Origin of the sequence: Halorubrum sp. F4 (genome assembly GCF_027257195.1) — an archaeon.
Lineage (GTDB): Archaea > Halobacteriota > Halobacteria > Halobacteriales > Haloferacaceae > Halorubrum.
The window spans coordinates 1-52,316 of sequence record NZ_JAPDFS010000008.1 but is presented as its reverse complement, the minus strand read 5'-3'; the positions used below and the strand labels follow the sequence as shown (position 1 = coordinate 52,316).

The following is a 52,316-nucleotide window of genomic DNA, read 5'->3' as shown; positions in this document are numbered from 1 at the left end:
CATCGCCAGTAACTCTTTGAGCAACCGGCACAACCTCCCCGATGAAGCGGGAGATTTGGGTCATGATCAACTGAAGTCTCCCGCTTCAACTCCTTTGATTTAGCGGCTCACCTCGTTGCTGTATGGCGATTCAACACAGCCGTCTACTTCCATACGCTTCTTTCCAGTAGATTCCATCGAGGCTTGAGTTGTGCTATACACCACCATTTAATATCGTTCACTACGCTGATTGCTTATGGCATACGTTGATGTGCGTGACATCCGCAAAACATACGGTAATGTCACTGCTGTAGATCATATCTCGTTCGATATAGAGGAGGGTGAACTATTGACTCTACTAGGCCCGTCTGGATGTGGGAAAACCACGACATTGGACATGATTGCAGGACTCACGACTCCGGATTCTGGAGATATTAGGATAAACGGTGAACGCGTCAACGATATCGGGGCAGAGAATCGTGACACGGTGAAGGTATTCCAGGAGTACGCTCTATTTCCCCATATGTCGGTCGGTCAGAACGTGGGTTTTGGGTTGAAGATGGAGGGCATGCCGAAGTCGGAACGTGTGGAGAGGGTAAAAGATGTCCTCGAAATGGTCGAACTTGGTGGCCTCGAGGACCGATCTATCGGTGAACTCTCCGGCGGCCAACGTCAGCGTGTCGCGACGGCGCGAGCGTTAGTGAAAGAACCATCCGTATTGCTTCTTGACGAACCGTTCTCAGCCCTCGACTTGAAGCTCCGTGAACAGCTTCAGATTGAGCTGAAGAAGCTTCAAAATGAACTCAATATCACCACGGTCCACGTAACACACGACCAGGAGGAAGCCATGGTCCTCTCTGATAAGATCGTGGTCATGAATGATGGGAAGAAGTTACAGAAAGGAACTCCGAGCGAGATTTATGAGTTCCCCAATAGCCAGTTCGTCGCGAATTTTATCGGCAAATCGAACCTGATCCACGGGACTATCGTCAGCGAGACCGCGAATCGATACGTTGCAGAGTCCAACGAGACTGGTGTCCGTTTTGAAGGCGTCGCGAGTGATGGCCAAGCATTGACCGTCGGAGATGACGTTGCGATATGTCTTCGTCCAGAGAAATGCGATATACGTGCTGCGAAAGACTCCTCCTCCGCACAAAATCGACTTTCTGCGACTTTGAACCACGAGTTCTTACTGGGTTCGATAGTTCAATATCGACTGACGGTCAACGAGACAGTAATTGGTGATGACGTTGGGAAAGAGTTCATCGTTGAAGATAAAAACACAGGGAGAAAGTCCGAGTTCGGTCCACAAGACGACGTCTGGATCAAATGTAAACCCGAACACGTGAAAATCATCAAAACAGACAAATGAAAATGCTCACCAGCGTTACACAATCGTCACGCCTTAACGCGTTTGGTAGCTATATCAAGAACCTCCTGGACCGGCTTTCGTTCCTGGGGGCGTTACCGTTGCTGTCTCCTGGATTAGTGTTCTTACTCGTCTTCTTCTTCATCCCCGTGCTCATACTATTGGGAATAAGCTTCCAGACAGATTTCCTCCCCGGAACGATAACCAACCTTACATTGGATAATTATATCTCGATTTTCTCTGATTCGTACTTTATTGCTACGTTGATTCGTACGTTGGTGATGGGGGTTGCGGTTGCCGTGTCGACCCTCGTAATCGGCTATCCGGTAGCGTACCATATTACGCGTCTCGAGAGCTCTCAGAAACGAGCGTTCTTCCTACTCTTGGTCATGGTTCCCTATCTCACCAGTGTCGTTGTCCGGACCTTCGGGTGGCTTATCATCCTTCTCCAAAATGGATTCCTGAACACGTTCCTCCGGTGGACAGGTCTCTCTGAAGGCGTGAAACTGGTGAACAACGAGTACGGTATCTATATCGGCCTCGTACACGTATTCTTGCCAATAGCCGTGATAAGTCTCATGACCTCACTTGGCAAAATTGAGCCTTCCCTTGAGAAAGCTGCTCAGGACCTCGGGGCGTCACGGCTCGGGGTGGTTCGATACGTACTGCTTCCGTTGAGTAAGCAAGGGCTGCTTGGAGGCTTTCTGCTCGTGTTTGCTCTAACCATTAGTTCGTTTACGACGCCGTCGATTCTCGGTGGGACAACCGAGGTCATGGCCACCGCGATCTACACTTATGTTGGCTATCTCACTAACTTCAATTTAGCCTCGGCACTAGCCATCGTACTCATGATATTTGCGATAATTGTAATCGTCGTCTCGAACCACCTAGGTCAATCCCGTGGAGAGGTGGTCTAGATGGTATCACAACAGACGAAAAGACGTCTCGAGTCGCTCGGCTACAAGTTAGTGCTGTTTGGGATTTACACCTTCTCGATTTTCCCGATTTTAATCGTCTTCATAATGGCTCTCGGACCGAGCCAGCGTCTCGAGTTCCCACCAAGCGGGATAACTCTCAAGTGGTACATCGCTGCTTTCAGCCAATTCTCCGAGTACATTCAGCCGCTTATCTTCAGTCTCCGTATCGCGATTATCGTTGGTATTATCGCGACCATCTTCGGGACGCTAGCAGCGTACGCCCTCATCCGCTTTCAGCCTAGGTTCGTAAACGGTCTTCAGGGCACATTCAGTGCGCCACTAACTGTTCCACAGGTCGTTATCGGTCTAGCACTTCTCGTCTTTTTCTACCAGCTGCAACTCCCACTGGGTGAACCTGCTTTGATTATCGGTCATACTGTAATCGCCATCCCTTTCGTAGTCATTTTTGTCACGACTAGCCTCAAAGAATTCGACGAGAATTTGGAAACGAGTGCTCGTGATCTGGGTGCAGATAAGTACCAAACGTTCCGTTACATTACACTTCCGCTTATCAAAGCAGGCGTGTTCGCAGGGGGAGTTTTCTCGTTCATCGTCTCGTATAACAACGTTCCCGTGTCTCTGTTTCTCATCAAACCAGGTGGTGGAACGACCCTCCCTATGGTGATCTTCCAAAATCTCGAATACGGGTTCACCCCTGACTTAGCAGCGATCGCTGTAATACAGATGCTGGTCGTGTTCATCATTCTTGGATTGGTTAACCTCGTTACCGACGTTACTGAAATCTTTTGATGACCCAGTTTTAGGATCGATTCTCTGTAGTAGTATTACAAAAAATACTGCTCTGATGGATGAAAGCCTGCTAAGTCCCATCAGAGCCAAAAATACAGAGGTTTTCGATTGATCCCCCACGCGATGGTAGCTCTCGTTTTTCTCGTCTGGAGATTCGATAATTCACATATGAGACCGAATCCCATGATAACGTTCATTATGGTCGGTACTAAGGGACATACACCAATGATTGTCGAAGACTTCGAACGACCAAGTGACGAGCAGCTCGACGCCCTTCGTGAAATCAACCCGAATGACCTCGGTCATCACGTCCATTTTGGACACACATCTCCCCAGATCAAGTTTATGGAGACCTCCGATTCAGCGAATATTGTGGGGCCTGCCTTGACGGTTCGAATCCCCCCGGAGGATGGAACAATGGTCCACAAGGCAACTGAGCTCGCAAAACCAGGTGACGTCATCGTAATCGACATGGGTGGACATACGACGAATGCTCCATGGGGCGACGTTACTACGCATGCTGCGATGGCCCGAGGTGTAGAAGCGGTCGTAATCGACGGAGCGGTCACCGATACGCATGGGATTCGAAAACTTGGATTCCCCGTATTTGCACGAGCTAAGAGCACGAGGACTGTACGAGGATTAGGAATTGGTGGAGACATTAACGTCCCCATCCAAGCTGGCAGCACAACGGTTGAACCCGGAGATGTCGCGATTGCCAACGAGGAGGGGGTCCTCTTCGTCCCACAAGACGACATTGATCGTGCACTTGAACATTGTGAGGGAAAACTTGAGCGTCAGGAGGAGATCATCGCTCAACTCGAGGATGGTGCTTCATTAGCGGACCTATCGGGGGCTAACGACCGCATTCAACGGATGTCGGAAGAGTAGGAAATCGACCTACTTAGTTTAATCCGAATCCATCTCGTTCTTCGAAGTGAAGGTTCTAAACTCCGAGAAGATGTTTCAGGCTCAAGTGATTTTATAGGGAGTGCGGTCCATCGATTGGGAAGGCACTATTCGGAATCAAGTCCCGATCCCATAGTGACGCCGGTCCAGAGAAAATGTCTTTACAGCGATACTGGGGCAACGTTCAGTGCCCCTATTATCAGCACTTACTTCCGATCTCTCTCACCCAGCGCTCTGTCCATGCTTCACGCTCTTCACCAATCTTCTGGGGAGACGGGTAGTATAGCTTGTCGAAGTTCGGCATTTCCGGATTTGGCACGAGTTCCTTGTATTCGCTGGTCAGGTTCTCGACTGCCCCCGGGTGGCTTGGTCCGACATTGTAGCCCATCGCCCATTCAGCGTTGACCTCAGGACTGACCCAGTGGTCGAGGAATGCGAACGCGAGTTCTTTATTCTCTGCCTGGGATGGAACTGCGAGACAGTTAACGAGATGAGGTGCTCCCTCAGTTGGGACGGCCATGTTGTAGGGCTCTCCACGGTCTTTTATGGAGATAAGTGACCGACCACTCCAGAACGGGGTCGCCCAGACCTCTTCCGAGCTCGTGTAGTTGAAAATCTCTGACGACGACTGGATTGTCGTTAGTATTTGATCCGGACAGAGCTGGGCAGTCTTTTGGAATCCGGGATCCATATTGTCGATCCCTCCACCTTCCATCCGAGCGGCTTGGATGACCAAGAATACACCTGCAAGGTTCGACGGATGGATGAGGATGGTGTGACCCGCGTTCCCTTCATTCCAGAGGGCTTCCCATGAGTCTGCAGGTCCCTCGTTCTTCTCCTGGTGAGTGAACAGGGAAAGGAACTGTACCCCGTGAACTACCCCGTATGGGAGGGTGATATCTCCATAGTTCTCGACGATGCCGTGGATGTTCTCATATTCTTCTGGGATCTCTGCTAAGGTTCCGTCTTCTTTCCCCAGCAGGATCTCTCCACCGGTGAGTACAGAAACTCCGAATCCAGGGTCGCCGTTAGACGCCTTGATTTTGGAATACGCTTCTGATGCTGAACCCGATGTGTCGAGGTTTACAGTTGCTCCAGTCTCCTCTTCAAACGGATCAGCGATCACCTCTCTGAATAGATCACTCCAATCCCCCCCATAGCCGTTCACGGTCAGGGTTTCTCCAGAGAACTGATTTCCGGAACCGCTCTCCGACGTGGTATTAGATGCCCCATTACCTTCGGTAGAGCTTCCCTCGCCGCCACCTCCACCGGTACATCCGGCGATAAGACCGGCCGTGCCCACCCCACCGTATCTGATTGCCTTACGCCTGGTAACACTTCGTCTTGACATTGATATCCAATGCCATGGGGTGCTTATACATATATTTATCGCTCAAACTGGAATCACCGGTGATCAAATTGGCAACAGGAGCGTGTCATAGAAAGCGTCACGTACGAAGCAGCAGGGTGCGCAAAGTGTGATGCCTGGGCGTCGAGCACACCCGAAGGGTCGTATATCTCGGCGAACGCTTCCCACGGTCGAACGCGAGCCCGTCGAGGTCCCCATCGTCGCGTGCGTCGTCGAACACCAGGCACAGCTTGCCCGTCTGCTCAATGGGGCTCGTGAAGGGTATCTCCCCACGACAGTGTCGATCTATGGTCCGCCCTGGACGGGAAAGCGGTACACTACGCCGGATCTTCGAGAGTTCACGGCCAGCCATGAGGACATCTCCAGCGTGGCCGGCACGCTAACGGCGTACCATGCAATCGGTTCATGAATTTTACATCTCGAATCAAATTAGAATTGACCCTAGAACGCTCTAGATATAGAGGACGATGATGTCTTCTTCGATTTCGACATCATATGTCTGGACGGGGGGTTCATCACCCTGTAGGGAGGTCCCGTAACAGCTGACTTGCTCGTCTCTATCGGATTTCGACTCCACCTCGACGTCGAACGTTCGCGTTCTGACTTTGTGTGGGTTGAAGACCGATTCTCCGGTGGTGATGTCGAACTCCCAGTGGTGCCAGGGACACTGTACGATCTGTCCATTCTTCTCCCAATCGTACTCACCAACGCTCTCCGATGTCACAGTCCCAGTGATTCGCCCTTCACATAGAGGGGCAAGCTGATGGGGACAGACGTTATTCAACGCGTAGTACTCACCGTCAATGTTGAATACACCGATCGCTAGGTTGCCAACCTCCACGATTCGGCGCTCGCCCGGAGTGAGCTCCTCAGCCGGACAAACTTCGTGTCTAGTCGTCATCGGCTATCATCCGATTTCATTCAGACACCTTGTACAGCTCTTCTGCATTCTCGTACATGATTCGCTTTCGTAACGACTCGGACATCTTCGGGAGCCCGTACTCCGGGTGGTCGTTGTCCCAATGCGGGTAATCAGAGGAGAACATCAGAGTCTTATCGGCGTGCATCATCTCGAATATCTGTTCGAGTTGCTCCGGTCTCTCCGGTTCCGCGATCGGTTGCGTCGTGTAGTATGTGTTCTCAATGATGTACTTACTGGGCGCCTTCTTCAGCCACGGAACCTGTTGACGGAGCCCCTTCCAATCTTTGTCCATCCGCCACATCATCATTGGGACCCACGTAAATCCACATTCGATGAAGACCCAGTCCAGCGTCGGGAATTCCGCGAAGACGCCTTCGCTCATTAGGCTATTGAGCTGGCCGATGTGGAGCATCGGCATTGCATTATGTCGGGCGAAATAGTTCGATGGATATCCAACCGCATTCGGCGGTTCGCTCATCCCTGCTCCTTGATTCGAAGGGTGGAGTGCCATCGGAAGATCCATCTCCTCTGCAGCCTCATAGATCGGCCAGTAATACGGGTGACCGTATCCTCCTCTACTTACACTATTCATCAGAACCTGCTTGTTCTGTGGGTGTGAACCATATTCGCGGATCAATTCCGCTGCCCCTTTGGGATTTTGGGGGGCAACGACAACCGAGCCAAGGAATCGTTCGTCAGCAGAGAGCCACTTGTCCACGAGCAACTCGTTGTACGCCCGAGCGAGTTCGTGAGCATAATCCCTGTTTGGGAGGACAGAGAGACTAAGTATATCCCCCGTCAGAATCCCGTAGTCAATGCCGAACTTATCGAACAGATGGGTTTGAATATTCTCAGGTGTAGACCCAGCCGGCGTGCCGTCCTCATTCTGTACGTCTTCCCGGAGGACACCACCAGGATTGTTGTACATCCTGCCAGGAAGCTCCACTCCGATCGACTGGTAGCGCTTAGGAAGATATTGTTCAATCTCTTCATCCGAGGCGCGCGTCTGATGGACGTCCGTGTCGATAGTCAGACCGACAGCTTCGGCGCCTTTCGGCCCTTGGGATGACATGTTATAACATGTTGTGCTAGTCTTATTAAGCATACCGACTCAGCCATTCGTCTCGCTCATCTGTAGAAGTCAGTCCCCAAGATCTTCTCGAACCAGTGCCAGTGTTGAGGGTCAAGCTGGAGAAGTTCAGATAGCCCTGTAAGTGGTGTTTTGAGACGCCTCGGAACCTTCGCAACCAGTTGCGAAGGAAGCTGTGGCGGTTCTCACAGCTGTTCGTGTGAGCGTCGTCGACAACGTAGTGTTCGTCGTAATTGATGGCGAGATGGCCATCAATTTCGTCGTACTCGTCAATTCCGTTGTAGATGCTGTACTGGTCGGTACAGAGGATCGCTGGATCGTCCTTATCTCCGTACTTGACGATTTCCTCGTCTACATCTTCGAGATTATTTCGAACGAGTAGCTAACTCGTCCGTCGCTTCGACGGACGAGTGTCACGACTGGCGGTTTGTCTGTTTCGAACCGTCCTCGTCCCTTTTTTTGAGTCCGCCCTCGCGCGGACTCTCTTGAAGAAACGTACGGCGTCAACTACTCAATCCCGAGCTGTCGGCGGTTGTTGAAAGAGGCGAGATTGAGTTATCAAAAACCACGCCGTTCAGCCGCTGAATCCGACGAGGACGAACAAGAGGAGTTCTACGACGAGATCAAAAAAGCGGCGGGAGATGGACGCCACAGTAGTCTGTATCGATCAAACCAAGAAATCTGTACAAGTCGAGCCGCGTGCCGCGTGGTTTCCCCGCGGCACGCGGCCTTCCGTCGAATTATCTGGCCAACGGGACTGGACGTGTCTGCTGGGCGCGATCACCGAAAACGGTGATCGCTTCTTCTTTCGATTCACAGAGTACATCACCGCTGACCACGCAAAACATTTCATTTTAGCACTATGTGATGAATTTGAAGAGGATTTAATTGTCGTTCTCGATGGAGCACCGTACTTTCAGGCGTCGGCCGTCACGGACCTAGCGGCCCGTGACGACCTCGCCTTCGTGACGCTTCCTTCATATTCGCCAGAACTGAACGCAGTCGAAGAATGCTGGAGACAGCTCCAAGCAGCTCTTAGCAACCGCTTTTTCGATTCACTCGACGAACTTACAACAGCGATCGACAGTGCTCTTGATCAACTCTCGATTCCAAAGGTGAGTAATTATTTCTAGTAACTACTATATTTCTAACGTTTACTATATTTTGACGAATAGAATCCCTCTCTAGTGCTCTGTTGAATAGCGCCCTCTGAGCGGTGATGGAGTGACACCAGATCTGAGACTATCCTACTCGACCGCTCACAAGGTGGCTCAGGTTTAGCCGAGCTACAAACCACCGCTATTCAACAGAGCACTCTCTAGCGTTTCTACATAACCCGCTACGATAGGTTCATAGTTCCAAACTTCGGGTAAGGTATATATCGACACTAATCTAGGTTCAGTTGTCATGCGAACGATTCGATTTAGAGACCCCGCGGCGGAGACGCGAACCGGGGAGCTGGATGGAGAAGACATCCGCTCTGATGGTGAGACCTTTTCACTCTCAGATGTGGAAGTCCTCCCACCGACAGTCCCGTCAAAGATAATCGGAACTGGTCCGAACTACTATTCGAATATAGAGCACTACGGTCGTGAAGAGCCAGAATCCCCATCAGACTTGCTTTTATTTGTAAAAACCCCGCCGCATGTCTTAGTAGGCCATGAGGGGGTAGCCACACTTCGTCCACACGGAGAGTTCCATTACGAAGCAGAACTCGGTGTCGTAATCGGGGAGCACTGTCGTGAAGTCTCGAGCGACGAGGCGATGGAATATGTTGAAGGGTACACGTGCGTGAATGAGATCACCAACAAAGGAGTTCAAGAGAGCCAATATGATCCTGGAAATCTCGTCCGTTCAAAATCCTTCGATAACTCGGCTCCAATTGGGCCCGTTGTCGCGTCACCTGATGAGGTCCCTGAGGGGGCTACTCTCGAACTTCAATTAAACGGCGAGGTGCGGCAAAGAGACCGTATTTCACAGTTAATTCACCCGGTCCCATCTCTCATCGAAGAATTCTCTCGATACTTGACGCTTGAGCCGGGTGATGTGATCGCTACAGGAAGTCCAGAAGGTGTCGATAAACTCAGTGATGGCGATCAAGTGGAAGTATCTATTGAGGGGATCGGGACCCTAAAGCACAGTGTAGTGATTCCTTCTCCCTGAGTCGCACAGAGGGCGGTACCAGAGTGCCTCATTTCACATACATTCGGTAGTTCCCATAGTCCCTGAATTCTGACATGATTGCGGGAGTCAAACGAATGCGACCAGAGAGATCGATTCAGTAAGCGGTGAGAGACGACGATCTTCCGTGAGGTGCCATCGCGAGGCTTTGTGCGACAGAGCTCTCCATCATCAGTGTGGGGACAGCCGTGGTAATGGATATCGACGAAGTCGAGGCAGATGATCCTCGGCCCTGGCCCGAGGATCATCGCTGCCTGCTGGGCGAAGAGGTCATTGACGATTCTTTCCAGTTCATCAGGCGGAACGGTATGAAGCTGTGTAAGCGTGTAGTCGTCGGAGTACGTCCGACAAGTAGTGTCGGTAACAGCCTTGATGGACTTCTGATCGACGGCTGCTTGAGTAACCGTTTCCCAGATGATCCCGGAGTCGAAGACTGCGGCTTCGACTCCGGGGAGAGGAAGTTCCTACAGAAGGCTGACCGCTAAGTTTTCGAGGTTAGAGGCCGTAAGGCAGTGTCTGGGTGGTAGAGAAATCTCATAGGCACCCATCCAGACGTTTCCTGAGAATCTAACCCTGTCAGTTGTGACCATCCGCTTACCCGATGGGAACTACCGACATTAGGAGATAATATATCCGGATTAGACCTAGACTCGAAGCTTAAGATGAACCTTCTGACATCACCGAATCATGAGGTGGATACCCACCGTCTCTGCCGTAGATCAATTCCTCTGCTGAACTACAGGGATTCGGCCGTATTCCGATAGATCCGATAACAGCGCTCTAAGACATCGACACTCGCGCTCTCGGTTGCTGTATGTGCTTCACCTGGTTCGGAGGCGCCAGCGACAACGCACGTGGTTCCTGCGCGAGCGAGCCAACCTGCATCGGTAGCATGCGGTTTTAGGACCATCTCTGGTGTGCCGTCTTGGGATTCCTTTGACGCCTCTAAGACAGCGGCAGCGAAGTCCATGTCATCACACTCCATAGCCGGGAACTCATCTGAAGTGGAAAACTCAACGTTCTCGAGACCAGTCAACTGCTCATAGGAAACTTCGACTCCCGGTACGGTCCGCTCATCGGCTTTGAGTATACATGTGCTGGGAATCTCGTTGGAGGGGTTCCCTCCATCTTGTATTTTCGTTATGACGGCACTTCCACCGATCGACATCCCGTTAATCTTGGTATTAGGGAAGTCGAGATTTGCGTATATGTCAACAACATTCTGTGACTGGTATATCGCATTTACCCCAGCTTCGGGTTCACTAGCGTGAGCGGCAGTGCCTTGAACAGTAATCTCGTGTTCGCGCCGGCCTCGATGGGCAATGACGACGTCCGTTACACCTGACTTCGAGTAATTCGTCGAACCTTCCCCGACGATCGCATAGTGAGGGTTGAATCCGTTCTCGATAGCGTATTGCGCCCCCTCACCGCCCGTCTCTTCCCCGACAAAACTCGCAAAGATGAGTTCACAGTCCGAATCAGCCTCTCGGAATGCGATCATCGCGGCCGCAACTGAGCCCTTCATATCTGCAGTACCACGTCCATAGATTCGCCCATCGCGTTCCTCGACCACGTACTCCTCCTCGTCTAGTTGTTCAGCCGCTGGGGCAACTACGTCATGATGCCCAACAAGTGCGAGAGACGTCTCCCCATGTCCCCGCTTGGCGATGACGTTACCGACCTCGTCTCGGGTCACTTCGGCATCTGTGTTCTCATTGAGCCATAACTCGATAGCGTCTCCAACGCTTGTCTCATCTTCGTGGCTAGGTATCGAAACAAGCTGCTTAACAAGGTCTATCAGTTCACTCATAACCCATCATACTGTGGTACCGGTTCTAAATGTATCGGTGGGAGGGATCTGTCCATTATCTTGTAAGGCGTCGTGAACGATTTGTCGCAATTTCGTACCAGACGTAGGTTGACGTGTCTAGAACCCAGTCCAATCCTGCTCCGAAATAATCGTAACGCTCTTCTGTAGGAGATTGTTGATACTGCTGAGCTGTGGCTGTCGAGTCGAAGAGGACAAGGACACCGCGTCAGCGGTGTCCGACACGGATGATTCCGCTAGATGCGTTTGGGTCGGAATCGGTCGCAGCGGACCTGCTCCAACAGGTTCGCTGGCGTGACGGTGTTTCCTGTCCTCGCTGCCGTTCTGACCGAACGGTCAGAAACGGCAGCTACGGGCACTTTCAACGGTATCTCTGTAAGGATTGCGACCGCACGTTCAACGATAAGACCGGCACGATCTTCGCTCATTCGAAGATCGCGCTCCGCAAATGGTTGTTCTCGATCTACGCGTTTTTACGGTTTAACACGAGTCTCAGACAGTTACAGTGCGAAATCGAAGTCACCTACAAAACGATCCACAGGCGTGTCGAGCGCTTCACCGAAGCGCTCGACGCGCCGTCACTCGATCTCCGTGGCCCGGTTGAAATTGACGAGTTCTACGTCTCTGCCGGCCTAAAAGGCCGCGAGCGCGACCGCTGGTCGCGCTCTCGCGGCCTCTCTCGACGCGGGCGCGGGACGTATGAACAGGACAAACCGCCGGTGTTTGTCCTCGTGGATCGCGGCACCGAGAAGCGGTACATCGTGCCGGCGAAATCCGCAGATAAATCGACGATCCGGCTCCTGCTGGCTGGCCGCCAGCAGGAGCCTCTCACGGTCTACACCGATGGATTTTGCGCGTACGATCCGCTTGAAGATCAGAATTTCGACCGCGAATACGTCGTTCACGGAGACGGTGAGTACGTCGACGACACGGTCCACGTGAACACGTGCGAGAGCCACGCGTCGCTGGCGCGACGGTGGCTCTCGCCGCATCAAGGCATCTCAAAAGATCGCCTCACACAGTATCTTCGGGCGTTCCAACTCAGGCGAGAACTCTACCGCAAACCCGGACGAGAAGCGCTCAAACATGCCGTCAAAGCCACTCTCTGAAATCAACAATGTGCTACACAAGAGCGTAATCGTAAAACTGCCTCGTTGGAAGAGATGGTCCTTGTTCAGGACGTGTGTTTAGGAATCGTTCTCTAGGCCCTCACGGAAGCCTGACGCAACAACACCGAGATCGGATGACCAAGTGACGAAGGAGGCAGCTCCCTCGTAATCTTCGAGAACATCGGGAGAAGGAGCCCATACTCCGGCTCCGCATCCTGCCTCTTGAGCGGTGTCGAGAACGTGGAAGATAGCTTGACGAAGCTCTTCACTCTCGGCTGAAACCCCAAGTGAGAACCCTAGGTCCCCCGGACCGACAAACACCGACTCGACTTCGTCCATTTGCACGATTTCTTCAATGGAATCGACGCCGGCTTTGGTTTCGATTTGTGGGATAATCTGGAGTTCGTGATCAACCCATTCAACGTATTCATCACGATTACGCGTGCCGAACTTGCCAGCACGGGTACCGAGCGCTAGACTTCGTCCACGTGCGTATCGGGCTCTGTCCAAGACTGTGGTAACATGCTCTTCACCTTCCACTTGCGGGATCATCAACCCACTCGCACCTGCATCAAGAAAATGGTTGACGTGCTCGGAGCGGTGACTTGCTAAGCGTACGATTATCGGAATTGAATGGAGTTCTGCAGCTCGGAGAATATTCTCAATAGTGTCCAAACTTGGCGACGCATGTTGTCTGTCAAGAACCAGAAATTCGAGTGGTGTATCCGCCAGCACTTCAACCATCACCGGGGAGTTACTCTGAAAGAACGTTCCGGGGGACACTGTCGAGTAATTCATTACTGACTCATTCAGGCTATCGTGTGGCATCGTCCCATAGTTAGCATACACCAATATAACGGTATCTCCGGGAACCGCGGTCGCGTTAAGTTAGAAGATGAGGCGGGAGATGTCTGAGTGTCTATGCCAGAGATCGACCGCCTCAGCGAACGTATTGCGTGGATTGACTTGTCGTTTGTGGAGCGAGATCGAACTCCGCGATGGGCGATTGAAATAGGGATCCGCTGTCATTTAGCCGGTATGTCGCTCCGCGAGGTGAGTAAACTCGACCAAACACCCGACAGAGGAGCAACAACCGTTTGTCAATGAGAAGAAAAGTTAATTATGATCGAGATCTAACTATGAACTATGAGCAAGACAGAACGGTCGAATAACTCTGAAAAAGAGATTGTCGCCGTCACTAAGCACGGCCAGGCGACCATCCCAAAACGGTTCCGTGAGAAGCTCGGAATCAAAGCACCTGGGAAGGTGTTGTTCCGGGAAACCGAAGATGGGGAGGTGATCGTTGAACAGGTCCGCTCACCGAGTGAGATGCGCGGCTTTGCCGCCCGTAGCGAAGCGAGTACGGACAAGCCTGCGTCCGAGATCCTCAAAGAGAAACGCGACCAGGACCGGAAAGAACGCGATTCGCAGTTCTCAACCGAAGAGTAATGTCGGTTCCTGACCGCGTTGTCTTCGACGCCGAGCCACTGATAGCACACGCCGACGATGAACCAGGCAGCGAGGTTGTAGAAGAGTATCTCGACGCGGTCGCAGTCGAGGACACCGTCGGCTACGCCAGCTACGTGAATCTCGCTGAGATCCGGTACACAATCGCCCGGAAGTACGACCGCGACACAGCCGACGAGTATCTCGACTGGCTGACCGATCTCGGTATCAAAACGGTAGATGTCGGCGATACTTGGACGGACGCCTCGGAGTATACGCTCAGGTATAATCCTGCGCTTGGCGACTCGTTCGCGCTGGCAACAGCTGAACACGTCGACGCGACGCTCTTAGTTGGCGGTGACGACGATTATGACGATGTCTCCGATATCCCGATCGAACGGTTCCGCGACGGTTCCGCGTAGGCACCCGTTCGAAGATCTTACTTGTCTGTGATCCACAACCAACATTCTATGAGCGTCTGACGTACTCTTAAGACTCTCCGATATCTTTGCTCTCTTTGAGGACAAAGGCACGTATGAGACTCGGAGTTACCAACCAGAAAGGCGGTGCCGGGAAGACGACCACGACACTGAACGTCGCCGGCGCACTGAACCAGCGCGGCCACGACGTCCTCGTCATCGATCTCGACCCGCAAGGGCACGCCACTGAGGGGCTCGGCTTCGAGGATCTGAACGACTATCCCGATAACTAGACCTAACACTCGGTGTAGACGATCGCCCCAGCAGGAGTTCGGCCGGTTGCCACGGAGCTGTCTGCCCACCCTCCCATGTGGAGCTCATACGTGCCTAGCTCTACCGATGTTCTTTCTCTGGCCCACTTTATCGCGAGAGCAGCCACCTTTAGACATGCCATATACACAGCCACACTAACAGTGATGCCCTCGATCTCTGCGACTACGGCTGAATAGATGAATGGTTCAGACTCCCAGTCTAGATCGATAAGATCGTCGACCACCGTCCACTTCCCAACTGCGTCGAAAAGCCACTCATACTCTCGTTTGATCAGTACCTTCGAGATATCTCCCGAGGCAGCTTCCTGTACTTGGAGCGGCCACAGGACGTCCATTAGCCCGTACGCGTTGTGATCGACGCCGAGACGGGATATCATATCGACGGGTTGCTCGGTCTCGTATAAAAACCTCATCGCAGCTCTGTCTCTCGGACGATCAACTGTTTTCACAACACAACCCCCGACTTAACGTATGGCTACCTTCGCCGTCGACTGTCCAGGGTGCGGGACGACGAAAGAGCACATGACGACGACTGCGAGCCAGATCGGCGTCCACTGTAGCTGTGGAGTCACCTTCACCGTCGACATCGACGAGCAGACCGTCGACGACTGGTGGGAACGCGAATCTTAACCAACGGCTGGGCAGTATCGGCCTACTGTGTTGGTTAAGAGCGAAGTCGAAAGGTTCCAACACCCACGATTATCAGTTCGCGGCGGCTAGAGGATGATATGGGCCACAAAGCTCCGGCCGACGCCGACACGATCTCGGACGAGGAGCTCACCGAGCTGCTCGCCGATGCTGAGGGGACGACGCCCGAGGAGATCGAGCGCGGCGCTACCGAACTCGATATCGCGCCGCCTGAAGAGGCGACCGTCGTCGACGTCGATGAGTAACAGTATTGTTTTGAAGTGGGTTCAGTATCGCTGAGCAACGACTTTAGATGGCTCTAACAACTCAACGGTACCGCTCCGGTGGATAGAAGACGACATGAACGGTTCACTCAACGTTGTACTACGCTCTCGCTAGGATCGACATCTTATGCTCTTGGGTAGAACAGTTTTGACGGCGACCTGTCTTGCAGTTTTAGAAAGTCCGGGGCTCTCAGGTCACCCCTCCAGAATAGCTGTGACTCAGGCAAATCCGTGGCCTCTTACAACTGACCCGAACTAGCGAGTCCTCAGAAACAATCTGCCTCACAAGAGCGTGACATCAAACTAATCTTGATAATCGCCTGGCAGCAATTACACATCTTCCAACTCATCTGCGTCAATATCGCCTGCGAGGTACTCTCGGCCGAGATCAGATAGGTGATAGTATCCGTCAGTGTCCTTCACTAAGAGCCCTTTCTCGGCCAAGTCTGGCAACCGTCCCCGTACTGTAGAGTACCCGATATTGTGACCGTGTCGATTTAAATTCCGATAGAGAGGCTTCGGGGCGAGTTCTAGATCGTAGTCGTTGAGAAACTCTAAGATGACTAGGTCAGTCATCGTCATCCACCCCGGAGTAGGCCGCATTTTCGCAACGTCCAACGGGACCTTTGTTAGTTACACGGGTTGTGCCCATTGAATAGCCCATATGAGCTAATAAGTAGCCCATAAAGGCTAACAGTTAATACCTCAGAATCCACACGCTATAATCACGGACCCCATCAGCCGCTGATGATGACGTGTTGGGCTCAAAAAAGACGCTGGCCAACCTGCGCCAGTAGCTGGTCCATGTGGGAACTCCGTGGATACGCACAAACCCATGTACATCGGTTCAACACGGCGGCCTGAGATTTTCTTCCAAGACATAGGATCAAGTTTGACTGGCGAGTGTTCGGCAGCGCTCGCGAAGCTAGTATTGGCCGGCCACGTGATCCATGACCTATCTTACCACCAGAATGGCAGCCAGACAAATGACTCGCAACCAACACACTTGAATCAACCATGACGACACCACACCCACCGAAGAACGCGTCGCTCCAGAACCTACTGGGTACGCTTCCGACAAACGGTACATCCCAATGAGCCGCCCAGCAATCGACCTCGAAACCGATGTCACCCGCGACCGCCCGCTCACCCAAGAAGAGGCGAAAATCCAAGTCGCGCTCTGTGATGACGACCCGTCACAACTCACGCTCAGCGTCGGCGGGAGCTGGGGCGTTACCTTCGCCGATCTCACCCCGGCGGAAGCCCGTGCAATCGCAACAGCACTTAAACATACGGCCGTGCGCGCTGCCGCTGCTACGGAGAACTCAACCGATGAGTGACTTCTTCGATGAGCTCAACGAGAAAATCGACGCTCTCAGCGATCGCGAAGAGCCAATCGGCGACGACCTCAAGCACGACCCGACGAACGGTCGCTGGCTCGAACGAGAGACAGCAGAAGCCTTCGAGCGGTGGGGATACCAAACAACACGGAACGAGTACCTGTTCGGGCTTGAGACCGATGTCGTCGCCCGCAGAGCAGACCTCCAGAACGATCCGGCAGATTATCTTGTGGCCGAGTGTAAAGATTGGCACACGACTCTTGTCAACCGTGATGCGGTCGCCGACATCTCTCACCGAGCGCTACTTGCCCGAGCGATGCCAGTGCTCGTCGTCGCGTGGGGCGTGACCACCCAGGCTTGGTGGCTTGCCCAAGTGCTTGATGTTCGAATCCTCACTATCGAGGATCTCTACACGGACTCGCTGCCACCGCTTACTGAACGTCGGCCCCCTCAAGGAACCCTTCGAACGAGGCGAGAACCGCACGTGAGCGAACTCAGGAGTAATATGCCGCAGCTACTGAAGCGACAGAGCAAACTTGATATCGAGACACCCGTATTCTTCGATGGCGGCTGTAGCCCCTGTTACGTGCCGGATCGACGTGGCAACGACAAGTATGTTAACACCTCTGACACCGACTACAATTTCAGGTAGAAACGAACGCTGTGGATCCTTTTTCAAGCTGATACTCGATCAAACCCGGTGTGATCAACTGAACTTAGACAAGCATCTGAAAGAGGAAAGCCTGAGTAATTTCAATCCTCAAAATCTAATTGACGAATATATTATAAGAATGTAGATGCCAAAGATGTATTAAATATTATAATATGATGTGTAAAATAGTCCATTTTAATCTCTATCAGGGATTTCTTATAGTAACAGTTTGCTTGTCGGTGGGAACAGGCAAAATATGTGGCTGGTATATTCTGAATACGGCTAATAGAGCCACTCTCTACTGCTTCTATCTTTTACCCGTTAATTATTTACCGATAAACTGTTTACCTGTATACAATGTCTAGTAGGAATAAGTTCAAGCCACTTGACAGTGATCACACCAAGAAATTTGAAGATGCAGCAAAAGAGTACAAGAATATTGATTTCATGGCTTCACTCGTTTGCCGTACACTCCTCTACCTCGGTCTGCGCCCAAACGAATTTATTCACTCCATCCCAGCATGGTTACAACGAGAAGGTCGTCATCTCAAGTTTGTGATCACACCATATTCTGAAATCCCAGGACACGACGGGATTTGTACAAAAGGTGCAGGCGAAATCGGCAAAAACAATCCAGATGGCGCTAATTTGCATAAATCGGGGAATCCATGTTATACTTGTCGTAAACATGGTGATACAAATGGATTTGAAGGCAAAACTTCAAACAGTCCTAGAACATATACGCTAAATTCACCAGAATTGGAAGAACTTGGAGACGATCTTGAATGGTTTTTTGAGCAACACAATAAAATTTCATTTGGGAATGACGGAGTTAATCGGAGGGTCCGAAACGTCGCAGAACATGCTGGACTTGGCGAGGTCCGGGGATATAGAGAGCTTTCAACGCAAGGAAAAGTACCCGATATAGCCGCATATGACCTCCGACATACATTTGGGACTCGCCTCGCGCGAATGGACTTCAACAAACATGAGATAATGGCGATGATGGGACATGGGGACTCTGAGATGCCTGAGAAATATATTTCATACACTGGAAAACGTAAAGAGAATCTGATGAACGAAAAATGGGATCCAGACATCTACTAAATGACTTCCTCTACAGATCCTTTGTCACCCTCTGAACTTCAACAACTTCGAGAATCCGCATCAAAACCCGCAGAATTACTTCCTTTAGCCGTCGTCCCTGCGACAGGACTTCACCCAAAGGAGTTTCTTCACCTCCACTCATCATGGATAGAGTGGCCATCTAACAATGAAGCATCTCCAAACTTCCCGTTGATTAGAATTCCATTAGAACCCCAACCCTGCCGCCGGAAGAAATTTGTAAGTAAGTCAACACTTAAGTTGATCAGCCGCGATCGGCCTTGCGAATCCTGCCGAGAGGGAGATGATATTTTTCATGCAAATAGTCGGAGCGAGGAAAATAACGTCGTATCCGTTGTAGATGAGTTTGCTCATGATCAAATGAAGTGGTGGTTCAGACGATTCGACACAGTACCGTGGAGCACAGGCTTAAATTCACTCAACCGGCTTGCCAATGAGAGTATTGAACGCGACTGTCGAGTTACTTTAAGAGGTCTACGATACACATTCGCAGTTCGTGCCGCAAAAATGGGAATAAATGTAGAAACAATAACAAACCAGATGGGACAGAACGTTATCACCCAAAGGCTTCGAGATTTATTACACAAACACGGAGAACATATCGATTTGAAGAGGAGCACAGTTAGGGACTATTTGATCCTACTGAATAATAATAAATCGATGAGCATTTCAGAGATCGCGAAGGCGCTTGGGAAGTCTTATGAAGCGAGTCTCAGCTTCATGAACCAGCTTGCTACTGAAGGACTCGTCCAACAAGTGCGAGAGTCGAGTGGCCCGAAACCCGCCTTATGGACAAATAAGGTACCGCCAGATACTGAGCTGGTATGTCAATATCCACGATGTGATAGGACTTTCAACACATTTAACGGGAGAGGAATTCACGAGTCCAGCAAACATAAATAACAAATATTAATCATTAGTAGTCCTCATTGATTATGACAGAATTATAATAGGTAGAGCCGTCTTTAGAATCGGGGCCAAATTCAGATTGATGGCCAGTCAGTTGAAGAAAATTTGATCGCCTGTGAAATCTCAAGCATTCTGTACGTGGTAAAGTAATGGTAGCGACCTTGATAGGTCTGGTGTCGAACCCCAGCTACTTCTGTCACCTGCTGAAATGCTCATCTTACTACACTATGTACCTCTGATTATTGCCTCTTGGAGGGTCACCTGACGGGGGCGTTTCCCCATCACTTCAACCTCTGGCTCAACGAGGGCAGCACCGGCGACAGCAGCGTCCTGTCGGTACGAGTCTCTTGCCGTGACTGCCCACAACGCTGGGAAAATCACCTCGATTAACGGTCATAGCTCTGTGAGTTCAAGTAGGACATCGCCAGCAAAGCCGACACCGTCCGGTGGAACTGTCTCCTCCGATCCGTAATGGGTTCTAGCTGTGCGCAGCGCTCCGGCCGCAGCGTGGACTTCGTTGCTAGTGATCGGATTACTCACCCATTTTGGATAGATATCACGATACCATTCGGGGAGCTCCCCGTCGTCTCGGTTCGTCTCCTCGAATGACAGTTGTAGCCGGCCTCCGTCTTTTCGACAATCTCCGCATCGATGAGATCTAGGAGGTGGTCACGCAACGATCGAGCCGACACGCCAGCTCTCTCGGCGAGTTCCGATTGATTCACAAGTTCATCACTCTCAGCGAGCGTCACAAGTGCTTTCCGTGGCGTCGACGACGGATCCCGGAGTACTTGCTCCGGTAACAGCGCTGCGATGATGCGACGGAATTCTACAGACCGAATATGTCGTGTCTATCTTCCGGTGCCAAGGCTCGAGCGACACCATTCGCGATGGCCAGTGGCGATCGACACGCGATCATCCACTATGAGACAGCTGGCCGTGAACCAGGCGTGTGGGCCGAATGTCTTGGCTGTGGCGAAATCGTCGATCCCATCAATGACCAGTAAACAGTTCATTCAGCAGATCGTTAGACCAAAGCCGTCATCGATAACACACCACGAATGCCGCCACTGTGGATACAGCGTCGAGAAGGACATCGATGAATGCCCACAGTGTGGTTCTCACGAGATTGCGGCCAACGATCTCGAGTGAACGCTGAAGAGCTCACAGCTGGTAGAGCAGGTTCAAAACCTTATGTATCACACGAGTACTAAAGTGCCTCCAATTGTTACATAAGGCATGAAGCAGCCGTCATCACCGGCCTCGCTACCGAAGTATCTCGCGGAGGGGATCCCCAAACAGGATACAGAGACACTCCAAGAGGTACAGCGCTACATCGAGGCGCTCATTGAGTATCGCGACCAGTCGGTCGACACCGACGAACTTCCCGAGACTGCCGAGCCCGTCGACGAGCCTGATAGCGGCGGCAACGGAACCGTCGTCAAAGAGAAGGTCACCTGTGGTGATGATAGCTGTAAATGCGCCAGCGGGAGCCCCGCAGATATGCATGGGCCGTATCTCTATCGCTACTACCGTGAAAACGGGACGATGAAATCGGAGTACGTTGGTAAGCCAGGAAGTGAGTAGGGTGGAACGAGACGGCCAGGCTCCCAACGACGGCCCACATCCGGCCATCAGAAAACAGCGTTAGAGCGCCCGTGAGTCGTGTTCGACGATGCTAGCAAACGCAACATTCTCTTGAACTTGCTCGATCTCAACCGTCGGTTTATCACCGGGTTGTCCGCCGGGGACGATCACGACATAGCCCCGCTCAACCTTCGCGATGCCATCGCCTTGATCACCGGTCGTCTCAATCGTCACGTCGCGGACGTCACCCTCATCCACAGGGGGACCCTGTGACGTCGGAGCTGCTTCCTGGGCAGTTGAGTGGTGTTGGTCTTGCTGGGTCTTCTGTTCTGTCGAGGATTCCGATGCGAGGATGGCGATACGATACGTTTCGTCAGCAGCGAGCGCGTCATGCTCGACTTCACTCGCCGGGATGTCCACGACATATGACCCATCGCGGTCTTCGATTTGAGCACTGAACAGAGAGCGAAGCGAATCAGAGATTTCAGTCATCGAGTATCGTAGAGTAGCGAAGGCGCTGTACGTAAATCCCGCGTGTTACACCACCCGTTCTCGGCTATCTCTCACTTAGCGGGCAAGACATTGAGACACTTTCAGAATGTTGGCTCAACTTCAGGTGATTTGGCTCTGTGTAATCCTCAGCAAGAGATATATTTTGGCCCAGGGGCAGGCAATATAGACCTGTCACTCATCGCCACCACCCTCCTCGAGGAGGAACTTTTCGACCGTCTCAAACTTGTTAGTGCTGTAAATCGGGATTCCTGAAACGACAATTTCCCGGACGTCTTCGGTATACGTGGGAATCGCTTGGAGCGCCTCAACGTCGATGTCGTAAGCATACCTGTTGCCGTCGAACTCGGCGTCTTCGAGGTCGCGACCAACAGCGTTCGCCTCCCGCTGGTTTGGGGCTCGCTCGTTCGTCGTGAGCACCCAGAGGTCGATGTCGCTGCGCCGATCGGCTTCGCCACGGGCCACGCTTCCGTACAGGACGATCCCGATGACGCCGTCGAGACGGCCAGTGAGTTCGTCGACGGCGGCCTTCACGGGCTTGTGGAACTCTGGTTGCGGTATTCGGAGGAGCGGGTCGTCCGGCACAGCAAGTCGCTCTCGGTTGATCTGAACGAGCCGCTGGTTGTTATCGGGATGTTCAACCACTAATCCGTTCTTGACGAGGGTGTTGACCGCTCTCCGAACCGTCTGTTGGGAATGACCAATCTGGTCAGCCACCTCACGCTGTGAGAACTGCTTGAATCGGTAATTCGTTAAAAATAGCAAGATGTCGTTCGTTGCCTTGCTTTTGAACAAATCCGCGTCTGAGGCGGGTATTGGAACGGATATGGACACACCCTGTTCGGGGCTCGATTCTGTCTCATGGCTCATGTGCCATGCTACGGCTCACTACTATATGAATTTTATAAATAAATGGCACAGTAATTAAAAATCACAAGTCACTGGTCGTCGCCGTTGTCTCCTTCAGATTCGATGGTTTGGGTGTCTTCTCCACCGTCACCAACGCTTGGATGAGGCCGATCCGGCTGTGCGTCGCTCCACGCTTTTGCTTCCTCCTCGCTCTCGATGATCGATCCAACCGACTCGTTGAGCGTGGAGAATACCTTTGAGAACCGGGTCGCTTCGACGAGTCGATGGTGATCGTCTGTGATCGCCCAATGATTCTTGCGGTGGCGAACGAGACCGCGATCTTTCAACCGACTCAAGTTCGTTCCCACGGTGTTCGGATCACGGTTGATTTCGTCTGCGATCTCGCGGCGTTTCCACGCTCGATCCCTGTTCTCGAGGAGGAACTTCACAACTGCCTCGCTAGTGGATAGTCTCTCCTCCCCGTTCCCCGCCGCTTCAAACTCTTCCATGTCCATTGTCATGGTCACGTGTTGGGTGTACTATTGTAAGAGTATGCTGCTGTGCTATGTGCTGTTGTGCTGAAGCAGATAGCCGTGTAAGCCGAGGCCATCATGTCGTCTAAAATCGGTTGGAGCCCCAACTTGCGGTTATCGGCAACCAGCTGTTTCAGTCTGGAATATGTTTGAACAATAGGGTTCAGTAGAAGAACCAGCAAGTGACCCTCCACCGTTTCCGGAGTTTTCTGGAGGAGAATCGGTCGACCCTACCTAACAAATCAGGACAAAATAGCGCGTCGTTGGGTAAGGCTAGAGTAGTCCCATTCGGTCTCTTTCCGTGATATTCGGAGTTTTGAGGAGATTTAGACCCTTCACCGTTTCCGAAGCCTTTCGGCAACGAGATATGGTTCTATCTAGCCTCGCAGAAAACTCCGTTCAATAGTCGGAGATGTCCGACTGAAGCAGATTGTTATCGTCGGCTGTCGACTGGATGATGTTCGCGAGCTCTTCGAAACGTGTCGTTTCGAGAAGGACCTCAAGCACTGATTTCAACGGGACATCAAGCTCGTATTCGTGATACCGACCAGCTGAGAGCCCCTCGTTCCGTTCATAGAGGTTGATCAGTCCGAGCATATTCATATCCGAGAGGTGGTCACGGACACGACGTTCACTCACGCTATCAGCGTCGAGACGGCCGCAGATCTTCACGTATCGATCGTAGAGATCACGGGACCGAACAGGATCTCGCACACACCCCCGATTGTAAGTGTTCTACCGAGCGCCGCCCCCCATATTGTAAGTGTTCATGGTCGCTACACACCCCCAATTGTAAGTGTTCGACTGGCGGTCCGCCCTCCAGATTGTAAGTGTATCTGTAGCTTATAGACCGAGCTTTGTCTGAATATCGCTGCGCGTGTCAGCCTCATACGTATCTAGGAACTCCTCGGCACTGTCACCGAAGAGATTTTCGAAGCGATCCATATTGTAGAGCGTCTCGATGACAACCCGTGGCTCATCCACAATCGAATAGATATACGACCGCCCGCCACGACGACCGAGATTCACTTCTTCCGTTTCGAGAAGGCCAAACATATCAAGCGTATCTAGATGATCCCGTACACGGGACTCAGAAAGCACATCGATATCGAGGCGATCGCAGAGGTCTTTATAGAACGAATAGATGGTTTTGACTTTGGCGTCCGCACTCTGGTCGACATCAAGAAACGTCGTTGCAACCAACACAACTTGCATTTGGACAGTCAAACGATTGGTGACGATCCGCTCAGTATTCGCCCGGTCTACTTGCGAGCGAGCGAGCCGAACGTGTTCTTCAATAACATGGTCAGCATCCTCGTGACGAGCTATGTCGCCAGCGGTTTCCAAAAGATCAAGTCCCATTCGAGCATCACCTGTGTCTTGAGCGGTGAAAGCTGCGCACAAGGGAACAACATCGTCACTAATCACGTTCTCATAGAAAACTAAATCTGCGTAGTAGTCCAAGATTGTTCGGAGTTCATCTGCGTCATACGGCGAGAACTGAATCTCTCGTTCGGTTAGTGTGGATTTGACTCGGGGCGAAAGACTCTCGCGGAATTTGAAATTATTGCTAATGCCGATAATACCTACCTTTGCGTGATCAAGTTCGCCCATCGCGTTCGCTCGAGGGAATTCATAGAGGAGCTCCTCATCTTCGCCGAGCTTGTCGATCTCGTCGAGGACAACAAGAATGCTTCCCCCAAGTTCGTCGAGCGCGGTATAGATACGATCCCAGAGAGTATCTGGGTGATGGCCTTGCTTGAACGTTTTTTCTGAGTAGAGTTCGTTGGCGAGGTGGGTGATGACTTTGTAGGTCGTATCTCGCTTATTACAGTTGATGCTAAAGACAGTAAGGTTCACCCCAGCCTCTATCGCGTCAGCCTCAAGATATTCAGTTACCTTATGAGTGGTTGCAGTTTTCCCGACACCTGTCTGGCCGTAAATAAACACGTTAGGCGGCCCAAAGCCGTCAAGTACGTCTTGTAAAGCTGCAGCAAACGTCTCTATCTCCTCGTCCCGTTCAAGGATCTCTTCAGGATGATATGCCTCTTCAAAGGGCTCCTTCGTCTGAAAGATATCGTTTGCACCCTTGAATGGCGAGTCCATACCACAACGTGTTAGCCAACATACTTGAAACCCCACCTTGTAAGTGTTGTAAGTGTTGTATCTGTTCTCGCGCTTTTCAACACCCCCACCCCGGATTGTAAGTGTTCTATAAGTCGAAACGGTGGGGGACCAGTTCTACACGAATGTAATCTGTTAATTTGGTTAATCTACCGTCTTGTTGTCGGATCTATTTCTATCTATATTATATAATATATAGTTATGGGTAGCAGTAGTATAGTAGGGTATTGTTAAAGATAGAAATTTCACATAATTCAGCCCTTAAGCGTATGTTTACACTTACAATTAGGGGTGTGTAGATAGAGCAGTTTACCGACTTTTATATAATACGGCTCTGGGGAGTATGTCCCCTAGGGACCCTAACAGTCGTGAGAACACTTACAATCCGGGGTGGGAGGGGTCATACTTCGAACGTAGTGTGAAGTAGACAAACCGTTGTAGGTATGCGACCATTCGTGTCTAGCGTGTAACTCCACAGGAAATGTTAAACTGAAGTGTAACCCGAGGGCGACCTCAGACATTTAGCATCAGGCTGTTTCAGTACAGATATGTCGTTTCGGGTCAGTTGGCACAATCTTCTCGAGCAGTTGGATGAGCTCTCGGAAGGAGCCACGTTCCATACACCACTCTCGAACGGTCGATTTCAGATCACTGGCGTTCAAGAGCATCGTGTCATCATTGAGTTTGTCGATACTGGCGAATCGCGACCGCTCCAGAAGGATCAATTCGAGACGCTATATCGACGTGTCTCTGACTCTAACGACGGATTCGACCTCGATCGGCTCCCACCCGATGCCGACCCATACCCGGCAGTATTGAGTCTCCATCCACGATTCGAGGTGAACGACGACCAGGGTGTGATCATCGAAACGGAGGAGCCAACCACCTCGCTGTTACTCGACGAAAGTGCGTTTCCTGAGCCCGATCTCGACGAGCGGACGGAGCCCGATATCGACGTCTACGCGGATGCGCTATTGCTCGTTGACGCGTTAGAACGGCACGAGGTTACCGCGCTCGAAGATGTCGAAACAGGGGCGCTCATCGACCTGTATACCTTGCTGTCGGACGTTCAACGAAACGCCAACGACCTCCGCAAGGAGATTGCGAACACGCTCTTAGATCGACTCCATCACGACCGGCCCGTCTCGGGATCGTACGGCTCGGTCCAGCGGACCGCTCGCACGAACCGCTCGCTCAAAGACGACGAAGCGGTCCTGGACACGCTCGAATCAGCCGGGATCGACCGTAGCCGGGTGTTGAGTGTTGACCGCGGGAAGGTTGACGATGCACTCGAGGTGACCGACGTCGCCGAAAGGGATGTCTATGAGATTGAAGAAACCGAGTACGTTCGGAAAGCCGAGGTAGATGAAGATCGCAAGGAGACACGGCTCCAGGGGCTGAAAGACCAGCTTGCAGCGAGCGATGCTGATGACGCTGACCACCTTCGCGACGAAGTCGAAGAACTCGAATCGCGGATCGAGGAACTCACTGAATTCAAGTCTGGACAGGCCTATCACACGCGCTCGAGATCTGACCAGTGAGTCGGTCTGACGACGTGACGAAGAGAATGGACAGACCACGGCCGACGTCGACTACGACGCGAGTGCTCCGGAACTATTGATTATCGCTGGCCCGTTGTCTTATGTAACACTTGCCTTCGTTCACCACTGGTTTGATACATAAGGGATTGATCCCGAGCCGCAGCGTGGACGAGATCGAAAAACGCCCGTTGTGGGTGTGATGTGCTCTCCAGTGGCCGGGATTCGCGCAATATCAGAAGGAGTTTGATTTCATATCCGGGAAGACAGTGTCTCAGACTTCCGACCTGTCGGCAGAAGGCGGCGGTCGACTCGTCAATGTATCAGAGCGAGCTCGTCTGAGTTACTCGTCGACGACGGTCGCCTCGCTCGGCGGGGCAATCTCCAGCTCCTCGGCTCCCCGCTCGATCTCCTCGATCGTCGTGCCGGTCGCGTTGGCGAGTTCCTCGCTTAGCTCCTCCAGCGTAAGCGCGTCCTCGGCCGGAGACTCTTGGCTCATACCTCCCTCTACCCGCTCAGAAGGGATAAACGTGGGTGCTGTATCCCCGCCGTCCGGCCACCGCGGCGGGTCGATCGGTGTGATCTGTCCCTCGTACACGTCGACAAAGTACTCACTTTCCCGTATCAGATACTCGGCCGACCGCCGGATCACTACCCCTCGGTTCGGCGAGAGCGGGGCATGTCGGAGCTGGAGGTGTACCGTCTCCCCCTCGCGGCGAGATACGTCGACGTGGAGGCCCTCCTGGTACACGTCGTGTCCGTCGTCCGCGGTGTCGTTATGATCTATCCGCGCGATCGCGGTCCACCGAACCGGAGCAGTCCTTTTCTGGTAATGGAGTTGGATCAAAAAGCGCGGGATACGTGTCCCCTCGCGATCGAACCCGACGGTTACATGTCGATCGGACCGCCCGGCTCGGACGTGTTTTGTCACGTTGTACCCGTCCGGGAGAGAGGGGGCAGTCATGGTACCTCGGTTTCACCGGAGAGACAAAAGCGATCCATTTCAGAACTCCGGCTTACAGCTGTCGGTCACCCTCCTCGAGGTCCTCCAAGACTCCGTCCTCTGTCGCGAGCACGTCCAGAACCTCCTCGAGTCGGTAGGCGCTGTGGAGAGCCCGCTGCGAGGCCCGCTACGGTCACGTCGGCACCTATGCCGTAGTCATCAGTTCGGAAGTGTTCCCACACTCGGATCAATATCGCTCGGTGCTCCTCAAAGCGACCGAGTGACTGTTGTCGGTCACTCTGTTCTCCAGAACAACTGACTACTTCTAACAGTTTGGCATCGAAAACGAAAGCAACAGCTCCGTTGATCTAAAATTGGTCCAGCTATTAGCGTATAAATTGGCGCAATAACACCGAGGGATGGTCTCGTTGGGAGCGTAAATCTAGTGGCAGCAAACCGTTGGAGATTGGGGAGAAATCCCACGTGTCAAGCGTTCAACCGCGGTGCGTGACAGGTTGTCCGCATCGACGAATACGGTTTCCCCGCGTACAGAAATAGCCCGCGTTCTGCGGTCAATCGAAAGGTCCTGTGGGCCGTGAGATCGGTTCTCGGGGATGGGTTCTTACTATGCCGTCGAACCCTCAAACTCTTTCATCTCAAAAGAGTCCTCATATTCTGTGGGATTGAACGTGTCTGTGTCTGCCGAAGCAATTACAATTTGATATTCTGGGAGAATTTCTGGTAGATGGCTAAGATAATTAGAAATGTCATTCGCGTTCTGCTCGTCCACCTCATTATCGAATGGAGAATCAATAATGAAAAGTCGTAACGGCGGACTATTGACAGATTCGCTCAGTAGCTTGAGTACCGCCGTGTGGAAGAGAAGAGCGTGTAGATTTATTTCCGCGGTACTTTCGTCTGCTATATAGGAGTCCAAAATTTGATCGTTGGTTTTGATTTCGAAGTGATACGAGCCCCCCGACTTGAACTCGACGTTGTGTGCGTTCTTTAGACTGCCCTCCTCAAAGTGATCAAACAACTCTTGAATTTGGCTAGCAATTTTTCTCTTAATTTCCTGTCTCTGGGAATCTCGCGCTTCTGATATGATATCGTTGAAGCGCTTGACGGCATCTTTCCGTGCCACCTTTTCCTTGGCTTTCGCTTTGAGATGCTTTTGTGCCTTTATTTCGAATTCCAATATTTCTAATCTATCTTTGACAGAACCAAGTTTTACTTCGGTTTCAACTGCTGAGTCGCGTAAATCCTGTACTTCGCGGCGTAAAATATCTTGCTCGTCAGCTAACTCGGCCAAGTCATGGTCCTCAATATCCTTTGTAACCCTCTCTATCTCAGATTCGATAGATGATATCTTTTGGTCTAAGCGGGCTTTCTGACCCTCAAGCTCTTGCTCTTTCTCACGGAGTTCTTTTAGTTCCTCAGTGTGCTTCTTGGAAGTCGTGTCGGAGACCTTGTCTGAATCAAGATTCTCTACTTCAGTTCGATACCGATCATCAGGCATCTTCTTAGCACAGAGAGGACAGTCATGCTCTTCCAGAAGGCGCTCTCGCTGTTCCTGATCAACGCGGTTAGTGCAAATTGGACAACGGTCAGGGATAGTCAGAAAGTTCTGGAGTTCTTCGCCAATATCCTCAACATCATCCAACAACTCTGTGTCTTCATATCGCTTAATAGTACGCCGAGCACTGCCAAGTTCTTCGACAACATCACTTCGTTTTACTTTCGCATCTGCTCTACGACTCTCTAATTCGTTCTTGCGCTGTCGGAGACTGTCCAACTCATTTTTCCCCGATAGAGCATCTTCAATAGATTCAAGCCGCTCCTGTTTTCCCGTGAGTTTATTCGTCAGTTGTGACTTCTTTTGTTCAATATTTGTCTTTTCATCCTCTAAATTATCTCTCTCAGCCTGATACTCCCGAAGCTTCTGAGCTGATTTCTCTTCTTCGTCCTGTAGTTCAAGTTCTTCAATCTCAGCCTCTACAGCCTGAACTACTGTTGTTATGTTTATTCCGAAAAGCAAGTCAAGCAAGTCAGAGTGCTTTTCTCCAAGGAATCGCGTGAAATCCTCGGACATCAAGAAAAACAGTGATAATACCTCGTAAGGGTCGTGACCCCTCAGCCGAAGTTGTTGCAGCCCAAATTTCTCAAGTACATCCGACGGATCTGTAAATTCCGTCGAGATCGTTGGTTCTTTTGAATGTCCCTCTAAGAGATATGGTTCATCATCACCGCTTAGCGAACTTCCTTGGCCACTCTGTCTAAGAGTTCTTTCAAGACTGTATGGCGAGTCATCGATTGTCCAATAGCCTTTTGTACTCAGGTTTGACCTATCAGATTTAATGAGATTCGTCATGTCGTAGGCTGATGGATTTTCGGGGAGACCAGCAATATTGTACAATAGAGATTTGACTAAGCTAGTTTTACCCTTTGAGTTCTGTCCATAGAGTATTGTGTCCTGACGGTCGAAATCAACATCCACCTGACTCAAGACTCGGAAGCTTTCCGCGGAGATCCCGTCAAGGCGGACATCTTGGGTAGAAAAGGATACCCCGCCATAATGCTCCAAAAAATAGCTCTTGAAGCGTTCCTGCTGTTCCTCGGTGAACTCTGTCTCACGGTCAATTTTCTCTGCAACCTCGTTGAATACGGGTGGAATTTCAGGCATTGATGGCAATCTCTGTGTTGTCGTCCTTGTTTTCGAAACGCTTCGCTCGGCCGTTGAGCACAATTCGGCCTTCGGGGCAATCAGCAAACTTCGAGATTGTTTTCAGATGGTCGGTAAGGCCAACCTTGGAGGAGTCTGCTAAATCTCGTAGAACGTCATTTTGCTTGAACTCCCATTCGTTCAGGAGCAGGCTATCAAAGCTGTCAAGCTCACTTCTGAACCTTACGAGGAACATCTCTGCTGCCTTACCTGCCGAAACGGCGTATGAAAGATCCCACTCTTGCTGCGGGTCCTCCACGATTTCTTTGTCAAGAACACTCCAAGCGACCAAGCGGTCAATATCTCGTTGGAGACTATCCGACCAAACAAACCCCTCTCTCTTCCTGAATGTGTATCTGAACCCCGTCCTTTCCAGCATCCCAAACCCGAGAGAGGTGGTCGAATTACTGTCTTCTTCGGATAACCTGTGATTCACCAAATAAATTAACGTGTGTACCTTCTCAAGAGGCTGAACCGCACTTTCCCCAGTCCGGTCTTGGTACTGGTCGAAGAATTTTATGAGCATAATGAGGTCAACGAGCTCATCAAGGCCGTAATCCACCACAGAGTACTGGTTAAATGCTTCCTGTATTGGGACATTCCCCTTCTCGAATTTAGCTACGATTTCTTGATCAACCCCTCTTTCTTTAAGCAACCCAACCACTTCGACAGAAGAGAATACATACGTATTCAATAAGTCAAAGTAATTAGACTGGCTATCGTCCACTCCATTCACTGGAGAGTTTGGGTTCTCAATCGCATTCTCATGAATCGGATCGATGAGCGATAGATAATCTTCTAAAGATTCTTCTCGAAGACCCGCCCACTCACCAACCCTACGGACCGCAAGCCATTCCACGCTCATATCATCCAATCACATCTATTGCCTCTGCGGCTTCATGACTCCACTCAATAACAGTCTGAGCGCTGCCATTGGGGTTCACCTGCCAACCCAGATAGGACTGCACACTCTGTTTTAGATCTCCTAGAGAGGTTGCTACTACTGCGTCTGGATAAATGCTTTTTATTTCGCGCTTAATTGCTTCTTGGTCTTCCGACGGATTGACCCAACTGAGAACACAGGCCTGTCGGGGAAGTAATCGAATCTGCAGATTCAGGGAAAGTCGCAGATCATCTTCTAGAATTGTCTCATGGCTCAACAGCCACAGGCTGTGGCTAAGCAGATACTTTTGTGCGTTAACCTGCTCTTCGCGGCTCCCGCCGTTTTCGGGGCAGGACGTCCGTAGATAATCAATAGCATCTTCGTTAGGTGAAGCACTGATTGAATCTCCGTATCCTTGCGTATCAGTGAATGCAGACTCAAGAACTGAGGTAACCGGTTCCTGGAAGCAATTAGCTCCTGACTCACACAGAATAGCAATACCCTCCGTGTGTTCATCGAGATCCTCGCCTCGGGGATATTTTTCTACGAGGACACTATCATCCATTACTTTCCAAGTCGGGAACAAGACTACATAAATTCTTGGTGATTTCAGATATGGACTCAGCAGTAGCAATATCCTCGTGAATAGGCAAAGTAGAGGCTTCGTCGAAATCAGACAGCCATTCTTCAAGTTCCTGAGACAGGTCTTGAGATTCTTTGAATTTTGATTCCGCTAAACGGTCAACTATTCTTTCCCCCCGCGTAGAAATCAGCTCAACACGATCTGTAGAAGAAACGGGATCGTCTCTAAATGAGTGCAAGGCCTGAACAAACTCTTTGATATCCAGCCTGAGCGATTCGGTATCTGTCGTACGCCAAATCCGCCCTCCGAGCAGCACTAAAATCGATTCAGCAAATATGGCTGAGTAAACCAGACCTGCTCCAATATCCACAACCCCGAGAGAGCTATTTGGATACGGGAGAATGAACATCACGTACGCAAATAGGACAGCAGATATACCGAGAGTTGCGTATGCTAAGAATGAAATTAGTTGGTGGCGGGTTTTCTGGAAAGTAATTGAGTAGGTTTGCCTACTTACCCACCCGGTTGTGTAAAATAACCCTCCGAATAGGAGAAGAATAGCCCCTCCCAAGCTCCACATCACCATCTCTTTCGATCCTGGGAGTTGGACGACTGGTGGTGCGCTCGGAATAATAGCGAATAGTATCGTGAACACCTGTGCTACAAGTACAAGCACAAATTCTACTGGCCGACCAAATGTGAGATAGTCGGACGCAGAAATACTATTCAAATTCATTATAAATCCTACTGGACCGCGGCCTCAGCTGATTCTCGGCTTCTATCTCACTCTCCAAATATAGTGGCCCCCACATCGTAATCTCGTATATGTCGTGATGCTCTCGATAGGCCAAATCAATGTCTACAAACATCTGACACCGCTCTTGAATGTGACCACAAGAGACTTCGAGGTCCTTGAAACGGGGATGCTGCGCCATCAGTTCGGGTATCGACCAGCCACTCTCGTCAAGATGTTCAAAGATGGACTCGTCGTCAATTCGTTGCTGGAGTCACTATCACAGCTAGTCAGCCCACCCAAGAGTCCCACAGTGATGCCGATTCGGAGGAATGTCCGCCGTCTCATTACCTGCCCGTCATTTTCCACCCAACAATGATAGAACTACTGGAAAACACAGACAAGCCAACTATCGCACAGATCCCTCTCTCGAAGCGTGTTCAGTACGCACGCTCATTCTCACGGCTGATTCACCGATAGAGAGATGAAAACAGTGCCTTGTGAACCATTCCATGAAGCGTTCTTATGTGACACTCTCCGTTCTCTGGTCATCGAATTGTTACATAAGGGGTTGATCTCGAACGTTGTGTGAATGAAAGCGAAAAACGTCCGTTGCAGGTCTATCGTGCTACCGAGTGGCCGGGATTAGCGCAATAGTCACGACCAGTCAAATCCGTAGGCTGCGACTAGTTCATTCGAAACTATTGGATTTATGAGATTTCCTATGGGACGAGTTACTCCACCGTTTCAGGTTCATACTCTTCACACACTGGGGATTTAGCAGGCTCTACCCTAAAGATCGGATGAACCGAATACCCTCCTATGTACTGAACGTCACTTGAGACATAAGCTGAGGCCGACTCTCTTCCTCTTCATCCTCTTCGGGCGCGACGACCATCCAGCAGATCAGCTTAACCTCCTCTTCCTGAATCCGTGGAAGTGGATCAGGCGCTTCGAACGGCTGGAGACCGAGATCTTCGACTTTCTCGACGAGCTTCCGGGATCTTTCGATCGGGGTGAGCGATTCATCCTCATATATCTCCCGGAGCTCACGTTCGTACCTGCGACCCCACGGAGCCTCGACGGCCTCGACAGTCTCCTGAAGCTCGTCTTGGGTCATATCGTCTGGCCAGTTCTCCCGCAGGTGCTGGGCAACCTCGCGGAACAGCCGTCGGATGTCAGGCTGTACGTTCAACGGGTCGGTCTGTTCTTGCCACTGCGTATAGATGTCCGAACGGGCCGTCTCCCACACATCGTACACGCGGTCGCGCATTGACTCCGGGAGCGTCCGCTCCGTCTCCTCAGTGCACTCGATCCGCTTGAGACAAGTGAGGGTGTCCTGGACGATCTCCTCGTCGTCCTCGTCTGACTCTTCGGGGAGGAACCGCATGAATACCTCCTCGCCGATCCGTGCGCAGAAGAAGTACCCTGGCGTGTCGCCTACAAAACCGGAGCCAGCCGCCCACGGAAGGGACGTGACCTGGTCTTCGCGCGTCTCCATCCCCTTGCGGAGTTCCTGACGGTACTCCTCGCCGGAGTAGGCGGCCGCAGTTCCGCCGCCTTCCTCGTAGAAGTCCTTGTCCTCCTCCTGAATCGAACCGATATCTTCGACTCGCTCCGCGAAGTTCTGGTTCAATGACTCCATGTCTGGGATGACGCCGCCGCTCACGCCAATCGACCGGGCGGCCTGCGTGAGCTTCTGGCGGACGCGGTGTTCGAGTTCGAGGAGGTCGTCGAGGCGATCCTCTGGGAAGAACGTGATCGGGAAAATCTTCGAGTGGGGCGAGTTCACGCGGTCGATACGACCATTCCGCTGGACGACACGCATCGGGTTCCACGGAAGGTCGTAGTTGATCACCGTTCGCGCCTCTTGGAGGTTGACACCCTGGGCGAGCACGTCCGTCGAGATCAGGATGTCGAACTCGTCAGTCGCATCCGGCGGAGCGTCACCCGAGTTCGGCGCGAAGCCATGAACCGCCTTCTCCCGTGTCACGCCGTACTTCGATCCGTCGCCACTAACGGCCGCGATCCGGCCCTCGTAACAGGATAGCTCTTCGTCATCCGCAACGGCCTCCTCCAAATACTCGTAGATCCAGTCGACGGTGTCCTCGTAGTACGAGAACAGCAGCACCTTCCGGTTGCGACGGAAAGCCGCCTCGACTTCTTCGTCGGATACTTCCTCCGACTGCGCGTCAGCACGTGCCTCTGAGACGACCTCCTGAAGCGCATCCCGGAGAGCGTGGAGCTTCTCGTCATCATTGCGTTCGACCTCGGCTGCGCCGTCGCGCCACCGTTCGAGAATCTCGACATCGGTTTCGAGGTCGGCTCGGAGTTGTCCAGGGTCGACATCGGCGGCACTAAGCGGGATGTGGCCGTCCGAAGCGTCACCGAGCGTCTCATCGAACGCCTCGTCGCTGTCCATCTCCACCCACTCGTCAATCGCATCGGGATCGGGGAAGCGGCCCTCCTCCATGAGCCGGAGAGCGGCGCGATTTTGCCGTACCATTCGGTCGAGTGTATTGGCGAAGGCATGGCTCGACGACTCGAACCGCTTGAGCAGACCCGTCCGGAGTAGGCCGACGAGTGAAAGCTCTGAGGCGTCTTCCTCGCCTTCGAGGTAGTACGACGGCCGATACCGGGCCAACGTTAGCTCGGACTCGTCACGGTCTCCTGCGGCCAGCCCACGGGCAACGTCCTCGAAGTATGCGTCCCCGAACGTATCGGAGAACGTGTAATCGACTCGCTTGGGGTTGGGGTCGGGGAAGTTGATCCGAACCGAGCCGCCCTCGCCGTCGGGCATCGTAGCATTCTCGTAATGATTCTTGATGAACCGCCGAGTCCGCCGAACAGTCGTCTCGTCGAGGACGTCGAACAGCATGTCGGGGCTGAGGTCCGAGGGGTCCTCCGACTGCGCCGTCTTGAACCGCTCGCGGAGCGACCGGATGCCCTCATTGGCGAAGGCGGCGTCGTTCTTGATGAAGTAGTTGAGCAGATAGTACAGGTCCCACAGCGAGTTATTCACGGGGGTCGCCGTGAGCATCACCACGTCTTTCGGCGGATCTCCACGCAGGAGCGTCCGGAGTGCGTGGGACTGCTGGGTTCCGGGGTTGCGGAACGCGTGGGCCTCGTCGATGACGACTAATTGGTACTTGTCGACCTCGAGGTTCAACACGTTGAGGTCGCCGCCGAGTTGTCGATCGCGGCGGAGTTGCGCGTACGATACCGTCTCGAACTGGACGCCCCACTCCGATTCCTTCTGGGTCCACATCCCGTCACGGAGGTAGGCTGGTGCCACCACTAACGCCCGCTGGCGGTTCTGTTGAACGTACTGACGAAGGAGCTCACCCGCGATGTAGGTCTTCCCGAGCCCGACCTCGTCGGCGACGATGACTCCGCCGTGTTTGTCAAGGAATCCGCTCGCCCGACGGACGGCGTCCTGCTGGAAGTTCGTGAGATTGATGCCGCCTTCTTCGTCTTCCTCTTCCTCCAGTTCGTCACCATACCGCTCCCAGAGTACGCGCAGATAGATGAGATACGGATCGTAGGGCTCGAAGCGTTCCTCGTACAGCGCGGCGAGATCGAACTCCTCGCTTTCGGCCCAGAGGTCGTCAAACCAGTCTTGGACCTCGCCTGTGACGCGGGGATCGTACGCGCCGATGTTGAGCTCCAGATTCGAGTTCAGGCCTGCGCCGGTGAAGTTTGACGAACCGGCGATTACGCCCTGGTGGTCCGAGAAGAGATACGCCTTCCCGTGGATGAACCGGCTCTCGTGACGGCGGACTTCGACGCTGTCGCTCCGGAGGAAGTCGACCAGCTCTTGGAGGTTGTCGTCGACCTCGCGAGAGAATCCGAGCAGGTCGCGGTCCCGCTTGAGGTTGTGATCGAGGCTTTGGAGGGACTCGTTGATTTGCTTCTGGTTGTACTGCTCGTCTCGTGGCTCTCCGGGTTGCCGCCAGCGTTCTGTCCCTTCGTTGCTTGGCTGGGCACCGACGAGTAACCGGACCTGGTCGACATGATCGAGGCCATCGGAGACCGAGAAGTATCCGCGGGGGTTGAAGTAGCCCGTAACGACGTCAAGGTCGGGGTCGTCGGCGAGCGTCTCGTCGAGATCTTCGAGGTAAGCGTTGATCGCCGTCGAGAGCGTATTCCCGTCGCGGTTGTCAACAAATTGCGGTTGTTCAGTCATCGCTTCGTGTCCCCGCCTGTCGTCCCTCCTCGCGGTCGGCATGGTCGAGGTCAAGCTTGTCGGCCCAGCTCGTGTAGTAGTCAAGGACGCGGTCTAATCGTTCCTCGTAGTTCCAGCCGGTGTGGAACGTCTCAAATATGACTTCGACGTCTTCGCGAGAGAGTCCGTAGAGATGTGCGACGACAGCGTCAAGTTCATAGATTTTCTCTAATTCGTCATTTTCATTGATCGGGCCATAATCCACGCCAACTGCGTCGGCCCAATCAGCATAGCAGTCCTCCTTAGCTGCTAATCTTCCGGAGAGTTCGATAACACGGTTTCTAAGTCTCGAATCATCACCGGGTCGCGGGATTGGGAACGAATTCAGTATATGATAGTTAACGTGGGTCTCGACAAAGCGACGGGCGTACCAATCTAACGGGATGGAAGCGAGAATACCAAGTAGATACGCTTCATCTTTTTCATCTCCGCGTGGCCAGAGGAAATAGGGCGCAGTATTTGCTAAGAATACTTTTGGAGGTACCAGAGCTGTTCGAACTGTTCTCTGATTTGTCCGATTAGTGACATCACGGAAAGCAACTCGCGGGTTCAAACAAGGTAGTGTGTCTCGCTCTGTTAGCCATTCCTCCGACATTTCATAGAAGGCGGATGCCCAATGTTGACCTTTACTCTCACGACGGTCATCCAAGAAGGGAACCAAGACATCCGGATCTCCCCAAGCGTACCGAACTCCTGTATCGTTGATCCAGCTAACTTCATCAGATGGAGCAAATGAAGCGCCTTTGAAGACTGGCCAGAAGCCGTCTGGCGGGTCTTCCGTAAAATGCATCAAGCGAGTCCCATCATCTTTCTTTTTATCATTCGTTCCGTGAAGCTCGGTGTTGGGCCGCGCACGCCACTCATCTGGTTCATCATAATCAAGTGGTGGATGCGTTGACAGCTGCTTGAATACCTCTATTGATGCTGGTTCAGGAGGTAAAAGAGGGAACGCAGCACTTCCTGTCCAATTCCGCGCGCGTTCCAGATCGAAATATGCTGGTCCACGTTCGAGGCCCTCCGCATAGCTCTTCGGATCAGGATACGGACCCCGAAGTGGCAACTTGGTCTCGGCATCAGGTTCGTCTCTTGTGAACCCGAGTAAAGCGATTGTATATCGGGGTTCCATATTGTCGAAAACCCACCCGTCTTTGTTTTTCAGGAAGGTAAGATCTCTTACTCTGCCTTCATTAAGCAAGGTACGGCGAAATTCCTCTGAACCGGCTGCAATGAATGCACTACGCGGTAAGACGACGCCTACTTCACCGCCACGGTTGATAAGCCTCCAAAATCGCCAGTAAAATGCCTTGTACATGTCTGGATCGCCGGTTCCCATACCCGGATAGGGGCCGTTCTTCAAGATTTCACGAACTTTATTCTGAGCCTCAAGTTCCCGTTCGTATTTTTCAACGAGATCCGGTCGCTCCTCACGCAATCGTTCTTTTAGCTGCTCCTGTTCATTTTGCGTCTTCCCCATCAGTCCAGGTTCGTACCGCATCCAAAACTCGTCTTCTTCCAGAGTTGCCTCCTCCCACGGTGGATTGCCGACAATAACGTCGAAACCAGACCTGTCGCCATCAAATACCTCTGGGAATGCCGCAGGGAAATGAAGTGGACGAGTAGACCTCAAGACCTGCTGTGCCTTCTCATAGCAATCTTCTTGGGTGATGTCTATATCCGTGTCGGATACCGGATCTGTGTCAATATCTTCATCGATACGCGACGCAGCGAGAACGTCAAATCGTGCCCGAACCTGCTCAATTTTTTCTTCGATCTCTGTGCGAGTCTTACGAGCCTCCTGTACTTGCTCAGCACTGGCGTCTGCAAAGTTACCCAGTTGGTCGATGTCCTCACGGATCTCCTTCATTACGCTCTGACCGCCGGCAAACATCCCCAACGACGACTGCTCGACATCAAGTATCTCTGTAACCTCGTCCAGTGTTCCGATCCCCGCCAGCGAATCGCCAGTCACGAGGTTGTAGTCGAGGAACGTGAGCGGAAGTCCGGGAACGAACGTATGAACCCAGATCGACAACCGAGCGAGTTCAGTCGATAGCTGATTAATGTCGACACCATAGATACAGCGACGAGCCACCTGACGGCGAAGCAGTTGACCGCGTTCGACCGGCGGCGCGTACTCCTCGCCTTCGAAGGCCTCCAGTGCCGCATCCTCCAGATTATCGAGTTCGTCCTCGACAGGCGACAGTGGGTTCTCGGTCAGGTACGCGTACAGGCGCGACTCGATCCGGTCGACAGCGCCGACGAGGAAGTGCCCCGACCCCATCGCGATGTCGGAGACGCGAAGATCGAAGAACGCGTCCGCGGCTGCGTGCTCGCCTTCCTCTTCGCGGAGCCGGTCGATCCGTTCGAGGTGATCGTCCAGCGCAGGCTCCAAGGAGTGGTCCAGAAGATGCTCGACGAATCGGGATTTCGTGTAGTACGTCCCCGTCGCCTTCCGCTCGCCGGACTGGCCGTGAAGATATATCTCACCCTCGTCGACGATGATCGCCTCGCGTTCTTCCTCACCGAGCGTCTGCTGTCCGTCCAAGTCGACCGGGACGTAGTGTCCCTCGTTGTCAACAGTAAGCGGCTGTTCCGCCAGCGATAGCTCGGACTCCAACAGCCCCTCGTAGATCACACCGAACTCGCGGACGCCGATATTCCGGAAGTCGACCGGCCCCTCATATCCGTCGCCCGTCTCGTCGATTAGCAGTTTCGCCAGGACCGGACCGAACTCAGCGTTGTTAAGTCGAATGTCCGCCAGCTTCGCGCCCGCCTCGGAGATATCCTCGTCCTCGGAGAGCAGACGGCCTTCGTAGGCCGGAAGCCCCAGCTCGTCGTGACCGCGGTGGATGGCCCGCGAGAGGCGCATCACATCGTCCCAGTGGTCGTAGAACGCGGCGTCGAAGCTCCCGTCACCCTCAACGAAGTCGTGGAGATCGTGGGCCTTCTGCTTCAGTGAATCCCGGTCGTACCGTTCGTTACGCCGACGGGGGAGGAACTCCTCATCTTCGGCGTAGGCGATGAACAGCAGCCGGTAGAGCAACACGAGTGTCATCTCGTAGGTCTCGTCCAGCTGCTCTTTCGTCGGGTCGTCGATGTCTCGGGCGCGGGCGATCGCTTCCGCGAGGTCCGGGACGACGTCGTCGTAGATCCGCTCGCGAAGTCGCTCGCCGAGCGCGGCGGCGTAGTCCTTCGACCGCTCCATAATGTCGTGGAGTGTCCCATCTTCGCGGAGCGCGTTCGCAGAGAAGAGTAGCCACAGATATGCCGACTTTTCGTCTGCAAGCAGACTGGTGTTCACCTCGACGTAGGTGTCCGTCCGACCACGGGAGCCGAATCCGGCGTCGGGATTGGTCGTGTACAGCCGGAGCGTGTCGCCGCTGCTTCCGATGACGTATTCGAGGTTCCGCTTGTCGGCCTCGTTGAGCGCATAGGCCACCGGAGACTGGCCCACGAACCGTTCCTGCGCGTGATCGAACGACTCGTCTTCTTGGAGGAACATCGCAACAGCGCGCTCGTGGCCGTCACTCGTGTCCTTCAGCACGTAACTTTGGTCAGTGAGCTGGTCGATCTCGTAGTTGAGTCCCTTGATCAGCTCACGCGGGTCGTCGTCGATAGCCTGATGAGCTTGTTCGGTCGCGTCTTCCCAGTCGTCGCGTCTGGGAACACCGACCTTGAGCTCGTGCGTCGAGAGGAGCCCCTGATTGCGAAGCCCAGTAAGCTCTTCGTCGAGCTGCGGGAGCGTCTCAGTAAGGAATCGCTGAGCTGCGTGCCGGTCGGGCTCGTTGAGGGCGGTGTCACAGACGCGGTCCGCTTGGCCACGGTCGACGTCTCGGTAGACCGGTGGCTCTTCGCCACTCGGCCCGCACAGTCCGGCGTGGTCGTCGTAGAGGGCAACGACGAGGATCGGGTTTACTCGCCCGCCGCGCCGGTCTGCGTACGTCTTCTGGAGGAACTCTTTGGTGGGTCGCTCACCGTGATCGACGACGACGATCTCAAGAGCACTTGATCCGTTTCCTTGGTAGAACTCAAAATCGCCACCATCCCGATCGTAGCTCCAGTGGCGACCTTGACGTGAGTCCAAGAAATCCGAGGGCATGATCCGTGCCACGGCGACCGGCTACATATATTGTTGGGAAGGAGTCAGGAACGAATTTTCGGTTACCCACCGGACGCCGCATAAGCAAGTATGACGCGCGGAGACGACTATGTAGGGAAACTATTATCAGAATTGTCGACACTTAGTCAGATATGTCGACCAACACCCTCCCATCACGGGCGAAACCGGAGGCACTCTACGAGACGTGTCGCTTACTTGGAGATGAGGCGGTGGAACGCAGCGAGCTCTATGACCAGACGGATTTTGATAGGCGACAGATAGCAGCAGCCTGTGATTACGGAGAGCTTCTGGGGTTCCTCGAGTACGTCGACGAGAGTCAGCAATCGCCGCAGGTTAAGCTGGGTGATCTTGGCCACGCGCTACGCTATGCGGATTCGATGGAGGAATCGGGCGTTCAGAATGCGTTCAAACGCGCAATTGAGATGTATGCGCCGTATCGCAACGGTTTCCTATCGATTGTGCAAGAAGAGAAATTCGAGGAATCGGACGGAGAGCGATGGATCACAATCGACGACCTTTCCGACGCGGTGAGTACATATTTTGCTCACCCTGTTCAGAATCGAGAGATCAACCTGCTATTGAAAACAGCCGAGGCCGCTGGACTGGGCACACGGACGGTGGGTCGTCGCGGATATCCAACACGCCTCGTAATAAATTCTAAATTCGACACCTTCGCCTCCTCGTTGGTGGACTCGTACGAACTCCCGGAGCCTACAGAAGTAATTGAGGAGCCAGGCGAACACGACTCAGACTCAGAGGAACCAACTGCGGAACCTACTGAAGAGCCAGAGCAGGACGGAGACGACGAGCACACAGACGAACCAGTAACGGAATCCCCCGAGAACGAAACGGCGTCTCTCCTCGCGAAGCTACGCTCAGAGAATGTCACGCTTGAGGTTGCAGTCGATATCAGCGAAAAGACCGACCAAGAGATACTTTCGATTATCGACGAGATCGAGCACATCGCGGATTGATATCTCTCCAAACGGGACGATCTTGAGTCGGCGGGCTCGTCGACGAAAGACTACAGCGAGACCGGATTCCGTTCCTGTCCGACGCGGACATCGAGACGCTGCGCGACGACGACGTGCCGCTACAATCCGAACACAAACGAAGGCACCGTCGCTCTCATTACCCGATCCGCGCAGAATAGTGCGGGACACCCTTATCCGTCGACAGTTTCATGTTAGGGTATGGACATCAATATCGATCTTGAATTTGATGAAGGCGACTTCAACCGGGCAATCGCTGAGGCAGCGGAAAAGAAGGTACAGGAATACCTTGAGACTGCTCTGTTGAATCCGCAGAAGGCGGCGGAATAGCGTCGCTGTAAAGGTGGAAGCGAAGCGGAAGAGTCGAATGTGACCAACCTACTCTTCCGCTTCGTTAAGCAAGCCGCGTCGCTGGCTCAAAAGCGCTGTGCCGCCAGTCCAACGGCGGTGAGTGATCCGACTGGCAACGGATTTCCCGGCTGGAAGCATGTCACGCTCCACTTTTTGCGGGTTCACATGGATGCGACGTACCGTGAAATCGTGGATTGGGCGAGTGAAATGGATCGTATTCGCGGGTTGTTACAGCTGTCACGGACGGCATTTCCCGCACCCTCAACGCTGTACCGGTCGTTTGAGAGGGTGCCCATGTCCGTGTGGCGCGGCTTGCTTCAAGCGACTGCTCAACAGTGCGATCCGGGCTCGCATGGAGCCATCGATGCCACGTTCTTCGACCGCGAAACGGCATCGAGACACTACCAACACCGCTCGGATCGCCACATACGCACGCTGAAAACGACGGCCCTTGTCGATACAGACTCGTGTGCCGTCCTCGACATTCACTGTTCGGCACACTGGCCTCACGACACCCAGACTGGCCGTCGAGTTGCCCTTCGCAACACCGAGAAAATCGAGAGTCTCGCCGGCGACAAGGGCTATGACGATCAATCTCTCCGGGACGCCCTCCGATCAGAGGGCGTCCGGCCCTTGCTGCGTCATCGGCTGTTCGCTGCCTACGATCACGCGCACAACGCACGGTTGGACAGCGAATTATACGGTCAACGCTGGATGGCCGAGACTGTCTTTTCGGCCATCAAGCGTCGGTTCGGCCCCGCTGTCCACCCTCGCGCATGGTACCGCGAATTCCGCGAGCTCGTGTTGACCGCCGCAGTTTACAACCTTGAGCAGGCTCTCAAACAGTGATCCCCGCGCCATCATCGGATTCAACAAAGCACTTGAGACAGAAGCGCAGGCAGGCCATTTTGAATGCCCGGAGTGTGGGAACGATGTGCTTGACATCGAATCGTGGACGGAACACGGGAATATCCGAGCAGCAGGCGTATGTCAAAACTGTAACGAACAGGTCCCTATCGAAGTAGATATGTCTGATATTAAGGAATTAAAGTAAAATCATGGTAGACTGGGCGACTGTTGGAGCTTCTGTTGGGCTATCTGTCGTCGGCTCTTTGATTGTCACCGAATTTCAGATCCGTCGAGAACTTTCCGTGGAGGAGTCTCAAGAGATCGATGATTGGTACGATCAATCAGCGGCATATGCGGCTCAGATACGCCGAATCTGGCAGCTACAATGGGACCAAGCCGACGTACCGGGTCGGAATTTTTCAAAGCTTTCGAGTAAGATATCGCTTCAAGAAACTCAAATATCGCAGCATGCGTCTTCCGGGGAGCAATTAGCTGGGGTGGATCAAGATGTTGTAGATGCGCTCGATCAAGTAGCCAACGAGTGCCGCAGCCTAAGCGAGCATTCAAGACATCTAAACGACATCGAAGAGATTCAGGAAATACGTGACAATATATTGGAAGCTGTAGGGGAATTAGAGGAGAAGCTCGATATTCACACTTGAATCCGATTCAGTAAGGCACCGTTCTTGTCACTCGCTGACTCTTCTGGGCGTGGCTTGGCACGTAGCGCCGACGATACCGGTCGGGCGAATACCGGTTACTCCTCGCCACGTGGCGAATTCCCCGTCCAGAAAACCGGAGTTATCTGAACAGCTGATTTATGCCTAGAAATTGCTCATTTGAAGGCCTACGCCCTAGTATGTCTATCCTCAGACTGTTTGAGAAGTGACTCGGGCATCAAGATATCGACATCGGCGATGATTTAATTATAGTGGGCTATAACATCCAGTTGCTAGTGGATGTGGGCTCTGGCCGTTTGTGCCAGAGACCCCGTTCTTTTCGCCGATTAGATCCTACTGGGCTTCGCACGAGACTGCTACTGGCTGTACATTACTTCCCGTACCTTGCTCGGGGTGTAATGAGTCGGTCTTACCGGGTTTAGGTACTCAGCCGACAGTAGATACCCATCTCGCGTGTATCCCGTGCCGATGTTCCGCAAGATACGTTCAGAAGTGTAGCCAACGATTTCGACGTATCGAGCTGGGGCGTTTGTTGCGCAGAGCACAAAGTAATTCGCCTTATCGAGTTCTTCAGCCCTTACCGACTGTTCAGGTGAACGCAGATCTCGCGTCGCTTTTACCTGAAAGGTGTCTGTACCATCTCCCCACTTTGCTGGTGCGATGACATCAACACCATCGTCACCGCAATAGTCCGGATATATCTGGAGATCAACTGTACCATTCCGCCACGTGGCAACTGCCACCTCGCTAGCGATGCCAAGGAGGTGATTCCGATAGGATCGATCAGAGCAATCCTGTGGCGATCGTTGGCGCGCATGTTCGGTCAGCATCTCACTAATATGCTGATCGAACTCAACTCGTGCGTAATTCGCTCGACCGACATCGGCGGCCGATTCGAGCGGTAATATTGGCGACTGTCCGCTTGGGTCACTGCGCTCATCCGAGCGCGGGGAGTCTGGCGTGGACATAGATTTGTCTAATTGGTGTCCCGCCATCACACACATTTGCTAGTGGATGTGGGCTCTGGCGGGTCGACGCCTGTTGAACCAGGCAAACGAACGAAGCGCAGCATCAGGAAAAACTGTTCCGGACCCTCACAATCTGTGAATTATATAAACGCTCTCTTAGATTGTTAAATCATGAACGAACGGTACGACCAATTTGACCGTGTCTACCATATGTACGATGGAAAAGAGGGTGAATGCGCACTGGTGTATACCGGAGAACAGTACGGTGTACTGACCTCTAATGACGAGATGATTGAATTTGAAAAGAGGACGCCAGCAAGCATTTATGCCGGTCTCAGAGCGCTATATGGGAATATTGGTCTCGTAGATGATCGACAACTGGTTCCATTGGAGATAGCAATCAATGGGAAAGCAGCGATAACGACGTACGAGTACATGGCCCACTATCAATATTACAATAGCACTGGTCATGATTACAATGCTGCCAGGAAAGAGATAGCTGAAATCACTGGAGTATCGCACAAGACAGTGCAAAAGTATTTGCGCCGAATCGCACGCGAAGCTAATGAGATTAAAATCGGGGGAGAACGCGACCACCTGTACTGGCTTTGAACCTATAGCCTAGTACGGAGATTGAGTTCGGACTGTCGGCTCAAATACTGGTCCTGCGTCAGCCTGTGAGTTAGCCACCCCTGAGACGAACGAGAGCTTCTCGCGTTCTCTCTCGGCAGCTGCCGGACTCATCTCGCCGAGGTAGCTGTCTCGGAAGGTAGGCCAGTCTTCCCAGCCGCCCCAACTCATCACGACGGCCGGGAGAACGCCGCAGTCCCAGAGTAAATGCCCTCCCCAGGTACGTCGGAGGTCGTGTACATCGAGGTAGGTCCATCCCTCGTCGCCGGTCTCGGCGTACTGCCGCTCGGCGGCACGCTTCACCCACCGGTAGATCGAATTCGGCTCGACATCGATAATCGGTTCATCGGGATCGCGGTCGTAGGAGATCGTTCGGACTGAGCTGGCGAGTTCCTCTGGAATCGGTGTCTCGCGGTACTTCCCGCGCTTCGCGTAGTCATTCCAGACGCGCAGGAACCCGTCGGGGGCGTGAGTGAAGTCGTTCGCGGTGACGCTCGCGATTTCCTCGCGCCGGAGGCCGGCCTGCGCTCCGAGTCGAAAGGCGATCTCCTGTTGCGGAGACTGCGCCTCATCAATTAGAGCTCCGACCTCGTCGTTCGCTTCGGTCTGGTTGAGCCAGACACGCTTCGCATCTTCGCGCTCCGGGTAGTCGTCGAGGCGCATAGTAGGCTCTACCGGTTGTGCCTACAAAAAACCATGTAGAATAGTGTACCTAGGGCGTAGTTTGGGGACGGATCGGGCCGTATCGGTAGGCGAATCACGGATTCTACTACCCCGGATCGAGGTTCACTACTGCGACCAACAATCTGCTTCCTATGAGTGTACTTGAAACGGGAAAGTCAGCTCTCTCCCGTAACTGGCGAGGTAGTCCAATCCTCAGATACCATGTCTATTAAGTACATATCGGAAAAGTTACAGAACATGGCCAGACAACACATTTCCACTCAGATGATGCCCGAACGAGACGAGCCAGCACTGTATATCAATCCCCGCTCTGAACAAATCGCAGCCTTCGCAGAGGAAGCAGTAACGGTTGAGGACCAGTCCAAGGTCCGGCTGCTCGCAGACTCAGATGAAATCAAAGACGCCCTCTACAGCTTCCTCACGGCCTCAAAGATAGCCGAACTCATCCACCGGGAGCAACTCAGCCTCCGAACACTCACGGAGCCAGTCCAGAATACCATCTTCACAACCGAGTCTGAGGCTGTAGTTCCCGTGATGGACAAGCACAGTATTTCGAGCTCAGACCCCGAGCTGGTCTCATCAGTCTACGGTGAGTTCGACTCCCGATTCGAGGCTGCCGAGCAGTATCACCTCCGGACACCTGCCCTCTCAGTAGTGAAACAGACGCTCCGAGAGGAGATCGGCGACGATGTCGCAGACGAGTTCGACGAGGTCCTCGCACACGCTGAAGACATTTCCAACAGCAACGAATACCTCAGCATCGTCAAGGTTATGCTCATCCTCGCAGCCCGCAACGAGGTCCTCCTCTACGACATCTCAAAGTGGGGCGAAGATACAGAGATCGCTTCGAAAGCAACCTTCTCACGAGCCAAATCAACACTCGAAGACGCTGACCTCATCGAGACTGAGAAAGTCCCAGTAGACATCGGCCGTCCCCGACTTCGGCTCATCGCAACCGACAAGCTCGCGACAGCAGACCTCAAAACGCTCTCCACCGAGATCCGGTCTCTGCTGTAGCATCCACTCCACGGTACCCCGGCTATAGAGACGAGAGAACGGTGCTTCACCGACTCAAGCGTGAGGTGAAGTAGCCAAAATCACTGCGTAGAGGGGTGTGAGACGGATTCTATGACACGCAGCCTCCAGATCAATAGTATTTCAAAACTCGGATACGTAAATTGTGATATGTATGACCTCACAGGCTTTCAGCGAGACCTACTATACGTAGTTGCCGGACTTGATGACCCTCACGGGCTCGCGATCAAGGACGAGCTCGAGGACTACTACGAAAAAGAGATTCATCATGGCCGGCTCTATCCAAATCTCGATACGCTCGTTGAGAAGGGACTCATCGAGAAGAGCCAGCGCGACCGACGGACCAACGAATACAGCACTACTCGTCGTGGCACTAGAGAGATTGAAGCGCGGGCTGAATGGGAAGCCGGGTATATTGACCACGGCGAGTGACTGAACTGCTGTACTCAGGTACAGATCACTCCGGTAATTAATAGGGATTGTAGGCTCGTTGAATTCCTCTTCTTCGGACATATTCTTGCCTGAAACAGCCGGTAGACTGTTACTGCGAATTGACCGTTTACTACGGCTCGTTCAGTTGTTCTGGTCCCGTGCTGTCATCGGATTCACCGAACCACATTCGACACTATCCATCGAGGGCTATGATTGTTTTATATGTACAAGACATATGAGCACCAATGAGAGACAGTACGACTTCAAACGGAGATAATAAACGGGGGGCTGACTGGTATCGGACACTCGTTGAGGAAGTGAACGACCTTGCGACAGTCGCCGATACCGATGGAACGATCACCTACGTCAGTCCAGCCGTCACGCGCGTTCTCGGTTACGATCCTGACGAGCTGATCGGTCACGAAGGGTACGAATTCGTCCATCCCGACGATCGAGAGCGAAACGCTGAGGCGGTCGAAGCGGTTCTGTCGAACCCGTCAGAACCAGAGACCGTCGAAGTCAGATTCAAGCACGCTGACGGATCGTGGCGCTGGATCGAAGCCACGATGCGGAATCGACTTGACGACGGCCTCATTGATGGGATTCTCCTCAGCAGCCGGGATATCACCGAGCGAAAAGAGTACGAGAACGACATTCGGGAACTCGCCGAGGAGTACGAAGCCCTCTTGGGTAATGTGGAGGACGCGATCTTTCTCGTAAATGTCGAACAGTCGGACGGTGATGTCCGATTCGAATTCGAACGGCTCAGCCCGTCTTATGAGCGGCAAACAGGGATTACGACTGAAGAAGTACAAGGGCGGACGCCGCGAAACGTATTCGGCGACGAGCAAGGGGCAGACCTCGAAGCAAACTATCACCGGTGTGTCAGCGCTGGTGAGCCAATTTCGTACCAAGAGGAGCTACGGGTCAATGAGGAGGCACGTTTCTGGCAGACGAAGCTCGCGCCGGTGGTCACCGGTGACGAAATAACTCGCCTCATCGGGGTCACTCGGAATGTCACCGATCGCGTTGAACGAGAGCGACAGTTACGACAACAGAACGACCGGCTTGACGAGTTTGCAAGTGTTATCTCTCACGACTTGCGTAGCCCGCTCAACGTCGCACAAGGTCGTGCGGCACTCCTTGCCGAGCAAGCAGAAAGCAAACATCTCGATCCCCTCTTGCGATCGCTAGATCGAATTGAAGCGATTGTCGAGGATACGTTGACTCTCGCACGTCAGGGAAACACAATAAGCGAAACAGAGCCGATCAGTTTGACCGATCTCATCGGAAAGTGTTGGGCCACAGTAGACACGAGCGACGCAACCATCGACATCGTCGACGAGATGACGTTCCAAGGTGACCCAGACCGGTTACGACACGTGTTCGAGAACCTGTTCCGGAACGCTGTCGAACACGGTGAGTCTGACGTGACCGTTCGTGTTGGGCGTCACGGCGAACAGGGGGTATACGTCGAAGACGACGGGCCAGGAATCCCAGCAGACAAGCGCGAAGAAGTGTTTGAACCGGGCCATTCGTCGGCTAGTGGTGGCACTGGGTTCGGGTTGACTATCGTAAAACGAATCGTGGAAGCTCACGGGTGGGAATTGTCCGTGACTGATGGAACGGATGGTGGCGCACGGTTCGAGATCACTGACATTGAATCCGCTGGTTAGATCCGCTGTACTGAGCGATTGGTAGTGTAAACTATCAGCTGCTGATGGTTTCAACAAAGCCGCAATGCTTATTATTCAGACCGGGGTATCTACACGTGAGGATGCGGGAGAGGGGGTTAGCGTAACGCGCCGCCTCTCCCGGCTAGGATAGTGAGGTAGTGGCTCACGGTCCGACGACATCCGGTCTTTGTATCTAGAACTCCTCAAGTAGATACGATCGGACAGCGTCATCCGCAATTTGTTCCACATGGTCTCGGAATGGGTCTCTGTTTATTGGTGATGGGTTTCTAGGAATGCCCTTTCCCAGAATCCAGGCGAGTACACGGGAACGACCACCTTCTTCGCGAATTGGTCGCACTGAGTCGAGTCGGTAGGGGACCTCTGCTTGGGGGGCTGGATCTACCCATGACGGGTCGAACTCAAGAACTTGAGACGGGAGGTCAGATTGACTGCTTTCCAGCTGGTGGGCAATGTGGCCAGCGATGTAGTCCGCAGTATTCGTCGCGGGATATGTTCGATCAGCATTCTCCATGAATGTCAGCAAGACCGGGCAGATAGACTGCTGGAAACTAGTGTCGAATGCTGAGGGCACCTGTAGCTTCAGTTGCTCGAAGTAGTTACTGTGAGAATCTTCGATACCATCATGAAGAAAGGCTGTCCGACCACATCCATGCGCGATATCTCCGGTCTGCAATGGATTGGTAATCGATTTTTTCGCAGCAGTAACCGCACATGTTGCGAGTTCAGCAGCCCGATACGGACCTTCCCAAAGGATAGCGCTCCAAGAAACCGGGAGAGATCGAAGATCCTCAATAAGTCCTTGAACCCGTGTAGCACGCTCTTGTGGGGAGACACCGCCGTAACGGAGCAGTGACGATGACTTGTGCTCAAACGGGTAGAGGTCATGATCAATCAGAGCCCGAAGAAGGGAGATATCGTTCTCTCGAGCGGTACGAACAGCGACCACGATGGTGTATCGTGTTCCTCCAATCGTTGTGAAGGACTCGTCAAGACCGATCAAATTCGGAGCGCGCTGCTTCTCGCCATTGCGGACTAGCCTTACGTCGCGCAGCGGCGCACCCATCTATAAATCCGAAGTACAGATTAGCCTATACAACTTGCTATTGAGATGAACGAATGGACTGCCCGTGTCTACAAAGACGTCGAGAGTAACAGCTAACGACAGTGCCGGCAGGGGACGCAATTACCGAGGCCACGGTGACATAAGCTTGTGGGACTGGTCCCTCTGTCGAGTTATCGTATTCTGATAGGTTGTAGAGAAACCTGTGATTGAGAACTGCGATCAGCCATCCGCAGAGGAGAGGGAATTTCATCAACCTCTACAAAGATAACCGTCGAGTGGACCCCCTTCGATTCTGGTGGCGTACCGGTTTCGTAGTATTGTTTTGCCCGAGGTCTACCAGTTTCACCCCGGCCTGACTACGCTTATGTAATTAAGAGCCGTCCGGTTTTGTGTAGCATCTAAGGTGGAGCCATCGGCCGCTAAAGATGTTATATCAGAAATCAGGTAAGTAGACGCCGGTCGGGTCCAAACATCCGAACCTACAAGGGCCCGCCTCGTCTTCAACTGAAACGCGACGCAGGGGGCCCACCCCTATGCACGGTGAGATACCCTGTGTCGCCCATACGATGAGCGACAGCAACAGCGATCCGGATGAGCAACCCGGATCAGATGACGATGAAGAGTCGCCCTCGCTACTGGAGCAGCTGACGATGACGAAGATGTGCGTCGAGATCGTCGTCATGCTGGAGAAGTTGCTCCGGTAGTAGAAGCAAGTGGGCACCCAACTTCGTTGGGACCCACCCCTATGCGTGTATATTTTGGTGCGTCCATCATATAAAGACGTGTCGTACAGCGGAAGTAGTCAGTAGTTGTCTCTTCCACCTAGCCGTACCTCTTCTACCGATTGGCTTCTTAACGTTATCGTTGACACCTATACCTCTCGTCTTCGATGGTAGTATGGGCGTCTGACGTGCTTTTATCTTTGCGTGCTTGGAACGTAAATCGTTCCATGAAGTCATTCGCCGTGGCGAACCAGAAAGGGGGTGTCGCAAAGACGACGAACACGATTAACCTCGCCGGGGCTCTCGCCGACCGAGGGTACGACGTGCTCGCCGTCGACGCCGATCCACAAGGCTACCTGACCAACACACTCGGCTTCCGCGATGCGTACGCCGCGGAGCCGCCGTCACTATACTCGTTGTTCAACAGCCCGCACGAGCACGACGCCAGCGACGTGATCTGTGAGCACGCAGAGTTCGACGTGCTCCCGTCGAACGTAGACATGTTCCAGTTAGAGCAAAACCTGATTGCGAGCGGCCGCCGGCCGCGCCAGCGCCTCGAGGACGTCTTCGACGATCTCAGCGGCTACGACTACGTCTTCGTCGACGCCCCGCCGTCGCTCGGCCCGATCAACGATAATGTCCTTCTGGCGTGTCGAAACCTCCTCATCCCCGTGGAGGCAGCGGAGTCGTCAATGCTCGCGCTCGAACACCTCCTCAACCAGATCGAGTCACTCGAACGCGACTACGACGTCCAGCTGCGCGAGCAGGCGGTGCTCATCTCGAACGTCAACTACCCGTTAGACAACGAGCAGCGAGAGGCCATCGACTGGTTCGGTGAGACATTCGAGGGGCGCTGTCCGATTTTCGAGATCCGGAAGCGCGCTGCGATCAAGCGCACCCTGAATAACGGCGCGTCGCTGTTCGGCGACGATGCGGAGGAGTGTGACATGCGCGCGGTGTACGAGGACGTCGCCGAGACGCTCGACGAGGTGGCCGATGACTGACGACGACCAGAAGGACGACCTCTCCGAGCGGCTCCGCGGCCGGTTCGACGATCCCAGTGATAACCAGGCGGACGACGTCGACGAGACGGATGATCAGGAAGCACCTGACACCACGCAATCAGAGCAGCCCTCACAATCCATGCCCGAAACAACTTCACAGAATTCAAAGAATAAAAAGAGCGAGAAGAACGCAAAGAACGAGATGAACGCAAAGAGCGAAGAGAACGCAAAGAACGAGATGA

General features: G+C 52.9%; 47 protein-coding genes and 5 pseudogenes. 30 read left to right on the top strand and 22 right to left on the bottom strand.

Features of this window, described 5'->3' with window-relative positions:
- Nucleotides 1–235: 235 nt before the first annotated feature.
- The 4 genes from OKW78_RS14485 (at nucleotide 236) to OKW78_RS14470 (ending at nucleotide 3,966) form a co-directional block, all read left to right on the top strand.
- On the top strand, nucleotides 236–1,351 hold the full coding sequence (locus tag OKW78_RS14485) for an ABC transporter ATP-binding protein (protein ID WP_281195773.1): 1,116 nt from the start codon (nucleotides 236–238) through the stop codon (nucleotides 1,349–1,351).
- Nucleotides 1,352–1,353: 2 nt separating this feature from the next.
- Nucleotides 1,354–2,265: an ABC transporter permease gene (locus OKW78_RS14480; protein WP_281195772.1), complete on the top strand. Its 912-nt coding sequence runs from the start codon at nucleotides 1,354–1,356 to the stop codon at nucleotides 2,263–2,265.
- Nucleotides 2,266–3,075: an ABC transporter permease gene (locus OKW78_RS14475; protein ID WP_281195771.1), complete on the top strand. Its 810-nt coding sequence runs from the start codon at nucleotides 2,266–2,268 to the stop codon at nucleotides 3,073–3,075.
- A gap of 183 nt (nucleotides 3,076–3,258) precedes the next feature.
- The gene (locus tag OKW78_RS14470) at nucleotides 3,259–3,966 is read left to right on the top strand and encodes an RraA family protein (RefSeq protein WP_281195770.1); all 708 of its coding nucleotides are present in this window, start codon (nucleotides 3,259–3,261) and stop codon (nucleotides 3,964–3,966) included.
- A gap of 217 nt (nucleotides 3,967–4,183) precedes the next feature.
- Here OKW78_RS14470 and OKW78_RS14465 read toward each other — a convergent pair whose 3' ends face one another.
- The 4 genes and pseudogenes from OKW78_RS14465 to OKW78_RS14450 all read right to left on the bottom strand — a co-directional run.
- Entirely contained in the window at nucleotides 4,184–5,335 is a 1,152-nt protein-coding gene (locus OKW78_RS14465) for an extracellular solute-binding protein (RefSeq protein WP_281195769.1), read from the bottom strand.
- A 469-nt stretch (nucleotides 5,336–5,804) separates the two neighbouring features.
- Nucleotides 5,805–6,254: a Rieske (2Fe-2S) protein gene (locus OKW78_RS14460; RefSeq protein ID WP_281195768.1), complete on the bottom strand. Its 450-nt coding sequence runs from the start codon at nucleotides 6,252–6,254 to the stop codon at nucleotides 5,805–5,807.
- A 16-nt stretch (nucleotides 6,255–6,270) separates the two neighbouring features.
- Nucleotides 6,271–7,347, bottom strand: a complete 1,077-nt coding sequence (locus tag OKW78_RS14455; RefSeq protein WP_281195767.1) for an amidohydrolase family protein — start codon at nucleotides 7,345–7,347, stop codon at nucleotides 6,271–6,273.
- Between the two features lie 56 nt (nucleotides 7,348–7,403).
- A pseudogene (locus OKW78_RS14450) lies at nucleotides 7,404–7,850 on the bottom strand (IS1595 family transposase); the annotation flags it as partial.
- On the opposite strand from OKW78_RS14450, the pseudogene OKW78_RS14445 reads away from it, so the two are divergent.
- From OKW78_RS14445 to OKW78_RS14435, 3 genes and pseudogenes are all read left to right on the top strand, one after another.
- Nucleotides 7,850–8,498: pseudogene (locus tag OKW78_RS14445) on the top strand (IS630 family transposase); the annotation flags it as partial. The pseudogenes OKW78_RS14450 and OKW78_RS14445 sit on opposite strands and share 1 nt — an antisense overlap.
- A 274-nt stretch (nucleotides 8,499–8,772) precedes the next feature.
- Nucleotides 8,773–9,528, top strand: a complete 756-nt coding sequence (locus tag OKW78_RS14440; RefSeq protein ID WP_281195766.1) for a fumarylacetoacetate hydrolase family protein — start codon at nucleotides 8,773–8,775, stop codon at nucleotides 9,526–9,528.
- 212 nt (nucleotides 9,529–9,740) lie between these two features.
- Nucleotides 9,741–10,031: a hypothetical protein gene (locus OKW78_RS14435; protein ID WP_281195765.1), complete on the top strand. Its 291-nt coding sequence runs from the start codon at nucleotides 9,741–9,743 to the stop codon at nucleotides 10,029–10,031.
- Between the two features lie 251 nt (nucleotides 10,032–10,282).
- Here OKW78_RS14435 and OKW78_RS14430 read toward each other — a convergent pair whose 3' ends face one another.
- Nucleotides 10,283–11,356 carry a M20 family metallopeptidase gene (locus OKW78_RS14430; protein ID WP_281195764.1) on the bottom strand — a complete coding sequence of 358 codons (1,074 nt, stop codon included), beginning with the start codon at nucleotides 11,354–11,356 and terminating at the stop codon, nucleotides 10,283–10,285.
- A gap of 245 nt (nucleotides 11,357–11,601) precedes the next feature.
- Between OKW78_RS14430 and OKW78_RS14425 the strand changes: the two genes are divergently transcribed.
- Entirely contained in the window at nucleotides 11,602–12,483 is an 882-nt protein-coding gene (locus OKW78_RS14425) for an IS1595 family transposase (RefSeq protein ID WP_281195763.1), read from the top strand.
- A 78-nt stretch (nucleotides 12,484–12,561) separates the two neighbouring features.
- On the opposite strand, the gene OKW78_RS14420 is transcribed toward OKW78_RS14425, so the two are convergent.
- Entirely contained in the window at nucleotides 12,562–13,311 is a 750-nt protein-coding gene (locus OKW78_RS14420) for an HpcH/HpaI aldolase/citrate lyase family protein (protein ID WP_281195762.1), read from the bottom strand.
- A gap of 93 nt (nucleotides 13,312–13,404) precedes the next feature.
- Between OKW78_RS14420 and OKW78_RS14415 the strand changes: the two are divergent.
- The 4 genes and pseudogenes from OKW78_RS14415 to OKW78_RS14400 form a co-directional block, all read left to right on the top strand.
- Nucleotides 13,405–13,530: pseudogene (locus OKW78_RS14415) on the top strand (IS6 family transposase); the annotation flags it as partial.
- A 99-nt stretch (nucleotides 13,531–13,629) separates the two neighbouring features.
- The gene (locus OKW78_RS14410) at nucleotides 13,630–13,932 is read left to right on the top strand and encodes an AbrB/MazE/SpoVT family DNA-binding domain-containing protein (protein WP_281195761.1); all 303 of its coding nucleotides are present in this window, start codon (nucleotides 13,630–13,632) and stop codon (nucleotides 13,930–13,932) included.
- On the top strand, nucleotides 13,932–14,351 hold the full coding sequence (locus OKW78_RS14405) for a PIN domain-containing protein (protein ID WP_137689041.1): 420 nt from the start codon (nucleotides 13,932–13,934) through the stop codon (nucleotides 14,349–14,351). The genes OKW78_RS14410 and OKW78_RS14405 overlap by 1 nt, the downstream gene beginning before the upstream one ends.
- A 113-nt stretch (nucleotides 14,352–14,464) precedes the next feature.
- Nucleotides 14,465–14,635: pseudogene (locus tag OKW78_RS14400) on the top strand (ParA family protein); the annotation flags it as partial.
- Between the two features lie 8 nt (nucleotides 14,636–14,643).
- On the opposite strand, the gene OKW78_RS14395 reads toward OKW78_RS14400, so the two are convergent.
- A complete protein-coding gene (locus OKW78_RS14395) occupies nucleotides 14,644–15,057 on the bottom strand; it encodes a hypothetical protein (protein ID WP_281195760.1) in 414 nt (137 codons plus the stop codon).
- A 94-nt stretch (nucleotides 15,058–15,151) separates the two neighbouring features.
- Between OKW78_RS14395 and OKW78_RS14390 the strand changes: the two genes are divergently transcribed.
- Both OKW78_RS14390 and OKW78_RS14385 read left to right on the top strand, forming a co-directional pair.
- Entirely contained in the window at nucleotides 15,152–15,310 is a 159-nt protein-coding gene (locus OKW78_RS14390; RefSeq protein WP_281195759.1) for a hypothetical protein, read from the top strand.
- 98 nt (nucleotides 15,311–15,408) lie between these two features.
- On the top strand, nucleotides 15,409–15,573 hold the full coding sequence (locus OKW78_RS14385) for a hypothetical protein (RefSeq protein WP_281195758.1): 165 nt from the start codon (nucleotides 15,409–15,411) through the stop codon (nucleotides 15,571–15,573).
- A gap of 348 nt (nucleotides 15,574–15,921) precedes the next feature.
- On the opposite strand, the gene OKW78_RS14380 is transcribed toward OKW78_RS14385, so the two are convergent.
- Nucleotides 15,922–16,173 (bottom strand): winged-helix domain-containing protein, encoded by a 252-nt coding sequence (locus tag OKW78_RS14380; protein WP_281195757.1) that lies wholly within the window; start codon nucleotides 16,171–16,173, stop codon nucleotides 15,922–15,924.
- 512 nt (nucleotides 16,174–16,685) lie between these two features.
- Here OKW78_RS14380 and OKW78_RS14375 point away from each other — a divergent pair.
- The 4 genes from OKW78_RS14375 to OKW78_RS14360 all read left to right on the top strand — a co-directional run bounded on the left by OKW78_RS14375 (nucleotide 16,686) and on the right by OKW78_RS14360 (nucleotide 21,204).
- Entirely contained in the window at nucleotides 16,686–16,931 is a 246-nt protein-coding gene (locus OKW78_RS14375) for a hypothetical protein (protein WP_281195756.1), read from the top strand.
- Entirely contained in the window at nucleotides 16,924–17,583 is a 660-nt protein-coding gene (locus OKW78_RS14370; protein ID WP_281195755.1) for a hypothetical protein, read from the top strand. The genes OKW78_RS14375 and OKW78_RS14370 overlap by 8 nt, the downstream gene beginning before the upstream one ends.
- Before the next feature lie 357 nt (nucleotides 17,584–17,940).
- Nucleotides 17,941–18,690, top strand: coding sequence for a tyrosine-type recombinase/integrase (locus OKW78_RS14365; protein WP_281195754.1), 750 nt, complete (start codon nucleotides 17,941–17,943; stop codon nucleotides 18,688–18,690).
- Between the two features lie 2,166 nt (nucleotides 18,691–20,856).
- Nucleotides 20,857–21,204 (top strand): DUF6788 family protein, encoded by a 348-nt coding sequence (locus OKW78_RS14360; protein ID WP_281195753.1) that lies wholly within the window; start codon nucleotides 20,857–20,859, stop codon nucleotides 21,202–21,204.
- 60 nt (nucleotides 21,205–21,264) lie between these two features.
- Here the strand turns inward: OKW78_RS14360 and OKW78_RS14355 are convergent, their stop codons facing one another.
- The 5 genes and pseudogenes from OKW78_RS14355 to OKW78_RS14335 all read right to left on the bottom strand — a co-directional run bounded on the left by OKW78_RS14355 (nucleotide 21,265) and on the right by OKW78_RS14335 (nucleotide 25,202).
- Complete coding sequence (locus tag OKW78_RS14355; RefSeq protein ID WP_281195752.1) at nucleotides 21,265–21,696, bottom strand: TRAM domain-containing protein; 432 nt, start codon at nucleotides 21,694–21,696, stop codon at nucleotides 21,265–21,267.
- Between the two features lie 192 nt (nucleotides 21,697–21,888).
- Nucleotides 21,889–22,584, bottom strand: a complete 696-nt coding sequence (locus OKW78_RS14350; protein ID WP_281195751.1) for a nucleotidyltransferase domain-containing protein — start codon at nucleotides 22,582–22,584, stop codon at nucleotides 21,889–21,891.
- A 68-nt stretch (nucleotides 22,585–22,652) separates the two neighbouring features.
- Nucleotides 22,653–23,078 carry a MarR family transcriptional regulator gene (locus OKW78_RS14345; RefSeq protein ID WP_281195750.1) on the bottom strand — a complete coding sequence of 142 codons (426 nt, stop codon included), beginning with the start codon at nucleotides 23,076–23,078 and terminating at the stop codon, nucleotides 22,653–22,655.
- A gap of 417 nt (nucleotides 23,079–23,495) precedes the next feature.
- A pseudogene (locus tag OKW78_RS14340) lies at nucleotides 23,496–23,801 on the bottom strand (cell division control protein Cdc6); the annotation flags it as partial.
- A gap of 138 nt (nucleotides 23,802–23,939) precedes the next feature.
- Nucleotides 23,940–25,202, bottom strand: a complete 1,263-nt coding sequence (locus tag OKW78_RS14335; protein ID WP_281195748.1) for a Cdc6/Cdc18 family protein — start codon at nucleotides 25,200–25,202, stop codon at nucleotides 23,940–23,942.
- A gap of 566 nt (nucleotides 25,203–25,768) precedes the next feature.
- Here OKW78_RS14335 and OKW78_RS14330 point away from each other — a divergent pair.
- Nucleotides 25,769–26,761 carry a hypothetical protein gene (locus OKW78_RS14330; protein WP_281195747.1) on the top strand — a complete coding sequence of 331 codons (993 nt, stop codon included), beginning with the start codon at nucleotides 25,769–25,771 and terminating at the stop codon, nucleotides 26,759–26,761.
- A gap of 340 nt (nucleotides 26,762–27,101) precedes the next feature.
- Here the strand turns inward: OKW78_RS14330 and OKW78_RS14325 are convergent, their stop codons facing one another.
- The 7 genes from OKW78_RS14325 to OKW78_RS14295 form a co-directional block, all read right to left on the bottom strand.
- Nucleotides 27,102–27,722, bottom strand: a complete 621-nt coding sequence (locus OKW78_RS14325; protein WP_281195746.1) for a hypothetical protein — start codon at nucleotides 27,720–27,722, stop codon at nucleotides 27,102–27,104.
- 604 nt (nucleotides 27,723–28,326) lie between these two features.
- Nucleotides 28,327–30,384: an AAA family ATPase gene (locus tag OKW78_RS14320; RefSeq protein ID WP_281195745.1), complete on the bottom strand. Its 2,058-nt coding sequence runs from the start codon at nucleotides 30,382–30,384 to the stop codon at nucleotides 28,327–28,329.
- Nucleotides 30,377–31,288, bottom strand: coding sequence for a hypothetical protein (locus tag OKW78_RS14315; RefSeq protein WP_281195744.1), 912 nt, complete (start codon nucleotides 31,286–31,288; stop codon nucleotides 30,377–30,379). Before OKW78_RS14315 ends, OKW78_RS14320 begins: the two co-directional genes overlap by 8 nt.
- Before the next feature lies 1 nt (nucleotide 31,289).
- Nucleotides 31,290–31,871 (bottom strand): hypothetical protein, encoded by a 582-nt coding sequence (locus tag OKW78_RS14310; RefSeq protein ID WP_281195743.1) that lies wholly within the window; start codon nucleotides 31,869–31,871, stop codon nucleotides 31,290–31,292.
- Nucleotides 31,864–32,298, bottom strand: a complete 435-nt coding sequence (locus tag OKW78_RS14305; protein ID WP_281195742.1) for a hypothetical protein — start codon at nucleotides 32,296–32,298, stop codon at nucleotides 31,864–31,866. Before OKW78_RS14305 ends, OKW78_RS14310 begins: the two co-directional genes overlap by 8 nt.
- A 1,144-nt stretch (nucleotides 32,299–33,442) precedes the next feature.
- Nucleotides 33,443–36,808 carry a helicase-related protein gene (locus OKW78_RS14300; RefSeq protein ID WP_281195741.1) on the bottom strand — a complete coding sequence of 1,122 codons (3,366 nt, stop codon included), beginning with the start codon at nucleotides 36,806–36,808 and terminating at the stop codon, nucleotides 33,443–33,445.
- Nucleotides 36,801–40,946, bottom strand: coding sequence for a hypothetical protein (locus OKW78_RS14295; RefSeq protein ID WP_281195740.1), 4,146 nt, complete (start codon nucleotides 40,944–40,946; stop codon nucleotides 36,801–36,803). The genes OKW78_RS14300 and OKW78_RS14295 overlap by 8 nt, the downstream gene beginning before the upstream one ends.
- A 152-nt stretch (nucleotides 40,947–41,098) precedes the next feature.
- Here OKW78_RS14295 and OKW78_RS14290 point away from each other — a divergent pair, with 152 nt between their 5' ends.
- The 5 genes from OKW78_RS14290 to OKW78_RS14270 all read left to right on the top strand — a co-directional run bounded on the left by OKW78_RS14290 (nucleotide 41,099) and on the right by OKW78_RS14270 (nucleotide 45,419).
- Nucleotides 41,099–41,941, top strand: a complete 843-nt coding sequence (locus OKW78_RS14290; RefSeq protein ID WP_281195739.1) for a hypothetical protein — start codon at nucleotides 41,099–41,101, stop codon at nucleotides 41,939–41,941.
- Between the two features lie 219 nt (nucleotides 41,942–42,160).
- Nucleotides 42,161–42,289, top strand: coding sequence for a hypothetical protein (locus OKW78_RS14285; RefSeq protein WP_281195738.1), 129 nt, complete (start codon nucleotides 42,161–42,163; stop codon nucleotides 42,287–42,289).
- A 39-nt stretch (nucleotides 42,290–42,328) separates the two neighbouring features.
- Nucleotides 42,329–43,159: an IS5 family transposase gene (locus OKW78_RS14280; RefSeq protein WP_281195737.1), complete on the top strand. Its 831-nt coding sequence runs from the start codon at nucleotides 42,329–42,331 to the stop codon at nucleotides 43,157–43,159.
- Between the two features lie 209 nt (nucleotides 43,160–43,368).
- On the top strand, nucleotides 43,369–43,821 hold the full coding sequence (locus OKW78_RS14275) for a hypothetical protein (protein WP_281195736.1): 453 nt from the start codon (nucleotides 43,369–43,371) through the stop codon (nucleotides 43,819–43,821).
- 1,157 nt (nucleotides 43,822–44,978) lie between these two features.
- On the top strand, nucleotides 44,979–45,419 hold the full coding sequence (locus OKW78_RS14270; RefSeq protein ID WP_281195735.1) for a hypothetical protein: 441 nt from the start codon (nucleotides 44,979–44,981) through the stop codon (nucleotides 45,417–45,419).
- 9 nt (nucleotides 45,420–45,428) lie between these two features.
- On the opposite strand, the gene OKW78_RS14265 is transcribed toward OKW78_RS14270, so the two are convergent.
- Nucleotides 45,429–46,100, bottom strand: a complete 672-nt coding sequence (locus OKW78_RS14265; protein ID WP_281195734.1) for a site-specific integrase — start codon at nucleotides 46,098–46,100, stop codon at nucleotides 45,429–45,431.
- Between the two features lie 288 nt (nucleotides 46,101–46,388).
- On the opposite strand from OKW78_RS14265, the gene OKW78_RS14260 reads away from it, so the two are divergent.
- From OKW78_RS14260 to OKW78_RS14250, 3 genes are all read left to right on the top strand, one after another.
- Complete coding sequence (locus tag OKW78_RS14260; RefSeq protein WP_281195733.1) at nucleotides 46,389–47,138, top strand: DUF5821 family protein; 750 nt, start codon at nucleotides 46,389–46,391, stop codon at nucleotides 47,136–47,138.
- 168 nt (nucleotides 47,139–47,306) lie between these two features.
- On the top strand, nucleotides 47,307–47,588 hold the full coding sequence (locus tag OKW78_RS14255) for a helix-turn-helix transcriptional regulator (RefSeq protein WP_281195732.1): 282 nt from the start codon (nucleotides 47,307–47,309) through the stop codon (nucleotides 47,586–47,588).
- Between the two features lie 245 nt (nucleotides 47,589–47,833).
- Nucleotides 47,834–49,264: a PAS domain S-box protein gene (locus tag OKW78_RS14250; protein WP_281195730.1), complete on the top strand. Its 1,431-nt coding sequence runs from the start codon at nucleotides 47,834–47,836 to the stop codon at nucleotides 49,262–49,264.
- Between the two features lie 193 nt (nucleotides 49,265–49,457).
- Here OKW78_RS14250 and OKW78_RS14245 read toward each other — a convergent pair whose 3' ends face one another.
- Nucleotides 49,458–50,348 (bottom strand): hypothetical protein, encoded by an 891-nt coding sequence (locus OKW78_RS14245; protein WP_281195729.1) that lies wholly within the window; start codon nucleotides 50,346–50,348, stop codon nucleotides 49,458–49,460.
- A gap of 566 nt (nucleotides 50,349–50,914) precedes the next feature.
- On the opposite strand from OKW78_RS14245, the gene OKW78_RS14240 reads away from it, so the two are divergent.
- The 3 genes from OKW78_RS14240 to OKW78_RS14230 form a co-directional block, all read left to right on the top strand.
- Nucleotides 50,915–51,052: a hypothetical protein gene (locus OKW78_RS14240; RefSeq protein ID WP_281195728.1), complete on the top strand. Its 138-nt coding sequence runs from the start codon at nucleotides 50,915–50,917 to the stop codon at nucleotides 51,050–51,052.
- 245 nt (nucleotides 51,053–51,297) lie between these two features.
- The gene (locus tag OKW78_RS14235; protein WP_281195727.1) at nucleotides 51,298–52,074 is read left to right on the top strand and encodes a ParA family protein; all 777 of its coding nucleotides are present in this window, start codon (nucleotides 51,298–51,300) and stop codon (nucleotides 52,072–52,074) included.
- A partial coding sequence (locus OKW78_RS14230) for a hypothetical protein (RefSeq protein ID WP_281195725.1) occupies nucleotides 52,067–52,316 on the top strand: 250 nt, incomplete at its 3' end. The genes OKW78_RS14235 and OKW78_RS14230, both read left to right, overlap by 8 nt.

Excerpts from the sequence above, each read along its gene's own strand:
- OKW78_RS14420 (WP_281195762.1), bottom strand. The coding sequence starts at position 13,311 with ATGCCACACGATAGCCTGAATGAGTCAGTAATGAATTACTCGACAGTG.
- OKW78_RS14330 (WP_281195747.1), top strand. The coding sequence starts at position 25,769 with ATGTCGTTTCGGGTCAGTTGGCACAATCTTCTCGAGCAGTTGGATGAG.
- OKW78_RS14275 (WP_281195736.1), top strand. The coding sequence starts at position 43,369 with ATGGTAGACTGGGCGACTGTTGGAGCTTCTGTTGGGCTATCTGTCGTC.
- OKW78_RS14295 (WP_281195740.1), bottom strand. The coding sequence starts at position 40,946 with ATGCCCTCGGATTTCTTGGACTCACGTCAAGGTCGCCACTGGAGCTAC.
- OKW78_RS14410 (WP_281195761.1), top strand. The coding sequence starts at position 13,630 with ATGAGCAAGACAGAACGGTCGAATAACTCTGAAAAAGAGATTGTCGCC.
- OKW78_RS14460 (WP_281195768.1), bottom strand. The coding sequence starts at position 6,254 with ATGACGACTAGACACGAAGTTTGTCCGGCTGAGGAGCTCACTCCGGGC.
- OKW78_RS14480 (WP_281195772.1), top strand. The coding sequence starts at position 1,354 with ATGCTCACCAGCGTTACACAATCGTCACGCCTTAACGCGTTTGGTAGC.
- OKW78_RS14235 (WP_281195727.1), top strand. The coding sequence starts at position 51,298 with ATGAAGTCATTCGCCGTGGCGAACCAGAAAGGGGGTGTCGCAAAGACG.
- OKW78_RS14405 (WP_137689041.1), top strand. The coding sequence starts at position 13,932 with ATGTCGGTTCCTGACCGCGTTGTCTTCGACGCCGAGCCACTGATAGCA.
- OKW78_RS14380 (WP_281195757.1), bottom strand. The coding sequence starts at position 16,173 with ATGACGATGACTGACCTAGTCATCTTAGAGTTTCTCAACGACTACGAT.
- OKW78_RS14475 (WP_281195771.1), top strand. The coding sequence starts at position 2,266 with ATGGTATCACAACAGACGAAAAGACGTCTCGAGTCGCTCGGCTACAAG.
- OKW78_RS14310 (WP_281195743.1), bottom strand. The coding sequence starts at position 31,871 with ATGGATGATAGTGTCCTCGTAGAAAAATATCCCCGAGGCGAGGATCTC.
- OKW78_RS14470 (WP_281195770.1), top strand. The coding sequence starts at position 3,259 with ATGATAACGTTCATTATGGTCGGTACTAAGGGACATACACCAATGATT.
- OKW78_RS14455 (WP_281195767.1), bottom strand. The coding sequence starts at position 7,347 with ATGTCATCCCAAGGGCCGAAAGGCGCCGAAGCTGTCGGTCTGACTATC.
- OKW78_RS14305 (WP_281195742.1), bottom strand. The coding sequence starts at position 32,298 with ATGTTCATTCTCCCGTATCCAAATAGCTCTCTCGGGGTTGTGGATATT.
- OKW78_RS14435 (WP_281195765.1), top strand. The coding sequence starts at position 9,741 with ATGGATATCGACGAAGTCGAGGCAGATGATCCTCGGCCCTGGCCCGAG.
- OKW78_RS14355 (WP_281195752.1), bottom strand. The coding sequence starts at position 21,696 with ATGACTGAAATCTCTGATTCGCTTCGCTCTCTGTTCAGTGCTCAAATC.
- OKW78_RS14250 (WP_281195730.1), top strand. The coding sequence starts at position 47,834 with ATGAGAGACAGTACGACTTCAAACGGAGATAATAAACGGGGGGCTGAC.
- OKW78_RS14255 (WP_281195732.1), top strand. The coding sequence starts at position 47,307 with ATGTATGACCTCACAGGCTTTCAGCGAGACCTACTATACGTAGTTGCC.
- OKW78_RS14320 (WP_281195745.1), bottom strand. The coding sequence starts at position 30,384 with ATGCCTGAAATTCCACCCGTATTCAACGAGGTTGCAGAGAAAATTGAC.
- OKW78_RS14440 (WP_281195766.1), top strand. The coding sequence starts at position 8,773 with ATGCGAACGATTCGATTTAGAGACCCCGCGGCGGAGACGCGAACCGGG.
- OKW78_RS14425 (WP_281195763.1), top strand. The coding sequence starts at position 11,602 with ATGATTCCGCTAGATGCGTTTGGGTCGGAATCGGTCGCAGCGGACCTG.
- OKW78_RS14315 (WP_281195744.1), bottom strand. The coding sequence starts at position 31,288 with ATGAGCGTGGAATGGCTTGCGGTCCGTAGGGTTGGTGAGTGGGCGGGT.
- OKW78_RS14335 (WP_281195748.1), bottom strand. The coding sequence starts at position 25,202 with ATGGACTCGCCATTCAAGGGTGCAAACGATATCTTTCAGACGAAGGAG.
- OKW78_RS14395 (WP_281195760.1), bottom strand. The coding sequence starts at position 15,057 with ATGATATCCCGTCTCGGCGTCGATCACAACGCGTACGGGCTAATGGAC.
- OKW78_RS14370 (WP_281195755.1), top strand. The coding sequence starts at position 16,924 with ATGAGTGACTTCTTCGATGAGCTCAACGAGAAAATCGACGCTCTCAGC.
- OKW78_RS14270 (WP_281195735.1), top strand. The coding sequence starts at position 44,979 with ATGAACGAACGGTACGACCAATTTGACCGTGTCTACCATATGTACGAT.
- OKW78_RS14260 (WP_281195733.1), top strand. The coding sequence starts at position 46,389 with ATGCCCGAACGAGACGAGCCAGCACTGTATATCAATCCCCGCTCTGAA.
- OKW78_RS14265 (WP_281195734.1), bottom strand. The coding sequence starts at position 46,100 with ATGCGCCTCGACGACTACCCGGAGCGCGAAGATGCGAAGCGTGTCTGG.
- OKW78_RS14350 (WP_281195751.1), bottom strand. The coding sequence starts at position 22,584 with ATGAGCCATGAGACAGAATCGAGCCCCGAACAGGGTGTGTCCATATCC.
- OKW78_RS14430 (WP_281195764.1), bottom strand. The coding sequence starts at position 11,356 with ATGAGTGAACTGATAGACCTTGTTAAGCAGCTTGTTTCGATACCTAGC.
- OKW78_RS14240 (WP_281195728.1), top strand. The coding sequence starts at position 50,915 with ATGAGCGACAGCAACAGCGATCCGGATGAGCAACCCGGATCAGATGAC.
- OKW78_RS14360 (WP_281195753.1), top strand. The coding sequence starts at position 20,857 with ATGAAGCAGCCGTCATCACCGGCCTCGCTACCGAAGTATCTCGCGGAG.
- OKW78_RS14325 (WP_281195746.1), bottom strand. The coding sequence starts at position 27,722 with ATGACTGCCCCCTCTCTCCCGGACGGGTACAACGTGACAAAACACGTC.
- OKW78_RS14300 (WP_281195741.1), bottom strand. The coding sequence starts at position 36,808 with ATGACTGAACAACCGCAATTTGTTGACAACCGCGACGGGAATACGCTC.
- OKW78_RS14345 (WP_281195750.1), bottom strand. The coding sequence starts at position 23,078 with ATGGACATGGAAGAGTTTGAAGCGGCGGGGAACGGGGAGGAGAGACTA.
- OKW78_RS14390 (WP_281195759.1), top strand. The coding sequence starts at position 15,152 with ATGGCTACCTTCGCCGTCGACTGTCCAGGGTGCGGGACGACGAAAGAG.
- OKW78_RS14375 (WP_281195756.1), top strand. The coding sequence starts at position 16,686 with ATGAGCCGCCCAGCAATCGACCTCGAAACCGATGTCACCCGCGACCGC.
- OKW78_RS14365 (WP_281195754.1), top strand. The coding sequence starts at position 17,941 with ATGTCTAGTAGGAATAAGTTCAAGCCACTTGACAGTGATCACACCAAG.
- OKW78_RS14290 (WP_281195739.1), top strand. The coding sequence starts at position 41,099 with ATGTCGACCAACACCCTCCCATCACGGGCGAAACCGGAGGCACTCTAC.
- OKW78_RS14485 (WP_281195773.1), top strand. The coding sequence starts at position 236 with ATGGCATACGTTGATGTGCGTGACATCCGCAAAACATACGGTAATGTC.
- OKW78_RS14245 (WP_281195729.1), bottom strand. The coding sequence starts at position 50,348 with ATGGGTGCGCCGCTGCGCGACGTAAGGCTAGTCCGCAATGGCGAGAAG.
- OKW78_RS14385 (WP_281195758.1), top strand. The coding sequence starts at position 15,409 with ATGGGCCACAAAGCTCCGGCCGACGCCGACACGATCTCGGACGAGGAG.
- OKW78_RS14465 (WP_281195769.1), bottom strand. The coding sequence starts at position 5,335 with ATGTCAAGACGAAGTGTTACCAGGCGTAAGGCAATCAGATACGGTGGG.
- OKW78_RS14285 (WP_281195738.1), top strand. The coding sequence starts at position 42,161 with ATGGACATCAATATCGATCTTGAATTTGATGAAGGCGACTTCAACCGG.